A 56,819-nucleotide genomic window follows, 5' to 3' on the forward strand; every position below is an offset into this window, starting at 1 on the left:
GCGCCGAGCACCGTGGACAGCGCGCGGTACTGCCGCGGGATCAGGTCGATTCCGGAGAGCAACCCGTTAATAATCGAGGGAACCGCGCCCAGCAAGAGAACCGTGTAGATGGTCGCATTGCTCAACCCGAAGAGAATGATGGCCGCTGGAACCCAGGCGATGGATGGAAGCACCTGCATGGCCGAGATCAGCGGCCCAATGCCCTGGCGGGCCAGTGGCTGATGGGCCAGCAGCAAGGCAACCGGAGTCGCGATGACTACCGCAAGCAGAAATCCCGTCAACGCTCGAAACAGCGAGGTACCCACGGCAGCAGCCAGCGATCCGTTGGCCAGCATCTCAGGCAATTTCGCGGCAACGGCTCCGGGGCCTGGGAAGAGGTCTTCACGGATCTGAACAGCCCACGAAGCAATCTGCCACAGGCTAATGAGCACAACCACCGTGATGATTGGCGCGATGACCGCATCCAATGATTTCTTCGCCCTGCCCTGGCGTGCGGCTTTGGCCGCAGGCCGGCTAGCTCGCTGAGTCAATGTGCTCATGCTTTCGCTGCTCCTTCCTGAGGATCGTTGTGAGCTCATCGGCGAGGGCGGCCGACTGGGCGGGGTCGTTTCTTAGTTGGGTGGAGATGCGCCGGGTCTCCAGGATTCGCCCCGGATGGGAAGAAAGCACCAGGATCCGGCCGGACAGCCGAATCGCTTCGCGCACATTGTGGGTGACGAAGATGATCGTCTTGCCTGTCTGCTGCCAGAGATTCCGCAATTCTTCATGCAGCATGTCTCGGGTGATCGCATCCAACGCGGCGAACGGTTCGTCCATCAGCAGCACCTGGCGGTCCTGGGCGAGGGCCCGTGCCAGCGCCACGCGCTGCCGCATGCCGCCGGAGAGTTCATGTGGCTTTTTCTTTCCGGCTTGCCCCAACTGCACCAGTCGGAGCAATTCGGCAACTCGCACCTCACGTTGCTCGGCCGGGTATCCCCCAAGTTTCAACGCCAGCGAAATGTTCTGCGCTGCGCTGAGCCACGGGAGCAGATTTGCATCTTGGAACATGAAGGCGGCGCCGTCTTTGGGGACTTCGAGCCACCCGGAGGTGGGCTGGAGCAGTCCGGCAATCAGGTTCAGCAGCGAGGATTTACCGCAGCCCGAGGCCCCGAGGATGGCAATGAATTCACCGTCTTCGATCTGTGCGCTGAGATTCTCTATCACCAGATCCGCGCCATCATAGCTCAGCGAAACTTCGTGGAGTTCCACACCCATCAGTCTGTCCCGATCCATTGGTCGTTTACGATCTTGGAAAGATCTCCAGAATCGCCCAAGCCTGCGGATTCGAGGTGCTCCATCAGCGTCGGGAAGGTGCTTTCCAACGGATTCTCATCGAATCCGACCTCGCCAAGCGCCGCACCGATAACCGTATCCGGCAGGCTGCTCCCGTTGATCCCGGTCAAGGCTTCCTGCACCGCGGCCAGGCGTTCGGCGGGTTCTGCCGAGTTCAACCAGCCGATGGCTTCGGCGTTGGCGGCAACCAGTTCCTTGACCGTTTGCGGGTGTTCTTCCAAGAAGTCTTGGTTGACCACTAATACGGTCGTCGGGAACTTGCCATCGGGCCACAGCGTCGCCTCGTCCACCAGCCGGTGGGCGCCGTATTGCTCGACGAGCAGCGAAGCATGCGGTTCCGGAAGCCACGCTCCATCGATGGCCTCGCGAGCGAATAACTGGGGAACCGTGCCATTCGAGCTTGGTGTCACGGTCACCGAGTCTTGGATCCCGCGTTCTTGCAGGTAGTTCCGCAAGGCCACATCCTGGGTCCCGCCGAACTGCGGCGTGGCAAGCTCGGTACCGGCCAGCTGTTGAACCGAAGCAATATCTTCGGAAACCACCAGGCTCGCTCCCCCATTCGTTGCCCCGGCGACGACCTGCAACGAGGATCCACCACTGGACAGATAGCTATTGAGCGCCGGAGCCGGCCCCAGATAGGCTGCGTCCAGCGCCCCGCTATTAAGCGCTTCGATGGCCGCCGGACCGGCATTGAAGATTTGCGTCTCCAACGCCGTGGAATCCGTCTCCAGCGCCGATTCCAAGATGCCGCGCCGGTCGGCGATGAGCGCCGGGGCATGGGTGACATTGGCAAAGTACCCCAGGCGCAACTCCGCTGCCGGACTCGGGCCGGCCACCGAACTTCGTTCCGTGCTCGGCGGCGGAACGACGGTCGTGGTCAGCGCCAATGCCGCCAGCACTCCAACGAGCACAACCCCGGCAAAACGCGCCCGGTGATTGGGCTGCTCAACCAGCGAGGTGAAGCGTTGGCGTTCGGAGGATTGGTGCTCAGGCGGCTGCATTCTGGGCCTCGATAATTCCCGCTGCCAAGGTCTGCCCGCTGCTCGGATCGATCAGCAGGAATGAACCGGCGGTGCGTGAGTCTTGGTACTCGGAGACGGCCAAGGCCGCCGAACTGCGCACCGTCACGCGAGCCAGGTCGTTCAGATTCAGCTCGGTGGCCGCGCTGCGCGAGAAGTCGGCCACGTTGATCACGTGATCCAGGCTTTGGATCTTCGCCTTGGCTACCTTCGTGCCGTGCTTGATGAGCAGCTGCTGTCCGGCGGTGAGCTTGGCCGGAGCCAGCACGCAAATATTGGCTTCGATCTCGCGCACCGCGGCATCGAGCTCCCCGGCGATGATCGTGTCGCCGCGGGCAATATCGATCTCTTCGCTCAGCTGCACGACGACCGCGTCTCCGGCGAGCGCGGTGTCCACCATGCCGGCCGGGGTTCGGATGGCCTTGATCCGGCTGCTGGCCGGCTGGCCGTTGGACAGGATGGCTACCGAATCGCCGACCGACAGTCCCCCGTCGACCAGGGTGCCGGCGTAACCGCGGAAGTCGCGGTATTCTTCGGCGTCCAGTCCGGCGGCAAGCGCCCCCTGCGGGCGGATGACGTACTGGACATCGAGCCGGCCGGCGCCCTGGCCGCCGCCCGGTTCGAGACCTTCGAGGAGCCCGAGCAGGGTGGGGCCGGCATACCAGTCGCTGAGCGCCGAAGCGTCGACGATGTTATCGCCGTTCAGTGCCGAGACCGGGATGACCGCGCTCTGCGTGATGCCAAGGCCGGCGGCGATCTGCAGAATGTCGGTTTCGATGTCGCTGAAGCGTTGTTCGTCCCAGCCGACCAGATCCATCTTGTTCACGGCCACCACCAGCTGCGGCACCCGCAGCAAGGCAAGCACCCCGAGGTGCCGGCGGGTTTGCTCCAGCACTCCGTGCCGCGCGTCGACCAGCACGATCGCCGCATCCGCGGTGGATGCCCCGGTGACGGTATTGCGCGTGTACTGCACGTGGCCCGGGCAGTCGGCCAGGATGAAGGAGCGGTTCTGGGTGGAGAAGTACCGGTAGGCCACGTCGATGGTGATGCCCTGTTCCCGTTCGGCACGCAGTCCGTCGGTGACCAGCGCCAGGTCCAGGGCCGGGGTCTCTCCGCCGAAGCCGCGTTCGGCGCTGGTCCGGGCGATGTCGTCCAGCGAGTCGGCGAGGATGGCTTTGGCGTCATGCAGCAGCCGGCCCACAAGCGTTGATTTTCCGTCGTCTACCGAGCCTGCGGTGGCGATGCGGAGCAGTGTGGTGGTCATTTTAGAAGTACCCTTCGGTCTTGCGGTCTTCCATTCCCGCAGCGGAAATTCGGTCATCTGCACGGGTGGCGCCGCGTTCGGTCAAGGTTGCCAGGGCTAGTTCATCCAATACCTTGGGCACCGTATCCGCCGCGGAGAGCACCGCGCCGGTGCAGCTTGCGTCTCCCACGGTGCGGTAGCGCACCTGCCGGATGCTCACGATCTCTCCCTTGGCCGGCTGCGAGACGGAGGTGACCGCCCGCCACATGCCGTCGCGTTCGAAGACCTGGCGCTTATGGGCGAAGTAGATGGGTGGCAGCTCGATCTGTTCCTGCTCGATATAGGCCCAGATGTCGCGTTCGGTCCAGTTGGAGATCGGGAAGGCGCGCACATGTCCACCGGGGGCGTGCCGTCCGTTGTACAGGCTCCAGATTTCCGGGCGCTGGTTGCGCGGATCCCACACCCCGAATTCATCGCGGAGGGACAAGATGCGTTCCTTGGCGCGGGCCTTGTCTTCGTCGCGTCGGGCCCCGCCGAAGACGACGTCGAAGCGGTTGGCCTCGATGGTGTCCAGCAGCACCCGGGTCTGCAACCGGTTGCGCGTGCCATCGGCCAGCTCGGTCAATTCGCCGCGGTCAATATATTCCTGCACCGAGCCGACAACCAGGTTCAGTCCGTAGCGGGCCACCACCTGGTCACGGAATCTGAGTACCTCGCCGAAGTTGTGGCCGGTGTCGATATGCACAACCGGGATCGGCACCCGGGCGGGGAACACGGCCTTGGCTAGCAGGTGCAGTACGACTACCGAGTCTTTTCCTCCGGAGAACAGCAATCCGGGATTTTCGAATTCGGCGAGCACCTCGCGGATGATGTGAATTGATTCGGCTTCTAAGGCGTCAAGGACGCTGCGCCGCGCTTGGGTGGGCGCGTTGGCTGTAATGGTCATTTGCTTCTCTCCTCGACTAGATGTGTATGCCGCATTCGGTTTTCGCCAGCCCCGCCCAGCGACCTGCGCGGGGGTCTTCGCCTTCGGCCACCGGCCGGGTGCATGGTTGGCAGCCAATGGATGGATACCCGTGGGCGAGCAGCATATTCACCGGAACCGAGTGCTCCGTGGCGTAGCCGATGAGCTCCTCAAAGGTCCAGGCGGCCAGCGGGTTGAACTTCACCAGCCCGTGGGCTTCGTCGAAGGCCACCAGCGGGGTGTTCACTCTGGTGGGTGCCTCGTCGCGGCGCACCCCGGTGAACCAAGCCCCGTAGCCGTTCAGGGCGTTCTTCAGGGGATCCATCTTTCGCATCTGGCAGCAGGACGCTGCATCGCGGGCGAATAGCTCCTTGCCGAATTTGGCGTCTTGCTCTGCCACCGTGAGCTCGGGCAGGACGTCGATGATGCGTACCGGCAGGGCCCGGGCGACCTCGTTGCGGGTCGCAATGGTTTCGGCGAAGTGGTACCCGGTTTCCAGGAACAGCACGTCCACCTCTGGAATCGTTTCGGAGACCAGGTGCGGGAGTACCGCGTCTGCCATGGAACAAGCCACCGCAATCTCGCGTAGTTCAAAGTGCGTGGCCGCGAATTTGATGACCTGTTCGGCGGTTGCGTCCCAGCCAAGTTCTTCGGCTCCTAGGGCGGCGATCCGCCGGAGCTCAGATTCGCTGCGCTGTACGGTGCTCATACCAGTTTCTCCTCCTCCGCGCGGTGTGCCCAGGCGGCGAATGACTCGTTCTCCTCGGCGTGGGTTGAATAGCTTTTGACGACGCGTTCCACGTATTCGGGCAGCTCGTCGGCGGCGACCTTCAGCCCGCGAACGGTGCGGCCGAGTCCTGCCTCGCCGTTCTCGAAGCCGGCCAGCGTTCCGCCGAGGTGCACCTGGAATCCGGAGACCTGTTCGCCTTCGGCGTTGGTAATCAGCTGTCCTTTCAGCCCGATGTCTGCGGTCTGGATTCGGGCGCAGGAGTTCGGGCAGCCGTTGACATGCAGGGACAGGGCCTTGGGGAGCTTTCCCTCGTGGTCCGCTAGCCTTGACTCGATTTTTTTGACCGCGTCGATGGTGGTGTCCTTGGTATCGACGATGGCCAGTTTGCAGAATTCGATGCCGGTGCAGGCGATGGCCGAACGCTTGATCAGCCCGGGAAAGGGGTCCAGCCCCAGTTCCTGCACCGCAGTGGTGAAGGCATCGACCTGGTCTGCGGGAATATCCAGGGCGATCACCTTTTGGTGCGGGGTGGTGCGCAGCCTGGTGGAACCGGCCGCTTCGACGAGGTCTGCGAGCTTGTTCAGGATGCTTCCCGAGACCCGGCCCACCGGTGGGGTGAGCCCGATATAGAACCGGCCGTCCTTTTGCTCATGCACTCCGGAGTGGTCCCCTGATTCTTCCGGTTTGACCGCCGGCGGGCCATCTGGAAGCTCATAGCCGAGGTATTCGTCCTGGAGGACCTGGCGGAACTTCTCGGTTCCCCAATCGGCGAGCAGGAACTTCAAGCGGGCCCGGTTGCGCAGGCGGCGGAAACCGTAGTCGCGGAATATGGAGGTGACGCCCTCCCATACTTCGGCCGCCTTTGCTTCGCTGACGAAGGTGCCGAGGCGTTCGCCAAGTCGCGGGTTGGCAGATAATCCGCCGCCCACCCAGAGGTCATATCCTGCACCGAGTTCCGGGTGCACGACGCCGATCAGCGCGAAGTCGTTGATCTCATGGACGACATCCTGATTCGGATGACCGGTAATGGCGGTCTTGTACTTGCGTGGCAGGTTGGAGAATTCCGGGTTGCCCACATAGCGTCGGGCGATCTCTTGGATCACCGGGGTGGGGTCGATGATCTCATTCTTGGCGATGCCGGCCACCGGTGAGCCCAGGATGACGCGCGGGACGTCTCCGCAGGCTTCGGTGGTGTTCAGGCCCACCGCTTCGAGGCGGCGCCAGATTTCTGGCACATCAACCACGTCCACCCAGTGCAGCTGAATATTCTGCCGGTCGGTGAAGTCGGCCGTGTCGCGGGCGAATTCGGTGGAGATCCCGGCGATGACGCGCAGCTGCTCGGTGCTCAGCGCCCCGCCGTCGATGCGCACTCGAAGCATGAAGTACTTGTCTTCAAGTTCGTGCGGCTCAAGGGTGGCGGTCTTCCCGCCGGGAATGCCCTGGGCGCGTTGGGTGTATAGGCCCCACCAACGGAAACGACCGTGCAGGTCATCTGGATCTATCGAGTCGAAGCCTTTGAGCGCGTAGATCTGTTCGATACGTTCCCGGACGTTCAGTCCGTCGTCGGCGGCTTTGAGTTCCTCGTTATGGTTCAACGGCTCGTGGCCGTCGATCTTCCATTGACCTTGAGGTTTAGCTGCCCGCTTGGGGCGAACGGGTGCGGTTGATTGCGTCATGTAAGCCAGCGTAGAAACCAGCCCCGGGGGGCTGGCAACCACGAGTAGTCACATGAACGCGCTTTACTCAATCACGATGCACTTCGTCATCTAAGGAAAGCCAACCGGCCGCTTTGAGCGCCTCTTGGAGTCTTACGAAGAAACATTTAGCGATCATGACGTCCGGCAACAGCGGGCTTGTGATCACCGAGGCACCCGTGCTAGCGAGGCGCGTTTGGAATAAACCATCGGCGAGCAGCGCGCTCAGCACGAGCACCGGTGTCTGGATTTCGGTGGAGAGCAGATCCTGGATCAGCGGCTTGGCGCCGGCGCAGTAAGCGACCTGCACTTCGCGTCCAAGCTCGACCGAGAGCCGTTCTGCCAGTTTCCGGACCTGTAGCTGGCCTTTTTCTAGTCGGGTTCCGGCCGCGGCTAGAACAACGCTTGGGTGCTCTGCAAGATGAGCTTGCGCGCGTTGCGCCAAGACTTTGGCAAGATCCGGCAAGGAGCCAAGCGGGGCGGCCGCGGTGGTGTTGGCTCTGGCCGCTACCGCGCCGGCGATGTCATAGGTCGTATGCACTCCGTCTGCCACCAGCAGCGGCAAGACCACTGCCGGTTCATCTGCGGGCAGTGAGCCGAGCACTTCGGGAAGCCGCGGCTGCTGGACATCTACATAGGCTTCATGCCACACCAGCTCGGTGAGCCCGGCGTCGCGTGCCAGCTCTTCGAGCTGTGCGCGCAGCTCGTGGATCAGCTGCTGGCCGCGTTCATTATCGGTGCCGTGCGAAGCGGCAAGTACGTGTATTCGTCCCATATTAGGTGTCCTAGCCCTTGCGGATCAGCTTGTGATTGGCGGCCTGAGCCTGCGGACGGATCACGATTTCGTCGAGGTTCACATGGGCCGGCGCGCTGACCGCGTAGCGGATCACCTCGGCCACGTCTTCGGCGGTCAATGGTTCGGCGACCCCGGCGTAGACGTTCTCCGCGGCTTCCTTGCTTCCCAGCCGGCGTAATGCGAATTCTTCGGTCTGCACCAGACCCGGAAGGATCTCGATGACGCGAATCCCGTTTTCGACTTCCTCCAGGCGCAACGCCTGGCTCATGGCGCGCTGCGCCGACTTTGCAGCGTTATATCCGCTGCCGCCTTCGTAGCTGGCCAATGCCGCGGTGGAGGTGACATTCAGGATTGTGCCACCGGTGGTGCGCAGCGACGGCAGCAGCGCTCGGGTCAGCCGCATGGTGCCCATGACGTTCGACTGCCACATGAACTCCCAATCTTCGTCTTTGGCCTCGGCCCAGTAGTCGCTGCCGCGTGCGCCGCCTGCGCAGTTCACCAGCGTGTCCGCACCGCCTTGTTCGGCGACGCTGAGCACCAGTGCGTCCACCTCGGACTGCACGCTCACGTCGGCGGCCAAGGCAATCGCACCGCTCTCCGCGGCCAGGGCGTTGAGCCGCTCGGCACGGCGGGCCACGGCGAAGACCTTCCAGCCTTGTGCGCGAAGTGCGCGCACCGTTGCCTGTCCGATGCCGCTGGACGCGCCGGTGACGAGGGCCGAACGGGAGATTTCAGTATTTTGCGAAGTAGTCATACCCCAACCTTAGAACTTCGCGGCTTCGGGGCGTGCGGCGATGAATTTGTCTTACGCGAAGACTTTCTGCGTTTCTAGTTCTCCGGCGGCCCTGCCTGGCTTGGGCCAAGCCTAGGCAAACTCTTCTGGGACGAGTGCACTATTGGCTCTGGCCCTTTGACGCTCTCCGTGCACAGCGTTGCTGGTCAAGTGGCCGAGACCATGGATCACAATGCCCGGCTCCCCGGCAAAGCATGGAAGAATGGAACCATGGCAGAAGACAACTTGGGCACAGACACGCCCGCAACGGTTTCCGTTCCTGACAAGCCCGCTTTGGAAGGCTTGGAGGAACGTCTTTCGTCCCGGTGGCGCACCGAGGGCACCTATCACTTCAACGAGGACACGACCCGCGAGGCCGTTTACTCCATCGACACTCCCCCACCGACCGCTTCGGGTTCCCTGCACGTAGGACACATGTTCTCCTACACGCAGACCGACGTGTTGGCTCGCTTCCAGCGCATGAGCGGCAAGAACGTGTTCTACCCGTTGGGCTGGGATGACAACGGCCTGCCCACCGAGCGTCGCGTGCAGAACTACTATGGCGTTCGCTGCGATCCGACCAAGCCGTACATCGAGGGCTACCGCCCGCCGGAGTCCCCGGCGAAGAACCAGCGCGACTGGGATGTGGTGAGCCGCAAGAACTTCATTGAACTCTGCGAAGAATTGGCGGTCGAAGACGAGAAGGTCTTCGAGCACCTGTTCAGCACCTTGGGCCTGTCCGTGGACTGGCGCATGACCTACCGCACCATCGATGACAATTCCCGCGCCGTATCGCAGCGCGCCTTCCTGGAAAACCTGGCGGAGGGCGATGCCTACATGGCAGAGGCGCCTACCCTGTGGGATGTTACTTTCCGCACCGCGGTGGCCCAGGCGGAACTCGAAGACCGCGAAATGCCCGGTGCCTACTACCGCTACGCATTCAATGCCGAAGGCGGCGAGCAGGTTTTCATCGAGACCACCCGCCCGGAGCTGCTCGCGGCCTGCGCAGGTCTTGTGGCCCACCCCGAAGACGAGCGTTACAAGCACCTCTTCGGCAAGACCGTCACCTCGCCAATCTTCGGCGTACCGGTGACCGTCTACCCGCACCCGCTGGCCCAGCCAGACAAGGGTTCGGGTATCGCCATGGTCTGCACCTTCGGCGACCTGACCGACGTCACCTGGTGGCGCGAACTGCAGCTTCCAACCCGTGCCATCATCGGCCGAGACGGCCGAATCCTGGCCGACACCCCGGAGTGGATCAGCACCGAAGCCGGCCAGGCCGCCTACGCAGAGATCGCGGCCAAGACCGTATTCTCCGCCAAGGAAAGCGTCGTCAAGATGCTCACCGAGGCGGATCTGCTCGATGGCGAGCCGAAGAAGGTCTCCCGTCCGGTGAACTTCTTTGAAAAGGGCGACAAGCCACTGGAGATCGTCACCTCGCGTCAGTGGTACATCCGCAATGGCGGGCGCGACGAAGAGCGCCGCACCCAGATGATCGCGCGCGGCGAGCAGATCGATTTCCATCCTTCGTTCATGCGCTCGCGCTACGAGAACTGGGTCTCGGGACTAAATGGCGACTGGCTGGTTTCCCGCCAGCGCTTCTTCGGCGTGCCGGTACCTGTTTGGTACAAGGTCGACGAACAGGGCGAACCGGATTACGATGCTCCGATCTTGCCCGAGATAGCGCAGCTTCCGGTTGACCCGGCTGCCGACGCTCCGGCAGGATTCACCGAGGATCAGCGCGGCGTGGCCGGCGGCTTCATCGGTGACGCAGATGTGCTCGATACCTGGGCTACCAGCTCGCTGACTCCACAGATCGCGGGCCGCTGGGGACGCGACGACCAGTTCTTCTCCAAGGTCTATCCCTTCGATCTGCGCCCGCAGGGCCACGACATCATCCGCACCTGGCTGTTCTCCACCGCCGTGCGCGCAGATGCGCTGCACAACGATGTCCCATGGAAGCATGCGGCCATCTCCGGTTGGATCCTGGATCCAGATCGCAAGAAGATGTCCAAGTCCAAGGGCAACGTTGTGGTTCCGAACGAGGTTCTGGAGAAGTTCGGTTCTGACGCCGTGCGCTACTGGGCAGCCAGCGCCAAGCTGGGCGCGGACACCGCCTACGAGATCAACCAGATGAAAATCGGTCGCCGCTTGGCGATCAAGATTCTCAACGCCTCGAAGTTCGTCTTGAACCTGGGCGCCACCGAGGCCAATGTGCTCACCGATGACGCATCGGTGGTGGCCAACGGCCTGGACCGCTCGCTGCTTCTGCGTCTGTCCACGGTCATCCGGGACGCACAGCGTGCCTTTGAGAATTACGACTACGCCCGTGCCTTGGACATCACCGAGTCCTTCTTCTGGTCATTCACCGACGATTACGTCGAGCTGGTCAAGGATCGCGCCTACGGCGGTCATGGTGCAGAGGAGCAGGCTAGCGTCCTGGCAACTCTGGCTACGACCTTGGATTCGGTGCTGCGTTTGTTCGCACCGTTCCTGCCGTTCGCTACCGAAGAGGTTTGGGGCTGGTGGCGCACCGGTTCGGTGCACCTGTCGCAGTGGCCGAGTTCCGCGCACCTGACGGCCGCTACCGAAGGCGCCGACGCAACGGTTCTCCCAACCGTCGGCATGGCACTTTCTGGCATCCGCAAGGCCAAGTCGGACGCTAAGGTCAAGCAGCGCACCGAGGTCCTCTCCGGTGAGATCCATGCACCGGCGGTTCAGGTTGAACAGCTGCGGGCCGGCTTCGCCGACCTCAAGTCGGCCGGCAACGCACGCGAACTGACTTTGGTTGAGGCCAAAGGCGAGCTGAGCGTAGTGAACGTGGAATTGGCTCCCGCAGAAGAAGCCTAGTCTTCGAAAACAGCGTGTGAAGAAGGCCGTCGAGATTCTCTCGACGGCCTTCTTCATGCCTGAGCCGTTCCACGAATCGACCTTCGAAGACGATGCCGAAGTCGCTTGTTGGTTCTCAACGCCTTGATATTATTTATTCATGCCTTAGAGTCAAGGGGTACGCTCATACTACGTATTCAAGCTGCTCTCCAGGGAGGCTCGCATGACTACCACGCCGGAAGACCCAAATGACTCCGATCCGCTCAGCGAGGGCCATCGCTCGACCCCCTCGCCTGGCGAATCAACGACGCCCCCTTCCAGTTCAGAACCGGCTGGACCATATCCGGGACAGGTGAATGACCCGCAGCAGGGCTACCAGGGGCAAAACCCGGATGAGAACCTCCAACGGATTCAGCTCAACGGCTGGCTATCTGCATTCTTCGGCATTATCCCGGCGCTGATCTTCTTTATCATCGACAAGGAACGCACCAATCCGATAGTGCGAGACTTCCATCGAGATACCCTGAATTTCAGCATCATCCGCGCGATCATCGGCTTGTTGGCGCTCCTGCCCGTGGTCGGCTGGGTCATCGGTCTGCTCGGTGGCCTCATCTGCTTCGTGGTGGCCATCGTGGCCGCAGTTAATGCTCCGAACGAGTATCAGGCAGGTCGTTCTTACAGGTATCCCTTCAATTTCACGTTCGTGAGCTAGCCAAGTAGCCGCGTTGCGGGCGATACCTAGCGTGCTGCTCTCGAACCTGTCGGTTCGAGAGCAGCACGCGTTAACCAGAATGTCCAGCGACAGGGTCAGTTGCCGTCCTCATCCTTGCTTTGCCCGGTTGGGCTTGGTATTACTACCTGCATCGGCTTGGCATCCTGCTTTCGCATGTCGTTAAAATATGCAAGCTGTTCGCTGACCGTTTGATCCAACTTTTGCCTAGTGCGCTTTTCGCTGGCACATTCCCCAGCGGCTTCATCCTCTGCTTGCATCCCCTGCTCCTCAACGGATTTGGGCGGAATGTCGTCACTGACATTCCGCCCAAATCACGTCCTGCTAGTTCTGAGCTGCGTTATATGCCTGCTCAACGACCGATCCCCAGTAGGGGCCGAACATCGTGTTACGCACTCCACTGTAACCGAAGCTGTTGACGGAGTTCTGGTATCCATCGGAACCGCCGAGGAACCATGGGCCGCCGGAGGATCCGCCCGTCATGTCGCAGGGAATGCCTTGGGACTGCGACTGTCCGTAGGGATCATCAGTGGCAGATCCACTACAGGACTGCAAAGTTTCACCGTTGAACGGGGTCGCGGCGGGGTATCCGAAAGCTGTGTAGCTCAATCCGCGCGCCTGGTTGAAGGCTACGCCCGAAGCTCCAACCTGATCTGCGAGGCTTACCCCGCTGTTGTCGGTGACCACCGCGAAGGCGGTGTCGTAGCTGATGTCTCCGCCGTTGCTCCACTGGGTTGGGGTGACCAGTTCGGTAGCCGCGAAGGAGCCATAGGGTGCGTTGCCGTTTTCATAGGCTGGAACGAACACCCATCGAGTTGCGAAGGCGCCCGGTCCTTCATTGGCGCAGTGGCCGGCAGTGGACACGGTCGATTCATTGGCCGAGACAACCGAGTTGCCCGAGCAAACGTAATCAGATCCGCCGAGGGTGAAGAACACCTTGCCGATATGGGACACCGGAGTGACTGCAGATCCCTTTTTCGGCTTGTTGGCGTTCTCGTTGCGCTTCAGCGCTTCCTGGCCGGCAATCTTCTTTGATTTGCCCGCCTTCAGTGGCGCGTTTGAGGCTGCTTTACCGTGGGCGAGGCTGTCAGCGGACTTGGCGTTTTCCATGCGCTCAGAAGTCCAGTAACTCATTGCATTTTCCGCCTGCGACAAGGTAATGCTTGTCGACTCGATCTTGTCCGTGGGGGCTGTGGGGGCAGCCATAGCCATCGATGCACTTCCACCGATGAGTCCGCCGGCCAGCAAAAGCGCGGCGAAAGCTCTGCCCTTGTTTTTGCCCTTCTTTGGACCACGATCTTCGTATCTATCTTGCACGATTTCTCCCTATCTGGCGGATGGGGGCCGCCATCGAAAGCATGTGCCGAAGCACCTGTGGGAGTTAGTCAAACACATCTTTCAGGCATTACCTAGGGGTTTCCAACAAGAAATTTGACAGTCCATTGTCGCTACCGTCAAAAAATATGAAACGGATTTTTTCCTACTAATAACTTCTGCGGGAGACAATCACGGCCCCGAAAACCAGGGCGCGCCTTTTGCCTTGGGGTTGCATTCGCTACTCACCAGTAATTTCCGGGAACCGCCAATCCCAACTGCCGATCGACTGAACCAGCTACTCTGAGGAGGAGCGGCAATAATTTATGAAAGCTCCGCGACGCACTTCACATTATTTACATAGAAGATTCACATATATTTTTTCAGGACAATTAGCAAGAAATGAAACATTAACTCACGACTAGTCAGTGAAAGCGCTCCCCCAAGATGCGCAGGGTTACTTATAATCCGTCGCGAACTAACCGCGCAAGAGCCATGGGAAGCCGGACCTATCGCTTAGCCCCTGCCAAAGACAAAAGGGTCCAGCCAAGAAATTTTTGGCTGGACCCTTTGGTGTTGGAAGCAAACCCGGATTATTCGAAGATTGGGCTTTCGGTCCGACTACGCTTCATCTCGAAAAAGTATGGGAATGAAGCAAGCTGCGCTGCAGCGTCAAACATCTTGCCTGCGTCTTCTCCGGTTGGAATACGGGTGATAACCGGCCCAAAGAAGGCGACACCATCCACAGCGATGATTGGCGTTCCTACATCTTGGCCGACCTTGGAGATGCCTACCTCGTGGCTTGCGCGAAGTGCAACGTCATTTTCATCGGTATTCGCCGCATCTGCGAGTTCGGCAGGCAGACCTACCTTCGCAAGTGCCCGGGCGATCACCTCGTCACGATCTGAAACCTTCTCGTGATGGAAAAGTTCACCCATGGCGGTATAGAGCTTGTCGATCACTTGATCGCCATGATCTTGGGCGGCCTTGATCACGACGCGGACCGGTCCCCAAGACTTATCCATGGAAGCGCGGTAGTCTTCCGGAAGTTCCCGTCCTTCGTTGAGCACCGATAAGCTCATAACATTCCAGCTCACGTCGATGTCGCGGACCTTTTCAACTTCCTTGATCCAGCGGCTAGTCGCCCAGGCAAAGGGGCAAATTGGGTCAAACCAGAAATCAACTTGAGTGCGCTTGGGCATGAACCCTCAACTTTCTACCGATAACTCAGCGGGATTTTAAACTATGCGGACTTCTTGTTTCGCTTGGCAGCGACCTCGTGTGAAAGAAGTAGCGGTGCTTCACGGTTCATCACCGTGCCACGGGTGACAACCACTTCGGCAATTTCTTCAAGGCTTGGCAGTTCAAACATGATCCCGCCAAGGCTCTCTTCCAAAATGGCACGAAGCCCGCGAGCACCAGTTTCACGTTCGATGGCCAGCTCAGCGACCGCATCCAATGCCTGCGGTTCGAAGCTCAGCTCCACACCGTCCATGCGGAACATTTTTTGGTATTGCTTGACCAAAGCGTTCTTGGGCTCAGTCAAGACCCGAACCAGGGATTCGCGGTCAAGGTGTTCGACCGTGGTGATCACCGGCAGTCGCCCGACAAACTCGGGTATCAAACCGAATTTCAGCAGATCCTCAGGACGAACATCGGAGTACGACGGGGTTTCAGATTTCAGCGCGGTCAAGGGCGCACCGAAGCCGATTCCCTTACGTCCCGCGCGCGAGGAAATGATCTCTTCGAGCCCTGCAAAAGCGCCAGCTACGATGAACAAAATGTTTGTCGTGTCCAACTGCAAGAAGTCTTGATGCGGATGCTTGCGTCCCCCCTGTGGCGGGACTGCGGCAACGGTACCTTCAAGGATTTTCAGCAATGCCTGCTGGACGCCTTCACCCGAGACATCGCGAGTAATCGACGGATTCTCGCTCTTTCGCGAGATCTTGTCGATTTCGTCGATGTAGATAATGCCTGTCTCGGCCTTCTTCACATCGAAGTCTGCGGCTTGGATTAACTTGAGCAGAATGTTTTCAACGTCTTCGCCAACGTAGCCAGCCTCGGTCAGGCTGGTCGCATCTGCAACGGCGAACGGAACGTTGAGTTTTTTGGCCAGTGACTGCGCCAAATAGGTCTTACCGCAACCGGTGGGACCTATCAACATGATGTTGGATTTTGAGACCTCAACATCGTCCAGTGGGTTGTCACTGTTTAAAGCAGCGACCGGAGCATGCTCCTGGGTGCCATGAATTCGTTTGTAGTGGTTGTACACGGCTACGGACAGTGCGCGCTTCGCGTTCTCCTGGCCGATCACGTACTCCTCTAGGGAGTTGAAGATCTCAAGCGGTTTTGGCAGCGAGAAATCTTCGGAGACCTGTTCTTCAGCAAACTCCTCTGCAATGATTTCATTGCACAGTTCGATGCATTCAGTACAGATGTAGACTCCGTGGCCTGCAATTAGCTTCTTAACCTGCTTTTGGCTCTTTCCGCAGAAAGAACACTTCAACAGATCCGAGCCTTCGCCCATTCGTCCCATCGCACCGATCTCCTGTTTGCTTGAGTTGCCGTGGACTATCCCAATTCTAGGTCAGATAACCCCAAAATTAGCTGAATATGGCGGTCTACCTGTGTGGTGTCCTCCTCTTGTGGAGAACGCACCAACAAGGTAAACCGCCAATACTCAATGATTATTCCGCGTAAGGCCTAGTTACCGAGCTGAGCGCGGTTTACCTTGCGTGGGGTAAGTACTTCGTCAACGATGCCATATTCCTTGGCGTCGGCGGCAGTCATGAATAGGTCGCGCTCCACGTCGTCGCGAACCTTCTCCACGGACTGGCCCGAGTGCCCGGCAATGGTCTCTTCCAGCCACGCGCGCATGCGCATTACCTCTTCGGCCTGGATCTGCAGGTCCGTTGCGGTACCGCGTTCGCCCCCGCCCATCGATGGCTGGTGGATCAGCACGCGGGCGTTTGGCAGCGCCAGACGCTTGCCCGGGGTGCCGGCGGCCAGCAATACAGCTGCTGCTGAGGCTGCCTGGCCGAGGCAAACGGTCTGCACCTCTGGGCGAATGAACTGGATCGTGTCATAGATCGCGGTCATTGCGGTGAACGAGCCGCCCGGTGAGTTGATGTACAAGGTGACATCGCGCTCCGGGTCCATGGATTCGAGCACCAGTAGCTGTGCCATCACGTCATCTGCCGACGCGTCGTCGACCTGGGCGCCGAGGAAGATAATGCGATCTTCGAACAGCTTGGCGTATGGATCCTGGCGCTTGAACCCGTATGGGGTGCGCTCTTCGAACTGTGGCAGGATGTAGCGGGCCGACGGCGTCTGACCGCTGATGGCTTCCGGATTGAAGTTCATGGTTTTCTCCTAGGACAAATCTTTGGGATTCAGGCGGATGAGTAAGACCGACTACTTGGCGGTATCGACGCCGCCGCCACCGGTGACCGTGCCGGCATGCATGGCGATCTGATCGTAGAAGCCGTACTTCAGGCCCTCTTCAGCGGTGAACCACTTATCGCGCTGGTTATCGATAAGGATCTGCTCAACGCTCTGACCGGTCTGCTCGGCAGTCAGGTCGCTCATGACCTTCTTCATGTGCATGATCAGCTCGGCCTGGATCTTAATATCAGAGGCGGTACCGCCGATGCCGCCGGAAGGCTGGTGCATCAGGATGCGGGCGTTCGGCGTAGCGTAGCGTTTGCCCGGAGTGCCCGAGGACAACAGGAACTGGCCCATCGAAGCGGCCAGGCCGGTTGCAACGGTGACGACATCGTTGGGAATGTACTGCATGGTGTCGTAGATAGCCATGCCCGCGGTGATGGAGCCACCTGGAGAGTTGATGTAAAGGTAGATGTCCTTTTCAGGATCTTCCGCCGAAAGCAACAGCAACTGCGAGCAAATAGCGTTCGCATTGTCGTCGCGGACCTCGGAGCCCAGCCAGATGATGCGCTCTTTGAGCAGGCGGTTGTAGATGTAATCCTCACGGCCGGCCGGGTCAACGGTGGCCATGGTGGGAGTGCGCGAATCATTTGACATGTTCTCTACCTCTTCCAAACGTGTAGATCAGATTTTGAAACTCTATTTCGAATCTCAAAGCTGCAACTGGTTACTTTGAGATTACTGACTTCAACCCGGCCTTGGGGCGTTTCATGCCCCGTTTTCGCTCACGGCGCATGAGTACACCGAGAGCGAACAAAAAATGGCCGCCTGCCAGCTTGTTTCCAAGCTGGCAGGCGGCCATCTATATTCCGGGGACTACTTGGCCTCGGTGGTCTCCTCGACCGCTACAGCTTCTTCTTCGCCAGCTGGCTTCACGAAGGAAGTCAGATCCACTGCGGCACCGTTCGAGTCGGTGACGGTTGCGAATTCCAGCACCTTGGCAAGTGCCTTGCGACGGCGAACTTCGCCCATCAGCATTGGGACCTGACCGGCGCCGTCCAGCATCTGTGCGAACTGGTTCGGTTCCATGCCGTACTGACCTGCGGTCTGCACGATGTAGTCGATCAACTCGGACTGCTCAACGCCAACTTCCTCGGCGTCTGCGACGGCGTCAAGGATGATTTCGTTCTTGAATGCACGCTCGGTGTTCCCGCGAACCTCTTCGCGGTGCTCCTCGGTGTCGTGGTCAGCTTCAGCGTCTGGTGCGTTGAAGTGCTGCTCGATCTGCTCTTCGATCACCGATGCAGGCACAGGGACCTCGATCAGTTCGACCAACTTGTCCAAGACGAGCTCGCGGGCCTCAACACCCTGCTCGACAATCTTGCCCTCAGCAGCATCGTTGGACAGCGACTCGCGCAATTCAGCGATGGTGTCGTATTCGGAAGCAAGCTGAGCGAAGTCGTCATTCGCTTCTGGCAGTTCGCGCGACTTCACGGCGGAGACGACAACGTTGACGGTTGCGGTCTTGCCTGCGTGCTCGCCACCGGCAAGGGTGGTCTCGAAGGTTGCGTCTTCGCCAGCGGACAGGCCGGTAACAGCCTCGTCCATGCCCTCAAGCATGTTGCCCGAACCCACCTGGTAGGACAGGCCCTGTGCAGCGTCAACCTCTTCGCCCTCAACCGAAGCGGTCAGGTCGAGAGTGACGAAGGAATCTGCAGCTGCTGGTGCTTCAACATCCTTCAGGGTGCCGAAGCGACCGCGCAGGTCGTCAAGGGCCTTCTCGATATCTTCGTCGGCAACTTCCTTCGCCTCGACGGAGACCTCGATGCCCTTGTAGTCAGGCAGTTCAACCTTCGGACGGATATCAACTTCGAAGGTGAAGACCAGCTGGCCTTCGCCTTCCTTCTCGATGGAAGGAAGCTCGGTGATGTCAACCTCTGGGCGAGACAGCGGGGTCAGCTCGTGCTCGACCATGGCCTTCTGATAGAAGTCGTTCAGCCCCTCGTTCACAGCGGTTTCAATGACGTAACCGCGACCAACGCGCTGATCGATCATGCGAGTTGGAACCTTGCCCTTGCGGAAGCCTGGAACCTGAATCTGCTGAGCGATGGTCTTGTACGCCTCATCGACGCGGGGCTTCAGTTCCTCATAAGGAACCTCAACGTTCAGTTTCACCCGAGTCGGGTTGACGTTTTCGACGGCGCTCTTCACAGCGTTGTACTCCTGAGTGTCTAAGAATTAGGTCTGATCTGCAAAAAACCCCGCAACATGGTGGCGTTGCGGGGTTATTCGACAGAGTCGGGGTGACAGGATTCGAACCTGCGACCTCACGCTCCCAAAGCGCGCGCTCTAGCCAAGCTGAGCTACACCCCGATTAGCAGTGATTAGTCTAACCTGAGTTATCCTTTATCCACTAATCGTTTGTGATGCATACCAGCAACTTTTCACAGTTCCCGGTGATCACCAGAGCTAAATTATATTTAGTTCTCGATTTCATGAGATATAAACCGAAGTTCTTATTTCACGAGTCGGGGTAACAGGATTCGAACCTGCGACCTCACGCTCCCAAAGCGCGCGCTCTAGCCAAGCTGAGCTATACCCCGTTGAACACCTAGTGAAAATCCCTTTTCACCTGAGTCAACATCTTGCGAATCGTTGCTGGGTTTTTGTTATCCCTGCGTGATCACAAGAAATAAATTTACACGGGTTCGCGCGAAATGCAAAATCGGCATCCTGCTGGCAATTATCAACAACTTCAGCGAATTTACGCGGAATTTACCGCCTTGACGTCTCTTTTTAGCGCAAATCAGCGAAAAAGGTGAGGTGAGTAACAGGAAATTTGAACGTTTTTCATCGCTTTTGCACTCAGTTCATCCAGCAAGTTCCACGATGGCTGTAGCCGCCGAACCGCACCAGACGGGACATTCCATGGACTCCGCGCAGTCAATCCATCGGGGCTACGATCACCCTATGGCAATTACTTGGGCACTGACCTTTGACTGCAATGCACCGGCGGATCAAGCGAAATTCTGGAAAGTGGCGCTTGATTATGCGGACGCTCCCCCGCCACCAGGTTTCACTTCTTGGACCGACTGGCTTATCGCTTGCGATGTGCCAGAGGACGAATGGGACGACGGGGCAGTGATTTGCGATCCCACCGGGGAAGGCCCGCAAATTTCGATGCTAAAGGTCCCGGAGGGGAAAACCGCAAAGAACCGGATTCATCTAGATCTGAAAGTTGGCCTAGGGCGGAAGCAACCCGCGCACTTGCGCCGGCAACGGATCGAAGAGAAGGTTGGGCTGCTTCTGAGCCTGGGAGCTAGTGAACTGGCGCGGCACTACATGAATGGTGAACTGGATCATGTGGTTCTTGCAGACCCCGAAGGAAATGAATTCTGCGTGGTTTAAGTAGCATTCGACCCTCGGCGCAAAAAAAGGTCCCGCATCAGCGGGACCTTTTTATTTGGAGGGGATGACGGGAATCGAACCCGCATCATTAGTTTGGAAGACTAAGGCTTTACCACTAAGCTACATCCCCACATTTCGTGACTTCATCGCCGCGAACAGAATTTAGTCTAGACCATAAATCTAGGTCCATGCAAATCGGCTGATTTGGGTTCCGACTTGGACGCATCCTCTATAGCACCACGTGGAGCCCGGTGGGGCGATAACGCGCCGAGGGGCCAGGATCTCCTGAGTGATTCCGCACCCACGCATCCAGATGCCTAGCGTGAAGCGTCTTTGCTGCGCGGCAACTTCTGGCACCGCGGACACCAGTACAGTTTCCGACCAGCCACTTCTTCGAGTCTTATGCTCCCTGGGCACTTGCGACAGCCCATCCCCTGACGCTGATAAACGTAGTAGGCGTTGTCCGGCCAGAGCACGCCTTCAGGATCGCGATCCTCTTCGCGAGTGGTAATGATCTTTCCATCGCGGACCCCGTCCTCCATGATGGCGACAATATCCCACCACAATCTGTTGGCGGTTCGCCCGGAAAGCTGGTTGGACGGAAGGCTTGGGCAAACACGATTCCGGAATAGCGCCTCGGCGCGATAAATATTCCCAACACCGCTGATCAGGTTCTGATTCATCAACGCGACGCCGATGGGTGTGCTGGTGCGCGCGAGATTGACTCGAAACTCCCTGAGCCCTGCGTCCAAGTATCGCTGGTCTACGCCTGGTTCCACCTGCCCCTTGGCAGCTTGAAAACGCGCGGATGCCCCCGCCAGCGGATCCGGCCCAAGCTTCGCTAGCTGCCGTTGCACCTGATCGATGTCCAAGACTTCGCATGCGGTAGGTCCACGTAGATCCGCCCAGCCATGCTTGGATACGATGCGAGCACGGACCGCTCCGATTGGAGCAGGCGGTCCGGAGTACGACGCAGTCTCCTGCATGCTGGCTTCGCGCTCGCCTATGCGTCGTGGAGCGCCGATGGACGATGCACCAGCGAATAGGCTGTCGCCGCCAAAGTCGAAAGCCCCATAGAGGCCTAAGTGCACCCGCAGATATAGGTCGTTGGAGAAGCGGCAAAACAGTTGCTTCCCTTTGGCGAAGGCGTGCTCTAGCTCGTGGCCGTCAATGCGAGCGGCATCCGATGCAAAGCGCCCTTGGGGCGAAGAAACCTGTACCGCCTGTCCACCAAAGACATCGTCGAATTGGCGGGACAGGCGATGCAGGGAATGTCCTTCAGGCACAGTTAGTCGATAACCTCGCCGGTTGTTTCATACGAGGCGATTTTGCCGATGCGGCGCACATGTCGTTCGGCGTCGCTAAAAGGTTCAGCCAGGAATGCTTCGATTAGCTCAGCGGCTTCCACCACCGAGTGCTGGCGTCCGCCAACGGCGATGACATTTGCATTGTTGTGCTCGCGAGCAAGCTTCGCGGTATCAAGGTTCCACGCTAGCGCTGCGCGCACGCCTTCCACCTTGTTCGCAGCAATCTGTTCGCCATTGCCCGATCCGCCGAGGACGATACCCAAGGCGTCTAGCCCCGCGCGCTGATCCGCAACGACAGCTTGGGCCGCGTTAATGCAGAAAGCTGGGTAATCATCTTCTGGATCATAGGCCTCCGGCCCGTGATTGACCATTTCGTACCCTCGGTCCGTGAGGTGCTTGACCAAGAAGTCGCTCAGTTCCAGACCTGCGTGGTCAGTGGCGATATGCACGCGCATGTTTTATTGCCTCATTCATTGGGAGGAAAGCCGGTTTAATGCTCCCTCAAGCTTAGCGACCCCCGGGACATAGAATCTAACTCTGCAATGATTCGCAGTGTCTGTGACACCTCATATGAGCACGCACTATTTTGCCAGTCATAAAAAATTTTGCGGTCAAGGACTTGCGTGCTCCCCCGTTGCCAGTGACACAATGGAGGAAGTTATTCAATATTCGTTTCAGAAACTGAGGCGATGTCACTTCATCGCCTGAAGACGGAGAGCCCAATGCCCGGAATGAACCTCACGCGCGCCGAAGCAACCGAGCGCGCGAATCTGATCAATGTCGACAGCTACGAGGTGAGTCTGGACCTAACCCAGGGCGACCGCGTATTCACTTCCCGCACTACCGTACGTTTCACCGCGAGCCCGGGAGCAAACAGCTTCATCGACGCGATCACCGACACCGTCCGTTCGGTGGTCCTCAACGGCACCGAGCTGGATCCAGCAGTCGTCTCCGACGGTGTACGGATCCAGCTTCCAGAACTCGCGGCACAGAACGTGCTGGTGATCGACGCCGATGCGCGCTATATGAACACTGGCGAGGGACTGCACCGATTTGTAGACCCAGTCGACCAGGAGGTATATCTCTACTCCCAGTTTGAGGTCGCCGACTGCCGCCGCATGTTCGCCGTATTCGAACAGCCGGACCTTAAAGCCACCTTCCAGTTCTCGGTGAAGGCCCCGACGAAGTGGAACGTTGTTTCAAACGCGCCAACACCTCAGCCAGTGGTCGATGGCCAGGCCTCACGTTGGGATTTCCCGGCCACTCAACGCATCTCTTGCTACATCACCGCACTGATCGCAGGACCCTACGAGGTTGCAAGGGATTCGCTGGTCTCGTCCGACGGCCGCACCATAGAGCTTGGAGTCTTTGCCCGCGCCTCGATGATGCAGTATTTGGATACCGAAGATATCGTCACCATCACCCGCCAGGGATTCGAATTCTACGAAAAGAACTTCGGAGTGGCATATCCGTTTGAAAAGTACGATCAGCTTTTCGTTCCGGAATTTAATGCCGGAGCCATGGAGAACGCCGGAGCCGTTACCTTCCTCGAAGAATATATCTTCCGCTCCCGTCCGACCCACGCCATGGTGGAACGCCGAGCGATCACCATCCTGCACGAACTGGCTCACATGTGGTTCGGCGACTTGGTCACCATGAAGTGGTGGAATGACCTTTGGCTCAATGAATCCTTCGCGGAGTTCATGTCGACCCTTGCCGCGGCGCAGAATACCGAGTTCACCAGTTCTTGGACCACCTTCAACATCATGGAAAAGAACTGGGCCTACCGCCAGGACCAGCTTCCGAGCACCCATCCGATCGTTGCCGAGATCAACGATTTGGAAGATGTGGAAGTCAACTTCGACGGCATCACCTATGCCAAGGGCGCTTCGGTGCTGCGCCAGCTGGTGGCCTTCGTTGGCCAAGAAGAATTCATGGCCGGTGTGCGCGAGTATTTCAAAAAGCATGCATGGTCCAACACCGAGCTGCCAGACTTGCTGACCGAGCTTGAGTCGGCAAGCGGGCGTGATTTGAGCGATTGGGGCACCTCCTGGTTGGAGACCGCCGGCGTGAATACTTTGAAGGCGGACATTTCCACCGATGATTCCGGATGCATCACCGGATTCACCATTAACCAGTCGGCCATCGAACAGTTCCCAACACTGCGCAAGCACCGGCTGGCGGTAGGCTTCTACACCCTCGATGAGCAGGGCAAGCTCGTCCGCGTACACCGCGAGGAGCTCGATGTTGCTGGCCCGGCCACCGAAGTTCCGGCGCTTGTAGGAATGCAGCGCCCCGATCTGGTCTTGCTTAACGACGATGACCTGACCTACACCAAGATTCGTCTGGATGAGATCTCGCTGGCTACCGCCAGCGAGCACTTGAAGGACTTCACCGAGTCATTGCCGCGCACCTTGGTGTGGAGCGCAGCTTGGGATGCGGTGCGCGATGCTGAGACCCCGGCTAGCGCCTATGTGCAACTGCTGCTCAACAATATCGGACACGAAATTGATTCCTCGGTGATCATGGTGCTGTTGCGCCAGCTGAATACCGCAATGGATTACTACGTATCCGGCGACAAAGCCAAGGAGCTATCGGTGCAAGCCGCCGATCGCCTGTGGGAATTGGCGCAGCGGGCCGAATCAGGTTCCGATGCCCAGCTTCAGTTCGCCAAGGCCTTTGCGCATCGTTCGCGCACCGCGGCCCAGCTCGACCAGGTGGCCGGCTTGCTCAATGGCACGGTTCTGTTGCAGGGCCTTACCCTCGACACCGATCTGCGCTGGTCCTTGGCGATCGCGTTGTCTGCCGGGTCCCGCATGGATGAGAAAGCCCTCGACGCGATGCTCGCAAGCGATGACACCGCTAAGGGCAAGGCAAGCTGGTTCACCGCCCGGGCAGCTCGACCGACAGCCGAGGCGAAGGCCGAGGCCTTCGCCGCAGCGACCTCGGCGACACTATCCAATGATCAGCAAGGCGCGGTGATATCCGGATTCAATATTGCCCACGATAACTCGCTGCTCGAAAGCTATACCGAGGATTACTTTAATCTGCTGATTGATGCGTGGGAGAACTTTTCCCATGAAATGGCGAAGCAGATCGTGCTCGGTTTCTACCCTTCCTCTATGGTCTCCGTGCAGACCATCGAACGCACCGATGCGTTTTTGTCGGCGCTAGGTGAAAAGCATCCGGCCATGCGCCGACTGTTGGTTGAAAGCAAAGCAGATGTGGTTCGGGCGCTGGCCGCACAGGCCACGGACGCCGAAGCCTAACTTTTAGTTTGCACCGGTGGTGTGCGGTGTGGCTCGATGGGGTTATGGTACCTAGTAGGTACGGAAACCAGCCATTGTGCCACACCGCACACCACAAGCATTTTAAAGGGTGGGAGAATAGCAGCATGGACCTCTCGCAGCACAGCTATCGAGTCGACATAGAGTGGACAGGTAATCACGGAGCTGGCACCACCAGCTATCGTGACTACGGCCGTGAGCACATCATCCGCGCGGCCGGGCTACCCGACATCGCGGGCACGGCCGATCCGACTTTTCATGGCAGCCCCGATCGCTGGAACCCCGAACAGCTCTTGTTGGCGGCCTTGAGCCAATGCCATATGCTCTCCTATCTCCATGTAGCCGTGACCCATGGAGTTGTTGTCACCAGCTATCAGGACCAGGCTTCCGGTAGCTTGCGGTTGAACCGAGATAACAGTGGAGAATTTACCGAGGTGATTCTCCGCCCGCAGGTTCAGTTAGCCGATGAGTCCCAACGAGAACTCGCGGATTCTCTCCATCAGCAAGCCAATAAGGTATGTTTCATCGCTAGATCCGTGAATTTTCCGGTTCTCCATGAACCAGTTGCCGCTTAATTTCAGGAAAGTACCCATGAGCGATTTGAACCCACTGCCCCACACCGTGAAGCGGGATCCCATGACCAATCCGGTGGTTACCGGTCCGTCGAGTGAAGAATTCCTGCAATTGGCGCAGGCACCGGTGGATGCGTCCGACTACGCCGGAACCTTCTACGCGGAAGTAGGCGGCCGCGAAGTCTTTGCGCAGCTGAGCAAAAACTTCTACGCCTCCGTTGCAGAAGACGCGGAATTCCGGGAAATGTATCCGGAGAAGGATCTCTTCCCCGCGCAAATTCGATTACAGCTGTTCCTTGAGCAGTACTGGGGCGGCCCGACATCATACTCGGAGCACCGCGGGCATCCACGCCTGCGCATGCGCCACATGCCTTACCTCGTCAACCCGCATAATCGAGATGTTTGGCTCGGGCATATGAATAAGGCTATCGATCAGCTGGAGCTGCCAATGCTTCATGCCGAGACGCTGCGAGAATATTTTGATCGCGCGGCGCACTCCTTGCTCAACGCATCAAGCTAAATTCTCGATAGGCAGTCCGCGCCGGGACTACCGGCGCGGATTTCGCCTCTAGGCAAGCAGGGCTGAACGGCGCAGCAGCACATGTCCCAGGCCGTTGCTGACTCGAATCCAGTTCCCCTGGCGCAGTACACGGCTTTCGCCGCCGGGGGTCAGGAATCCCAAGGCATGCATCGCGAATGCGGCGCCAAGCGGTAGAGGTGGCTCGGTGTTCTCCAGCTCGGAAGACCAAACCCGCTGGCGGATTTGCGCTACGACAGGTTTCCCCGGATTAGCAGGTAAAGCTTGGGCTACCGCGTCAATACCTGTCTGCGTGGCTGCGGATAGAACGTCATCAGGAACGCTCCCAGCATCTTCCCACCCAGACATTGGAACGGTAATACCTGCCCACCTGGGATTTTCTTCCACTGGCGGCAACACGAATTCGGTGGATGCATCGCCCATTCGCGCCAAGCGATCCTGAATTGCGGAGAAAGAATAGCAAGCATTTACCGCGCCCGCCACGGCTAACCGATGCACACGCATACCAAGAATGGTGTAATTGCCCTGGCCTAGCTCGGCCGGGACTAGAACCGGAACATAAACCGCAAGGGCAGTGCCTCTAGCGGTCAGCAAGGCTCCGTCATCTTCAATTGCCTTAGCCCTGCTCAGCAGGTTGGCTAAATCGCTTACTGAATTGGAATCTTCAAAAACAAGTGCGTCACTGACCATAGGCCAATCGTCTCATGACTTGATCCTAATCATCCGGCGCAAGCAAGCATTTTCGTCATATGCCGGCTCCGTCGTGCGGTGCTGTCGCGAGATTCTTGACACTTGTCACGATAGAGTTTTCAAAGTCATCGCAAGCACGTCAAGGAGTCATTATCGTGACAGAGGAACTAGGCACTACTCAGATCCTGCTAGATCTCTTGGATCTAGACGGAGACGACCGGGCGCGTACGGATGAAGATATCTTCATCGGCCATACTCCCAAACAGTCTCGAACCCGAGTCTTCGGTGGCCAGGTCCTGGCCCAATCTGTGGTTGCTGGATCACGCACCGTTCCCGATGGACGGGCAATTCATTCAATGCATGGTTACTTCCTGCGTCCAGGTGATGCATCGCAGAACATCACCTTCGGTGTCCAGCGGCTGCGTGACGGGCGTTCATTCTCGGCGAGACGAGTACATGCTTATCAAAACGGCGTGCCCATCCTGTCCATGATTGCTTCTTTCCAGGAGCCTGCTTCCGGCCTGGATCATCACGATCCGGTGCCATTTGACGTGCCGGCTCCGGAGACTTTGCGCACAACGGCGGAAATTATCGGCAAGTTCGACCACCCGGTTGCTCGTGAATGGGCTTACGAGCGGCCTTTTGATATGCGTCACATCACCGAACCGGTTTATCTTCCCGGCTATGACCAGCACGAGGCCATGGCAGCGGTATGGATGCGCACCACCGCCCCGATGCCCGATGATCCAATGCTGCACCGCGCCGCGCTGGCCTACGCCAGCGACTACATGCTGCTTGAACCGGTGCTTCGAGGACATGGAGTCAGTTGGATTCATCGTGGCCTGAGTATCGCCAGCTTGGACCATGCCATGTGGTGGCATCGTGAATTCCGGGCCGACGAGTGGTTGCTCTACGTACTGCGATCACCGAGCGCTTCTTCGGCTCGTGGCCTCGGCACGGGGCAGGTTTTCAATGCTGCCGGTGAACTGGTAGCAACCGTAGCTCAAGAGGGCATGGTGAGACTTCCAGAATTCTTGTCCGAAGACGAATAGCCTCGGTTCGCGCTCGATCCCAATCAGTCCCCTGATGCGGCACGCAACGATGGACAGGCTCTTTGGTTACTTGTTCTTTGGCGAGGAGAATCAGACGCGCCAAGAAACGGGGCTAGGAATGGGCAGAAGTCGTCGCGTGGCCGTTAATGTCGGCAGAACACCTGAACTCGTTGCTTAAATATCGCTCTCGGCATCCCCGGTTTCCAGTCTTCGGGCGCCGGCTCCTTCTTGGGCGAGCGCGTCCTCTGGATTCAGCAGCAAGCAAGCTTGCATCGAAAGGCACCCGCAACCGATGCAGCCCATGAGCCTGTCTTCTAATTCTTCGATTGCTCGCCGGCGGCGCTCGAGGACCCGCTTCCATTCGTTGGATGCGCGTTGCCAGTCCTTCTCAGAGGGAATTTTATCCATTGGCACCGGCTCAAGAGCGTGCCGGATGTCCGCCAGAGGAATACCGAGCTTGCTGCCGACGGTAATCAGCGAAATGCGTCGAAGCATATGGCGTGGGTAACGTCGCTGATTGCCGGATGTTCTGGTCGAACAGATCAATCCAATTTCTTCATAGTAGTGCAGCGCTGATTTTGCCACGCCGGTGCGTTCGCTGACGTGTCCAATCCCGAGCAGCTCCTGGCCGGGTTCTACATGTTCCGCCATGTTTGCTTCCCTATGCCCCTCATCACTGTCCAGTAGCTTGACCTCAAGTTTACTTGAGGTTCTAGGCTAATGGGTAGATGGTGTCCATGCACACAGATACTTTTCGAATAGGAACCATGGATCGCGAAGATTCAGCAAGCGAAGGACTACTTACATATGAAGAATTTGTCGGCTGATTTCCGCGATGCATTTCGCGCACACCCTGCGGGTGTAGCCTTAATCACCGCAACGGTAGCTGGCATTCCCTACGGACTAACCATCTCCAGTCTGGCATCGCTGTCCATCGAGCCTGTAGCGGTTTCTTTTTCACTCACCAAAGAATCCGGAGCCGCAGGTGCGGTACTTTCCGCAAGCTCTTTCATGATTCACATGCTGGGCGAAGACCATTCGGAGCTTGCCGACAATTTCGCCCGCCCCGGCGCTCCTCGCTTCACACCCGAACAGGGTTGGTCCTATCTGCCAACCGGCGAGCCTCACTTCGACCAGGCGCCCGTGTCCATGCGTGCACAGATTCACTCGTCGATTAGCGTCGGCGGTTCGCGGCTGATAGCGGCAGAGATCCTTCAAGTCATCACGGGAGAGCCAGTCCAGCACCTGATGTACCAGAACCGCGAATACCTGAAGCTGCCTTCGCTGCTCGATGCATCGGCACCGCGTAAATAATCAAGGCTTGCGGCGGCAACGTTACTTAGATAGCCCAAAGGCCACCACGAAAATAATTCGTGGTGGCCTTTGGCTTCGACTCAGACTTAGTCGCGAGTCAGGCGACGGTGGGTCACGCGATGCGGCTTAGCTGCGTCGGCCCCCAACCGTTCAACCTTATTGTCTTCGTAAGACTGGAAGTTTCCTTCGAACCAGTACCAGTTCGATGGGTTTTCTTCCGTACCCTCGTAGGACAAGATATGGGTTGCGACCCGGTCCAGGAACCAACGGTCGTGCGAGACGACCACTGCGCAACCGGGGAACTCGAGAAGAGCATTTTCCAGTGACGAGAGAGTTTCAACGTCAAGGTCGTTTGTAGGCTCATCGAGGAGCAAGAGGTTTCCGCCCTGCTTCAGGGTCAATGCAAGGTTCAGACGGTTACGCTCACCACCGGAGAGGACACCGGCCTTCTTCTGCTGGTCTGGGCCCTTGAAGCCGAATGCCGAGACATAGGCACGCGATGGCATCTCAACCTGACCGACCTGAATGTAGTCCAGGCCTTCCGAAACTACTTCCCATAGGGACTTTGTCGGATCAATGTTTTCGCGGTTCTGGTCAACATAGGAAATCTTGACGGTATCACCGATCTTCAGCGTGCCCCCATCGAGTTCTTCCATGCCAACAATGGTCTTGAACAGAGTCGATTTACCAACACCGTTAGGACCGATCACACCGACGATGCCATTTCGAGGAAGTGAGAAGGACAGTCCGTCGATTAGCACACGTTCGCCGAAGCCCTTGTTCAAGTCCTGGGCTTCGATGACGACCTGACCCAAGCGTGGACCAGGTGGAATCTGGATCTCTTCGAAGTCAAGCTTGCGGGTGCGCTCGGCCTCCGCAGCCATTTCTTCATAGCGGGCCAGACGAGCCTTCGACTTCGTCTGGCGTCCCTTGGCGTTGGAGCGCACCCAGTCGAGCTCTTCGGCCAGACGCTTGGCAAGCTTCTGGTCCTTTTTGCCCTGTACCTCCATACGCTCGCGCTTCTTCTCCAGGTAGGTGGAGTAGTTGCCCTCGTATGGGTGCAGGCGACCGCGGTCAACTTCACAGATCCACTCTGCGACGTGATCCAGGAAGTAACGGTCGTGGGTTACGGCCAAAACCGCGCCCGGGTAGGCTGCCAGGTGCTGTTCGAGCCACAGTACGGACTCGGCGTCCAAGTGGTTAGTAGGCTCATCGAGGAGCAACAGGTCTGGCTTCTGCAGCAGCAATTTGCACAGCGCGACGCGTCGACGCTCACCACCGGAGAGGTGGGTGACCATTTCGTCGCCCGGCGGGCAACGCAGGGCATCCATTGCCTGTTCGAGCTGGTTGTCGATGTCCCAAGCATCGGCGGCGTCAATAGCCTCCTGGAGCTTGCCCATCTCTTCTAGCAAGGTGTCGAAATCGGCACCTTCCTGAGCCATCTCTTCTGAGATTTCGTTGAATCGGGTGATCTTTTCATAGATCTCACCGACGCCTTCCTGGACGTTGCCCAGGACGGTCTTTTCTTCGTTGAGGGGTGGTTCCTGCAGCAAGATGCCCACAGAGTAACCAGGTGAAAGACGTGCCTCACCATTGGACGGGGTATCGATTCCCGCCATAATCTTCAGGATCGTTGACTTACCAGCACCGTTAGGACCCACGACACCAATTTTGGCGCCCGGGTAGAAGGACATGCTGACATCGTCAAGGATGACTTTGTCACCAACGGCCTTGCGAGCCTTGGTCATCGTGTAAATAAATTCCGCCATGGTCTTAAGGCTAGTGCCTCAGAGGGTGCAAATCCGAATCCACACACCACTATTTTGCTCCAGTGGTGCCCGGTTTCACACGTTTTCCCGCGACACCACTGAATGCAGAGGATTTACGCTGCGTCGGTGTCCCTTTCAGGCCACGAGCCACCGGTATTCTCGCTCATGGGATGGTTGCGCGATTCGATTTGGGAGGGATGTGGCGAACGTTCAATGTCTCCCGAGGCGGTTCGCACTTTAGTGAAGTGCGAAGTCCCGAACTTCAGGTCATGGCCGAACGAGAAGGCCTCAATATCAGCGCTCGTTCCGCGCGATCCATCCGCCCGTTCGAACTGGCGAATTTGGAGCTTGCCGATGATGACAATGTGGTCGCCCTGCTCCAACGACTCCATCCCATTCTCGGCCAGCCCTCGGAAAGCACTGACGGAGAACCAGTTGGTTCCGGCATCGACCCATTGCCCGGTTTCAGGGTCCTTTTTGCGTTCGTGAGTCACCGCACGAAATTTGAGCACCGCAAGCCCCTGCGGGGTGATACTCAATTGTGGCTCTGTTCCAATTACTGCACGGATGGTCACAAGATCACTCATGACGTTCTTCTCCTTTGGTCCTGCCCCGGGAGCGGCCCCGGGCTTCAGTCCATGCTGAGCCCCTGCCCATTGGATCCAGTACTCTTCAGCTCATTCTGTGGATAACTTGGATCGGTTCTTGCCCGGAAGGCTCCGAATAGCACCATCACCAAAATCACCGCCCCAGGCAAGATCCAACCCGACCAGCCCAGGATTGAGGCCTTGGTCGAATCAAGCATTGACCCCATCATCATGAACAGCGATACCAACCCCACGCTGGCATTGAAGACGCCATGAGCAAATGCGGCAGGCCAGACGGAGCCACTGAACGTGCGCAGCCAGGCAAAAAATGCCCCTACAACGATGCACATTCCGCACATCGCGGCAAGGCCCCACGCGCCCTTGGCGAATGGGTAGTTGTATCCCAATAAGATCAATGGAGCATGCCAGATACCCCAAATAACACCTGAAATCAAAATTGCGGGCACCTGCCCTATTGGCTGCAGTTTTGGCCATAGCCATCCACGCCAACCGATCTCTTCACCCAGGGCAGGAATGAGGTTCATTAATCCGGCAACGAGGATGATTCCTGCCTGGCCAAGCAAATATCTGCCGGGTCCGTCGGTCCCCGCCACGAAGTTCAAGACCATGAACTGGTTCAAGTCTCCGGGGAAGACCCCTAGCCACGTTCCAATGATTGGCGCCTGAACTATCAGGACGATCGGCAATAGGTAGGCAAGCAGCACTGCGAGCAGAAATCGCGTGGGCTTGCCAAGCGGAAGCAGTCCGGATTCCTTCAAGAATTGTTTTCCGCGACGTTGAAGCAAGCTCATACACAGGGCAGCGACAGCGGGCGTCAGCATCATACCCATGGCGATCCACATGAATTGCGGATGATGAAGGCCCGAGCCTTGCCACAACGGCAAAGCGACGAGCCACGCGAGCCCTAAACTTATGGCCGTATAACAGGCGATGCTTTTCAGACCGCCAATTCTCCATCGCTGCATACAAAGATTCCCTACTCAACGCCCAACAAAGCGGTCCTACTACAACACTAGCGTCTCCGGTTAGAGATCTTGCTTGTCAATGGGCTAAACTAATTTTCGGTTACGCCTCCGTAGCTCAGCTGGATAGAGCAAGAGCCTTCTAATCTCTAGGTCGCCGGTTCGAATCCGGCCGGGGGTACCAAATTAAACCGTCGCTCTCTTGGTAAAACAAGTGAGCGGCGGTTTTTCTTTTCGAATCGAGAAAGAGGCCGCCTTAGCGGGCTTTGACCATAGTTTTGTTTTTCAGCCCCAAGCCATGGCATCTTTTCAGATTTGCGCATCACCAAATGAAGTATTCCTCAGACCAGGATTCAGGCCTGCAACAGTCCACCACGTTCGCGATCACATCATGTCGCTTCAGGGCTAATGCGCTTGCCCGCCGAGATTGCACTCCTGCCCGTGGATCGTCACTGGCAGTCCCGCAACAATTTGATTCGAAAACTCCTAGTTTCACCCCTGCCCCAGGCCGCATCGCTTGCATGGCGCCTTCGTGGCGCTTCGCCAATCGCTTTATTGCCGATAGAAATCCTCATGCTCAGCGGCTTAGAACGAACTCCGGCTAGCCGAACACCGGGACTAAAAGTATCCGATACTTAGAGTTTCATCGGAGCCCCCTAAAAGTGCGCTAGCAGTACTCGGAATCGCATAGATTTTAGTTTCAACTTTTTTGAAACTGGGATAAACTCAAGGTGCTGTACAAATCAGGAGGAACCGGTAAATGGCGCTCATCGCCCCCGCTCGAGCAAAGCCGGTATTCGGCGAACGCTTAAGCGTTAACCTGATCTTTTTGATTGCTGGTTTATCCTTTGCCTCCTGGGCGGGCCGACTTTCGATCTTCGCCATGATCTTTGATTTTTCTGGCTCTCGGCTCGGGGCTTTCCTCTTTTGCATGACCGCCGGAACACTGGCCGGCATCACGTTTGCACCGGCACTGAGCCGAAGAATCTCGGCCAAGAACTTGCTCTTGGTGTTGCCGATAATCCTTGCCCTAATACTTGTCGGGCTAGGAATGTCCGTGTCGATACTGCACAGCGAGGTCTTAGCATTCGTCGTGCTTTTCACCAATGGGCTGGTTTTTGGTTGCCTTGACATCACCATGAATGTCAATGGGGCCAAGGTTGAACGAAAACTTGGTAAGAGCATCATGCCTTCCCTGCATGGCTACTTCAGCCTTGGCTCCTTGCTTGGCGCAGGAATCGCGACGACCACCCTCAGCTTGGGCATCACTACGGCATGGCACTTTATTCTGGTCGCCGTCGTGATCATTGCATTGGCACTAGTAGCGCAGACTGGATTCAGGGATTGGAACTACAACTACTCCCGTCCACGAGAAAGCACCCAGCTGAAGGTTTCGGGAGCACGCTCCCACCGGGGCTTATTGCTCTTGCTCGGACTTATGGTGGCTGGACTGAGCTTCGCCGAGGGGGCGGCCAATGACTGGCTGGCAGTGGCCTCGGTTGACGGCCATGGTTTGGACCACCCAACCGGTGCCTTGATGTTCACCCTGTTCGCCGGAGCCATGACGATAGGCCGGTTCGCCGGTGGGCCGATCGTGGACCGCATCGGCACCAAGTGCTCGCTGATGATCATGGGAATGATCGGCCTAATCGGGATCGTGCTATTCATCCTGGGCGAAAACACTGCAACCCTAGGAGCGGGCGCCGTACTTTGGGGTCTTGGAAGTGCCCTTGGCTTCCCTGTTGGCATGTCGATCGCTGCCTCACGTAGCGATCACCTCGGCCCACGAGCCGTGAGCGTGATCAGCGCTTTCGGTTACGGTGCGATGCTCAGCGGACCTCCGGTAATCGGATTCGTAGCGGATGTCACCGGCTTACCGCAGGCGCTATGGATCATTGCGGGTATTTTGGTGATTTCGTTACTCATTACACCTCGCGCCGCGCAGTCCGGCAACGCGGTTGAAGTCAACCATTAGACCGGCAGGATCGCCCGCTCTTTGATATTTCGCATCACGATCGTGCTATTTAGTTTTTCTACTCCTGGCAGCTCGACTAGCACGTCATCGTATAAGTGCTGATAATGCGTCAGGTCTTTGGCGTACACACGAAGCAGGAAATCCGGTTCGCCAAACAAGCGCTGCGCTTCGACGATGAGTTCGTCCTTCTCTACAGCCGCCTCAAAGGCCTTGAGTTGGGTTCGGTCTTTCAGTGTCACGAACACCAACGCTTCGAAGGCCAGCCCTACGCGCTCAGGGGTGACAACGGCTTGATATCCGGCGATAACCCCCGTGCGTTCGAGTTCGCGAATGCGACGGTGGCATGGCGCCACCGATAGTCCCACCTTGTTCGCCAAGGCGGTTGCACTCATCCGGCCGTCCAATTGCAGCTCAGCGATAATCGCACGATCCAACTTATCCATAGCGCCAGCATACTACGCAAAATAATTGCGCTAAGCGCGGCTATCTCGAATAAATTGCGCTCAAATTTCGTCATTTCAAGCAAAATCGGCAAACACTTTTCGATGAATATTTCCTACGCTTGCCCTAGTACTGCAAGAACCACGAGGAGACACCTTGGATATCGCTCAACTAACCGGATTCCTCCTTGTCTCCGTTACGCTTGCCTGCACTCCGGGTGCCGATTGGGCGTATATCATCTCTTCTGCCATTGGGCCCAAGGGGTATTGCGCAGCGGTTTGGGGGCTCCTCACCGGATATCTGTTTCATACCGTGCTACTGGTCTGCGGTGTGGCGGCACTTGTGGCTAGCTCGCCGCAACTCTTGTTGTGGCTCACCATGGCCGGATCCCTTTACCTTTTGTGGCTTGGCATCATCACCCTCGCGAGTTGGAGATCCGCGAAATTTTATAGCGGCTCATCAGCTACACCTTCCGCGTCCATGACTCCGGTGAGTTCTTCAAGCGATCCCACGGAGCTTCCATTCGCGGCTGCCGCCGTGCTTACCGAAAGCCGTCCGCTGCTGAAAACTGCCGGCCCATGGCGCGGCGCGTTTTTCAAGGGCCTGCTCACCAGCAGCACCAACCCGAAGGCTTTGCTTCTCTACCTTGCGCTCATCCCCCAATTCATTGACCATTCTGCCGCCTGGCCGCTATCGCTGCAGACCGGAGCCCTGGGGCTCACGCACTTCGCCGTTTCAGTCCTTGTGTATTTCTCGATTGCCTTCGCCTCGCGTCTTTTATTACGCTCACGTCCACTGGCCGCACGGATAGTGACTGCATGTTCAGGAATCATCATGATCGGTCTCTCACTAGTGCTTATCTACGAGCAGTTCCTCGGCTTCTAGAAATTTCTTGAACACCGATCAAGACAATTGAACAGTGATCAAGTATGCTCTTTTCTCAGTGGTTCAATCGACCACGAAGAACGCAGCCCTACCGCCAACTAGCCACTGGTGATTTACTGGGCGAACAAGTACGTCGCGATGGAGCATTGTGGAACTACCAGAGATCCAACTTGAGCATGTCACCGTCAGCTTCGAGGACCGGACGGTCTTAGCTGATATTAATCTGACGCTCAACGAACGTCGCATCGGAATCATCGGCGCCAACGGCGCCGGGAAAAGCACCCTGTCCCGATTGCTCAACGCTCTCGTTGTTCCCACCTACGGCACGGTGCATGTAGGCGATTTGAATACCTCCAAGCATGCAAAACAGATACGCCGCGATGTAGGTTTCGTCTTCCAAAACCCTGCAAACCAAATCATCATGCCGCTGGTGGCTGATGATATTGCGTTCGGCCTGAAGAACCTAGGGCTGTCAAAGGCCGACCGCAAGGTCCGGGTCGCGCAAACCCTAGACGAGTTGAACATCAAGCATCTAGCGGACCGGGAAAGCCATACCCTTTCAGGGGGCGAGCAGCAGATGGTCGCGCTGGCCGCCGTGATTGCAATGCAGCCACGCACGATCGTCTTCGACGAGCCAACGACCATGCTCGATCTGCGCAACCGGCTACGATTCCAAGGAGAAATTGCGCAGCTTCCACAGCGCGCGATCGTGATCACGCACGATCTGGAACTGCTCGAAGATTTCGATCGCGTACTGGTCGTCACCGACGGAACCATTGCATTTGACGGCCTTCCAGCGGACGCCATCGCTCACTACCGGCAGTGGAGCCACGTATGATCGCGGCACACAATACCTCCTACCTGGCAAAGCTTCCTGCCGGACTAAAGTTTGGCGCGCTCTTGGCTATCAGCATCGGGTTGTACCTGATCCCAAGTTGGCAAGCGCTTGTCGTGCTGCTCATTGGCAGCCTCCTGCTGCTGTTCAGCGCGCGAGTGAAATTTCAGCAATTGCGCACCGCCTTGATCACCTTGTTGCTGATCCTCAGCTTTGTCTTTATTTCGCTGGGCATGCAGACCAACTGGGAAAACGCTTGGGTGTCCGTGCTTCGATTGCTCACCATGTGCATGTTCGCCTACGCCGTCAGCCTGACCACAACCTTCGACGCCATGCTGGAACTCTTTCAGCAGGTGGCCTCTCCCCTGCGTTATGTGGGCGCTAACCCGGCCCAAATTTCCTTGGGGCTATCTCTAGCCATTCGCTTCATTCCAGAGCTCAAGCGAGTTTATCTAGAAGTACGCGAGGCACAGCATGCGCGCGGGCTGGCCAACAATCCTTTGGCTGTGGCGGTCCCGCTGGTGATTCGCTCACTGCGAATTGCCGACGACACCGCCGAAGCACTGGAAGCTCGTGGGTACGACTCTGCCGACAAACTCAAATAACCTCGCCATCAGCTCTCGCAGCATCATTCGTTAGGACCCAACTATGGCAACTGCCACTTCTTCGCAAACCCGAAATACCGTCTACGTAGCTATTTTTGCTGCGATGATCGCAGCCATGGGACTTGTTCCCCCAATCGTGATTGGCATCGTTCCGGTGCCCATCACCTTGCAGACCTTAGGCGTCATGCTGGCAGGCGCGCTGCTCGGCCCCATCAGAGGCATGCTCTCCAGCCTGGTTGTGGTTGTCCTTGCCCTGGCAGGATTACCGCTCCTAGCAGGCGGCCGCGGCGGACTCGCGGTCCTACTCGGCCCAACCGGCGGCTACCTGCTCGGCTGGATCTTTGGCTCCTTGGTCATTGGCGTATTGTTCAAGTACTGGGTGCTTCGCCAGAAAAGCCAGGGCACGCGCATCGTGACCGGACTGCTTTCCATACTGTTGGGTGGAATAGGCATCATCTACCTCTTCGGAATTCCCTGGACTTCCGTGGTGACCGGCCTTGACCTTGGCACCTCTGCGCTCGGTTCCCTGGCGTTCATCCCCGGGGATCTGATCAAGGCAGTGGTCGCCACGCTCGTGGCCGTCACCGTTCACCGCAGCTACCGGGGACTCATGCGCTAGATCCATGAATCTCGCCAGCCAGCTGCAGCATCACGCGCTCACTCGTCCAGATCACCCGGCCGTAATCAGCATTTCCCAGGTAATCGATTACGCAACCCTGTACGCCTCGAGCCACGATTTGGCTCAGGCATTGCAGCGGGATCCACGCATTGGCCGTCGCGTAGGACTCTACTGCTCGGATCCAGTCGCATTGGCCATAGGATTCCATGCTTGTCTGCTCGCCGGGGTGAGCGCCATGATTCTCGATCCGACCTGGCCTGCCGAAAAGCTGAAGACCACGCTCACGCAATTCGGGTCTCCGAAGGTCCTAACGGATCAGCCCGGTGAAGCGTCGGTGACAGAGCTTGGCCACACGGCTCTAGGCGTGCGCAAGGTATCGGATCCCAGCCATGCGCTTGCGGACCTGGCCACACAGGCCGGCTCCGACTCCGAGCTTTTGCTCATCTTCACCTCCGGATCCACCGGCAGCCCCAAGGCAGTTGTTCGCACCCGCCATTCATGGGAGCAGTCCATCAGCCGGTGCGCGGGGATTCTCGGGGCCAGCGAAGATTCCACAACGCTTGTTCCCGGTCCGCTCGCTCATGGCCTCGGCCTATATGCGCTGGTTGAATCGGTCGCGCTCGGCGGCACCCTAGTGGCACCGGGACGTTGGCAGGCCGGGCACGTTCGGCGACTATTGCAGTCAACCAGCTGTAACCGACTGGTTGCAGTTCCTTCGCTCGTGCGGTTGCTGCTCCAGCAGATTCCACTCCAGCGGCTCTCCGGGCTGCGTCACGTGGTCACCGGCGGCGAAGCCCTGAGCCTGGATCTGGCCCAGCAGATCCTACAGCTCTCGAAAGACGTAGATTGCATCGAATACTTCGGCAGCAGCGAGCACAGCCTGATTGCCTACCGCCAGCGCAGCCTTGAAGAAGCCGAGGAGAGCCCTTTCATTGGGACGCTCTTCGACGGAGTCCGGGCACATTTGCATGCACAGAATGGCACCGACGGGACAGGTCGGCTCATGATTCGAAGTGCCTTCAACGCCATCGGTTATGACCCGCAGGGCTCGGGCCAGCTAGAACGCTGCGAGGAAGCGACCGGAATCGGAGATATTGCCCGCTTGCTACCCGGTCAACGTATTCAAATCCTTGGCCGCGGCGGCGAGATGATGAACATCAATGGAAACAACGTCTATCCTGCGGAGATCACCAGAGCGCTCGAAGCGGCAGGCTTGAGGCAGTCGCTCGTTCTGGCGCACCGCCTGGCCCACGGCAAGACGGTGCTGACCGCCTATGTGCAACTTGCTCTTCACCAGCCACTGCCCGATCCATCTTCGGTCTTGCAGGTACTCCGCGAGATTCTGCCCGTTTACAAGATTCCCCACGACGTAGTGTTTTTGCCTTCTTGGCCACTGACCGCCAGCGGCAAATGCGATATTCAAACTCTTCCAGCACCAACAACATCCGGACTGAGAAAGCTGCGCTTGCGATGAATGAAGCCTTGATCATAGCCGCCAGGCGCACGCCAGTGGTGCGCTCAAATAAGGAATTCGCTCGTCTCGGAGCCGACCAACTACTGGGCAAGGTCTTTGACGCCTTGTTGGAGGACACTGGAATCTCCCCCGCTGACGTGGACCACGTCTTCGCGGGAAACGCGGCAGGACCCGGCGGAAACATTGCGCGCGTCGCAACGCAGGTTTCTCGGCTGCCTGACTCCGTGCCGGCGACTACCCTCGATGCCCAATGCGCGAGCGCGTTGGAGGCAATCGCAGCGGCAGCCAGAATGGTGCGCTGCGGCGAGGCACGGGCGGTGATCGCTGGTGGTGTCGAATCGGTATCCACCGCACCTTGGCGAATGGAGAAGAATGGGGATCCCGCTTCTCCGCCACGGATCTATTCGCGCGCCCGTTTTACCCCGCACCCGCAAGCCGACCCGGAAATGGGTGTGGCCGCGGAGAACATCGCCGCACAGTTCCAGATCTCCCGCACCGCCCAGGACGAGTTTGCCCTACGCAGTCACCAACGCGCGGTGCAAGCGCAGCAAGCCGGACGCTTCAACCAGGAAATCGTGCCGATTGGCACTCCTTCGGGAGTGGTCCAATCCGATACCTGCCCACGCGAGGGATTGTCGGCCAAGAAACTAGCCTCCTTGCGTCCCGCGTTCGTTCCCGGCGGTACCGTGACGGCAGGCAATTCATGCCCTATAAATGATGGGGCCGCAGCGGTGTTGGTTGTCGATGCAGAGCATTATGCACGACTTGACGCACGGTTTGCCCTGAGATATCTAGGAACCGGCACCGGGGCCTGCGACCCACAAATCCTTGGCATGGCAGCGGTGCCCGCGTATCAAAAGCTTGCGCAGCTGCTCGGCGTCGACCGGCTAGGCAAGGCGGAACTCATCGAGTTCAATGAGGCGTTCGCCGTCCAGGCCTTGGCTTGCCTTGCAGAGCTAGGAATTGGCGCCTCAACGGTTAACCGTGATGGCGGCGCGCTTGCCTTGGGACACCCCTACGGTGCCAGCGGGGCTTTGCTGGCCACCCGGCTCTTTTGGCAGGCACGGGCCACCGCACGCGGCGATGAACTCTGTCTGGCCCTCATGGCCGCCGCCGGTGGCACCGGTACGGCGATGGCTTTTGAATCGGTGTACACACAGCCCGACTAAAACCATCGGGCCAGGGACGGGGCTACAACCAGCGCAGATTCAACAAGCGGATTAAGAAAAGGCACCTTTCGAATCTTGAAAGATTCGAAAGGTGCCTTTTGGCTCTACAACTTAGATGTTGAACCCAAGGGCTCGCATCTGGTCGCGACCATCGTCGGTAATGCGTTCCGGACCCCAAGGCGGCATCCAGACCCAATTCAAACGATGCTCGTCGACAACGCTTTCCATCGCTTGGGCGACCTGCTCCTCGATAATATCGGTGAGCGGGCAAGCCGCGGTGGTCAGGGTCATGTCGAGAATAAGTGCGCCGTCTTCCGCGTACTTCAGACCGTAAAGCAGGCCCAAGTCGACGATATTAACACCGAGTTCCGGGTCAATGACGTCCTTGAGCGCCTCCTCTACGTCTTCCAACGGAGTCGTAGCGGCTCCCGTGCTCTGTTCGGTTGATTCACTCATGGAATTTACCTTACTAGGCCTTGACGTTGAGGAAGCGGTCGTAGCCTTCGTCTTCCAAACGATCTGCAAGTTCCGGGCCACCCTGCTCAGCGATGCGACCGTCAACAAACACGTGCACGTGGTCTGGCTTGATGTAGCGCAGGATGCGAGTGTAGTGGGTGATCAGCAAGGTGCCCATCTGGTTATCATCCTGAGCGCGGTTGACGCCCTCGGACACGGTCTTCAACGCGTCAACGTCGAGGCCCGAGTCGGTCTCGTCCAAGATGGCGAACTTAGGCTTGAACAGTTCCATCTGCAGGATTTCGACGCGCTTCTTCTCGCCGCCGGAGAAGCCTTCGTTGACGTTACGGCCAGCGAAGTCCGCATCGATCTTCAGCTTCGCCATGGCTTCCTTGACGTCCTTGGTCCAGGTACGCAGCTTCGGAGCTTCGCCGTCGATTGCGGTCTTGGCGGTACGCAAGAAGTTGGTCATGGTCACGCCGGGGACCTCGACTGGGTACTGCATGGCCAGGAACAGACCGGCCTTGGCGCGCTCGTCAACGCTCATCTCCAGCACGTCGACGCCATCAAGGGTAATCGAACCCGAGGTGACCTTGTAACGTGGGTGGCCGGCGATGGTCGAGGCCAAGGTGGACTTGCCCGAGCCGTTGGGGCCCATGATTGCGTGGGTTTCGTTGGTGTTGATGGTCAGCGAAACACCCTTGAGAATTTCCTTCTCACCCTGCTCGGTGTCGATCGAGACGTGCAGGTCTTTGATTTCCAGAGTAGACATACGTCGTTCCGTTTCTATATCTAAAAGGCTGGTAGAACCGGCACTACCTAGAGGGTAGTGGTTGCCAATTCTTCTTCGATGGTGTCGGTCAGGCGCTCCTGGAGCTGCTCATCACCGATCTGCTGGACGATTTCGTTCAGGAAGCCACGAACCACCAAGCGGCGTGCGGTCTTCTCATCGATACCGCGAGCCATCAGGTAGAACAGGTGCTCGTCGTCGAAGCGTCCGGTGGTGGAAGCGTGTCCGGCACCGTCGATCAGGCCGGTCTCGATTTCCAAGTTAGGCACCGAGTCGGCACGGGTGCCGTCGGTGAGCACCAGGTTGCGGTTCGCCTCGTAGGAATCGGTTCCCACGGCAGCCTTCCGGATCAGCACGTCGCCAACCCAGACGGTGTGCGCGTTCTTACCCTGCAAGGCACCCTTGTACAGCACGTTCGACTTGCAGTTCGGTACCGCGTGGTCGACGAACAAGCGGTGCTCCAAGTGCTGACCGGCGTCGGCGAAGTACAGGCCGTAGAGCTCGATCTCGGCGTGCTCTCCGGCAAAACGAGCCGAAGGGTTCACGCGCACCAGGTCGCCACCGAAGGTGACCACGATGTGCTTGAAGGTTGCGTCCTTGGCCACCGAGGCCTGCTGCGAGGAAGCGTGGATTGCATCCGATTCCCAAGCCTGCAGCGAGACAACGCGCAGACGAGCGCCCTGGCGCACATCGAATTCGATGTTCTGCGCCAGCACTGCCGAGCCTACGTGGTCGATAACGACCATGGCTTCGGAGTTCTCCTCTGCCACGATGATCAAGTGCTGAGCCGCTGGATCCAGCGACTCACCGGTGATGCGCAGGACGCTCTTCACATCGTCGGCGTTAGCCGGGATGGTGAGCACCTGTGCGCCGTTGGAGTACTTCCAGCTGTTGGCCGACACGCGGTCATCAGGGGTGAAGGCGTTGCCGCGGATCGCGTCGTCTGCCGCGACGGTGCGCAGCGAGACGTTTTCGGAACCGGTCAGTTCAACCTTCGGTGCCTTGCCGGTCAGTTCAGCGGTGTGCAGGCCACCGATGCGCTTGAGCGGGGTGAAGCGCCAGTCTTCTTCGCGTCCGGTCAGCTTCGGGAAATCCTCGACGTTGAAGCTGGTCAAACGACCGGCACGTGAAGAATCCGTCACACCTTCGCCGCCGCCGTGGCTGTGGCTCTTGGCCGAGTCGCCGGCAAGTGGGGAGGTGGCGCTGTCGTTCAATGGCGAAAGGTTTTCGCCCTCTTCTGTGAAGCCCGGGATGGAGGGGGCGCCAATGCGCGCCTTCTCATCGGGAATCTGAGTAGTGGTCTCGGACATTCTTAGCCGACCGATCCTTCCATCTGGAGTTCAATAAGGCGGTTCAGTTCCAGCGCGTATTCCATTGGAAGTTCACGGGCGATTGGCTCAACGAAGCCACGCACGATCATCGCCATTGCTTCGTCCTCGGCCAGGCCGCGGGACTGCAGGTAGAACAACTGTTCTTCGGAAACACGGGAAACCGTTGCCTCGTGGCCCATGGTCACGTCATCCTCGCGGACGTCGATGTATGGGTAGGTGTCCGAACGCGAAATCTGGTCAACCAGCAGCGCGTCACACACGACCGAGTTCTTGGTGCCCTTGGCACCCTCGCGAACCTGAACCAGACCGCGGTAAGCGGAGCGGCCACCGTTACGGGCCACCGACTTGGCGACAATGGAGCTGGAGGTGTTCGGAGCGATGTGAACCATCTTCGAACCGGTGTCCTGGTGCTGGCCTTCGCCGGCGAAGGCGATGGACAGGGTCTCGCCCTTGGCGTGCTCGCCGACCAGGTAGACAGCCGGGTACTTCATGGTGACCTTGGAACCGATGTTGCCATCGACCCACTCCATGGTGGCGCCCTCTTCGCAGACGGCACGCTTGGTCACCAGGTTGTACACGTTGTTCGACCAGTTCTGGATCGTCGTGTAGCGGACGCGGGCGCCCTTCTTCACGATGATTTCCACGACTGCCGAGTGCAGCGAGTCCGACTGGTAGATCGGCGCGGTGCAGCCCTCGATGTAGTGGACGTAGGAGTCCTCGTCGGCGATGATCAAGGTGCGCTCGAACTGACCCATGTTTTCCGTGTTGATACGGAAGTAGGCCTGCAGCGGGATCTCCACGTGTACGCCCTTGGGGACGTAGACGAACGAGCCACCGGACCAGGTCGCGGTGTTCAACGAAGCGAACTTGTTATCGCCCGCCGGGATGACCGAGCCGAAGTACTCCTTGAAGATGTCTTCGTGTTCCTTCAACGCGGTATCCGTGTCGAGGAAGATGACGCCCTGGGCTTCGAGGTCTTCACGCAGCTGGTGGTAGACAACCTCGGACTCGTACTGAGCGGCTACGCCGGAAACCAGACGCTGCTTTTCAGCCTCTGGAATGCCCAGCTTGTCGTAGGTGTTCTTGATGTCTTCGGGCAGGTCCTCCCACGTGGTGGCCTGCTTCTCGGTCGAGCGAACGAAGTACTTGATGTTGTCGAAGTCGATGCCCGAGAGGTCTGGACCCCAGGTAGGCATTGGCTTGCGGTCGAAGTACTTCAAGCCCTTCTGGCGCAGCTCCAACATCCACTCAGGTTCTGACTTGAGGTTGGAAATGTTGGCTACAACATCGGCGTCAACGCCGCGACGTGCATTCGCACCCGCGTCGTTCTTGTCTGACCAGCCGTATTCGTAATTACCGATTCCGTGGAGTTCGGGGTTCTTCTCCAGAATATCGGAAATTACACCTGGGTCGGCAGACTCCTGTGCAATCTGATCCGTCATCGCGGCCTCTCCTGCTTCGTGAACTTAATTCGAGTTCTCTTCTCAGCGCGTATTGGCGCCTTTCCGCGACCCACAGGGATGTGGGTCGTGCACACATGTCCACCGCCGGCCAGCGTCGACAGCCTTCTCACGTCGACACCGACCAGACGGGCAAACATTTCAGTTTCCATGTCGCAAAACACCGGAAACTCGCGTGCCAAATCTTGTATGGGGCAGTGCCCCTGGCACAGCTGAACGCTGCGCATTAGTGCTGTTGAAACCTTCGCTTCAACCTTGCGGGTGTAGCCAACGAAGCCGTCGGAGCTAAGCAATTCGCTGAGCTTCGCCGCCCGTTCCTCCAGCCCTTCAACACCGTCTAATGCTTTCGCATAGCGGCTTTCCATCGTCGCGAAGCGGTCCTGGGCGAATTTGCGAATCGCATCTTCTCCCGCCGCGTCCCCCAGCACTTTAAGTGCCTGGGTGGCGATATCCAGGTAGTCATTGCCCAGTTTCGCCTGTCCCCGGTGCGAAAGTACGTACCGACGGGACGGACGGCCTGCGCCCGACTTCTGGTTGGCTACCAGCTTCACCTCTACCAGTCCGGTTTTGGACAAGGCATCGAGGTGACGCCGAACCGCCGCGGGCGTGAACCCGAGCTTGGTGCCAAGCTCGGCCGCACTAACCGGTCCATCTTCAAGGACTGCGTTCAGAACTCGGTCTCGCGTGCGCTCCTCAGTATCCCCAACCGCGTCAACCGTAGTGCCAGTTGTGGTACTAGCTGTGTCTGAATTAGATGAATACACAACATAAGCATGCCTATATTTTCAGCGTACGTCTAGTAAGGAAGGACTTACTAAGGTAGAGCTTGTCACCTTGTGAATCTCGCGGATTTTCTCTTCCGCTACAACCATCATCCTCCGCACGCAAACCTAATTCGAGTCTTCGTGACAAAGGACTCAGGGCCCTTGACTTCGACATGACGTAGAATGCTGTGGTGTCTTCAGTTACTCCCAGCCTCATCATCAATGAGCTGAGCAAGGATCTGGGACCGGTTCCTGCGCTGAATAATCGCATGCTCAGGGTCCTGGATTCCGTCTCCCTCAAAGCCTTCCCCGGGCAGGTCACCACGCTTCTCGGCTCCAATGGCGCCGGCAAATCAACGACCCTCGCCTGCGCCCAGGGGCTTATGCGCCCGGAAAGCGGAACGGTGCAATTGCTCGGCCAGGATCCCTACGGGGACAATCCAGACCTCCGCTCGCGTGTCGGCGTCATGCTGCAGGACGGCGGGCTGCCACCCTCGATGCGCCCGGTTCCCTTGCTGCGCCATGTCGCGGCCATGTACAAGAACCCAATAGATATTAACGCGCTGATAACGCGTCTAGATCTCGAATCCTTCGGCAGCCGCACCATCCGCCGGCTTTCCGGCGGCCAAAAACAACGCATCGCCCTGGCCCTGGCGCTGGCCGGGGACCCGGAGGTCCTGTTCTTGGACGAGCCAAGCGCGGGACTGGACCCGCAGTCGCGCCAAGTAGTTTTCGACCTGATCAGCGAACAGCGCGACGCCGGCAAGGCGATCGTGCTCACCACCCATCTGATGGATGACGCGCAACGCCTCAGTGATTACGTGTACATCATCGACAAGGGCCGCACCGTTGCGCAGGGCACCGTCGCCGAATTGACGACACTGGCCGCCGCCGAACATGAGACCCGCCCGGTGAGCTTTGGGGCGGCACCTGGCCTCGCGCTACCGCACCCGCCGGCAGGCCTGCACTTGAGCGAAACGGCACCCGGCGAGTACCACCTGACCGGAGTGAGCGCCGCGGAGCATCTGCACTGGCTCACCAGCTGGTGGGCACGCGAGGGAATCCTGCCTAAGCATATGAATCTGCAGGCACGCAGCCTCGAAGATGTTTTTCTGGAATTCGCGCAAAAGGAGGAACCGGCATGAGCCAGACAGCCGCCAAATCCAACGCGGTTTCCACGCCCAAGCGCATCGCGCTCCAGGGCAAATACGAAACGATCATGATGCTCAGCAATGGCGAGCAACTGGTACTCGCGGTGGTGCTGCCTATTATCGCCTTGTTCGGTCTCACCTTTACCGATTTGCTCGAAGGCGTTGCCCCGCGCAGCATCGATGCAGCCGTCCCCGGCGTATTGGCCCTGTGCGTGATCTCCACGGCCTTCACTGGCCAGGGCATTGGAACTGGCTTCGACCGCCGCTATGGCGTGCTGCGGATGTTCTCCACTACTCCCCTGGGAAAGACCGGATTAATCTTCGGCAAGGTCATTGCGGTGCTCACCGTGCTGGCCATCCAGGTAGTCCTCATCACCCTTGTGGCCTTGCTGCTCGGATGGGAGCCAAACCTGTTTGGAATCCTTCCGGCGATCCTGTTCTTGCTTCTCGGGGCAGCGGCCTTCACCGCCCTGGGGCTGTTGATTGCCGGCACAGTTCGCCCCGAAGCCACATTGGCAATCACGAATTTGGCGTGGATCCTGCTCGCCGGAGTGGGCGGGGTGCTCTTCCCGCTGAGCATGGCGCCGCATTGGATCCAGCCGACCCTGGACGCCTTGCCCTCTGCCGCACTCGGCGATGCGATGCGCTCGGCGCTCATAGAAGGCCGGTTCAGCATCGCGAGCGTGATCTTCTTGGTGCTTTGGGCCGCAGCTGGTTCATTTGCTGCCATCAAACTATTCAAATGGAACTAACCAGAACACCAATGAAGGGGAGATTTCCATGTCTTCAGACCTAGCTAAACGAAGCTGGGCTTCCAGGATGCTCGCCAAGATCGGTGACCTCTTCGGAATCATTGTCGCTGCCGCCAATACATGGCTAGGCACTATGCCGCCGAAGGTCACCGGCATCGTCCACGGCCTGGCAATCGCCTCCTTGGTTTCGCAGATCGGGATCATCGTGACCGGCGGTGCGGTGCGGCTGACCAAGTCCGGGCTCGGCTGCTCCCACTGGCCTAACTGCGTCCCGGGGTCGATGACTCCGGTTCCAGAAATGGGTTACCACGGGCTGATCGAGTTCGGGAACCGCCTGCTGACCTTTGTCCTGCTTGCCATCGCGGTGGCGTTCTTGATTTCGATCTGGAATATGCGCAAGAGCCACCCTTCGATCTTCAAGCTCGCAGTGGTGCTGCTGGCAGGCATTCCGGCTCAAGGCGTGATCGGCGGCATTACCGTCTGGACCGATCTGAACCCCTGGGTAGTTTCCCTGCACTTCATACTCTCGGGCACGCTGGTGTGCCTGGCCACAATCCTGGTCAACCGAACCCGCCGCGAGCTGAAACATGACATCACCCCGCCAACGACGAAGACCATTGGGCAATTCGCGACCGCCGCTTGGGTCCTGTCGATGCTTGCCGTCATCATGGGAACGATCGTAACCGGAACCGGTCCGCACGCCGGGGATGCCACCGCTCCCCGGCACCTCTTCGACCCCTTGCTGGTCACGCGCATGCACACCGCCCCGGTGTACCTGCTCGTCCTTGCCACGGTGATCGTCTTGGTACTGGCCTACCGCACCGGAGGCAACGCCAAGCTCCGCGCAGCCAGCTGGTGGCTGGTCGTCGTTATTGCCTTGCAGGCGGCCCTGGGTTACATCCAGCACTTCACCGGTCTACCTATCGGCTTGGTGCTTCTGCACATGCTCGGTGCGAGCCTGCTGATGGTCGCCTCCACGAACCTGTGGGATCGTGCGGCCAGACTGCCGAAGAGCGAGCGCGTCGAGCAGCACTAACAACGGACTCGGCATGGCAAAAGGCTGGAAACCACTTGGTTTCCAGCCTTTTGCCTTCCCATATGGGCTAGCGCATGTTGTGCGAAGCAGGCTCTCCAGCAGCCCCTAGTGCAGCAGCACATAGCGCCCGAAGGCAGGGACCAGTCCCCCGGACAGCCACCAGAGCGGCGACGAGCATTCCTCCGTCGAATGCCGCACCGTAGAATGAATCGCCGCGTAATTGAGCGCGGCCAGTCGGAAATCTCCGTTGAGCTCCACCGATGGCAAGCACCTGCGGGAGCAGCATCAGGGGCACTCGATCAGGGGCACTCGGGTCGAGTCCGTCCAAGGAGACAAAAATCCCCGCCTCCAACTCAATGGAAGCGGGGATTTCAGAGTATTACTTAGCCAAACAGCGGGCTGCCGACGAACGGGTCAATGGCCAGCGCCAAGAACACGATCGATAGGTAAGTGATCGAAATATGGAAGACCTTCATGGCCTTGCGATTCATCTCAGCAGGGCTGTGATCGCGCTGAGCCTCGCGGTAGAGCACATGTGATTCGTAGACGAACCAAACGCCTGCCCCGCCGGCGATCGCGGTGTAAACGATGCCCGCATATCCCATGGGCAGCAGCAGCAGGGAGCAGACCACCGTGGCCCAGGCGTAGAGAACTACCTGCACCGACACACGGCGGGCATTGGCGATCGCTCCAAGCATCGGCACCGAGGCGGCGTTGTAATCATCTGCATACTTCATGGACAGTGGCCAGTAGTGCGGCGGGGTCCAAAGGAAAATCACCAGGAATAGGATGATCGCCGGCCATTCCACGGTCTCGGTGACCGCCGCCCAGGCGATAAGGACCGGCATGCAACCGGCAATGCCGCCCCAGACGATGTTCTGCGAGGTGCGGCGCTTGAGGATCATCGTGTAGAGAACTACGTAGAGAAGGATCGCGGCAAGTCCCAGGGCCGTGGCCAGCGGATTGGTGCCGAACCAGAAGACAACGAGCGATGCGATCGCCAAGACCCAAGAGAAGATCAGGGCCTCGCGCGGGGTGACGTCACCGGTAACCAAAGGCCGCCCCTTGGTGCGCTTCATCAACTTATCCATGTCGCGATCGAGGTAGCAGTTGAATGCGCTTGCCGCGCCGGCGGCCATGGCACCGCCAAGAATGGTAGCAACCATCAACCAGACGGCGGGGAAACCGCGCTCTGCGAAGATCATTGTCGGCAAGGTGCTCACCAGGAGCAGCTCTACGACGCGAGGCTTGGTGAGCGCCAGATAGGCACGGGCCTTGCGCTTGGCAAAATCCCCAGCATTTTCGTCAGGTTGGCGCGATGAGCGCGGTACTAACGATCCGGCGACGCTAAGAGTCTTCAATTAAACGCACTCAGTTCTACACGGGTACAAGACAGACACCACTTATTCTACGACGAATAGAACTCGGACGGTAGTTGCTTGATGTAAGTATTCATGGCCAACCGCGTGATTCCGGTCATCTTTACCCCTCTGCCATCCTCGGGGTGCAGCCTCGCATACTCCGTAACGCTGGGCCGCAGCCACTAGCCGGCACCCGCGTCGAGCGGCAGCACCGCCACCCCGGCCCGAAAGCAACAACCCCCAAAGTTTGTGAATCACAGAACAACAACAACATAACATTGTAGGGCAAGGGGTTTCCCAAGCTTCAAGCACAACCTCACCTGGATGGCCAAGGCTCTCCGCGCGATAACCATTTCCCCACGACCCTCAAGCGAGCGCGGCATGGCATTCGCGCACCGCCGGAGCGGCGGAGAGAGGCCCAAATCAACACCGCGTGTCGTTGCCGCATCCCGGGCCACGGGAGGCTCGCCCTCCGGTTGTGACCTCGGCAATGTTCGATGGGTCAAAGATTGATGCAAAATGTGCGTGTCATGTTTGTTCAACCCATACAGTCATAGAGCGATTCGCGATACAGTGGACACTAATCGCGCCGTCGCCACCTAATACCCCAAAAAGCTCGACTACGGGTAGCAGGGTCGACGGCGTATTGCGTGTCAGCGGGATAAACCCCGTCCAAGCCTGAATGGAAGGAACGCCGCAGTGGCGATTGAATCCTTAGTAGAAGAGTTCTCACTTACCGAGTTGGATCGTAAGGCCATCGACACCACTCGTGTCCTGGCAGCCGACGCAGTAGAAAAAGTTGGCAACGGCCATCCCGGTACCGCCATGAGCTTGGCTCCGGCTGCGTACCTGATCTTCCAGAAGCACCTGCGTCACGACCCGAAGGATCCGAACTGGATCGGTCGCGACCGCTTTGTGCTCTCCCCCGGTCACACCTCGCTGACCCTCTACCTGCAGCTCTTCCTCTCGGGCTACGGCCTGGAGATGGAAGATATCGAAGCGCTGCGCACCTGGGGCGCGAAGACTCCGGGCCACCCGGAATACGGCCACACCGCCGGCGTAGAGATCACCACCGGCCCGCTGGGCCAGGGCCTGGCCTCGGCCGTTGGCTTCGCTTACTCCCAGCGCCGCATGCGCGGCCTGCTGGATCCGGCAGCAGAAGCCGGCACCAGCCCGTTTGACCACACCGTGTACGTCATCGCCTCCGATGGCGACCTGCAGGAGGGTGTCACCTCCGAGGCCTCCTCGCTGGCTGGCCACCAGGAACTGGGCAACCTTGTCGTTATCTACGATGACAACAAGATCTCCATCGAAAACGACACCGACATTGCGTTCACCGAAGACGTGCTGGGCCGCTACGACTCCTACGGCTGGCACACCCAGCGCGTGGACTGGACCGTGACCGGCGAATACATCGAAGACATGCATGCCCTGGACGCCGCAATCCGCGCCGCCAAGGCCGAGACCTCCCGTCCCTCGATGATCGCGCTGCGCACCATCATCGGCTGGCCTTCGCCAACCAAGCAGAACACCGGCGGCATCCACGGTTCGAAGCTCGGCGGCGAAGAAGTCGCAGGGCTGAAGAATGTCCTGGGCTTCGACCCTGAGCAGTCCTTCCACATCGATGAGGAAGTACTCGCCCACGCCCGCGAGGTAGTGACCCGCGGTGCGGAGCTGCACGAGTCGTGGAACGAGACCTTCGAAGCGTGGAAGCGCGCCAACCCCGAAGAGGCAGCGCTGCTTGAGCGCCTGCAGGCAGGGGAACTGCCGGAGGGCTGGACCGAAAAGATCCCGACCTTCGAACCAGGTTCCACCATGGCTACGCGCGCCGCTTCGGGCAAGGTCATCAACGCGATCGCCGATGAGCTGCCGGAACTGTGGGGCGGCTCCGCGGACCTCGCCGGTTCGAACAACACCACCATCGCCACCGCGAAGTCCTTCGCACCCGAGCGCCGCTCCACCGATTCCTGGGATGCCAGCCCCTACGGCCGGGTGCTGCACTTCGGCATCCGCGAGCACGCCGCCGCGTCGATCGTGAACGGCATCGTGCTCTCTTCCCCGACCCGCGCGTTCTCCGGAACCTTCCTGATCTTCTCGGACTACCAGCGTCCGGCCATCCGCCTGGCCGCCTTGATGGGCATCCCGTCGATCTTCGTCTGGACCCACGACTCGATCGGCCTGGGCGAGGACGGCCCGACCCACCAGCCGGTGGAGCAGCTCGCTTCCTTGCGCATCATCCCGAACTTCGACGTCGTCCGTCCGGCCGACGCCAACGAGGTCGCCTACGCCTGGCGCGGCATGCTGGAGTTGACCGGCACCCCATCGGGTATCGTGCTCTCCCGGCAGAACCTGCCGATCTATGACCGTTCGGCGCCAGGCTTCCGCGGTGCCGAAGGCACCCTGAAGGGCGGCTACATCCTGGCCGAGGCCGTCCGCGAGGGCGCCGAGACCACCCCGGATGTCATCTTGCTGGCCACCGGCTCCGAGGTCGAGCTGGCCGTCGAAGCCCGCGAGGCACTGGCCGCGAAGAACATCGCCGCCCGCGTCGTCTCGCTGCCGAGCTTCGAGTGGTTCGCCAAGCAGGACGCCGCTTACCGCGAAGAGGTGCTCCCGGCGGCCATCACCGCCCGCGTGTCGGTGGAAGCCGGCGTAGCCCAGGGCTGGCGCGAGCTGGTCGGCGCCGCAGGCGAAATCATCTCCCTGGATCACTTCGGTGCATCCGCAGACTACAAGAAGCTCTACAGCGAATTCGGGATCACCACCGATGCAGTTGTCGCAGCCGCCGAAAAAGTTGTTAAGTAAAGGAACTGGCACACATTATGAGTAACCCAAATACCCAGGCCCTGTCCGACGCCGGCGTTTCGATCTGGCTGGACGACCTTTCCCGCGAGCGCCTGACCAGCGGTTCGCTGGCCAAGCTCATCGAAGAGCAAAACGTCGTCGGCGTGACCACCAACCCGTCGATCTTCGCCGCGGCACTGACCAACGCAGCGGTCTACGGCGAGGCCATCGCCGAACAGCGCCACAAGTCGGTCGAAGACGCGATCACCGAGATCACCAGCGACGACGTTGCCGCCGCCTGCGATCTCTTCCGCCCGGTCTACGACTCGAGCAACGGCTTCGACGGCCGCGTGTCCATCGAGGTCGACCCGCGTCTGGCCCATGACACCGCGCAGACCATCGTCCAGGCCAAGGCCCTGCACGAACGCGTAGCCCGCGAAAACGTGCTCATCAAGATCCCCGCCACGCTGGCCGGCCTGGAGGCCATCACCGAAACCATCGCGGCGGGCATCAGCGTCAACGTCACGCTGATCTTCTCGCTGGAACGCTACCGCGAGGTCATCAACGCGTACCTGATCGGCCTGGAGAAGGCCAAAGCCAAGGGCTTGGACCTGTCCAAGATCCACTCGGTCGCCTCCTTCTTCGTCTCCCGCGTGGACTCGGAAATCGACAAGCGCCTGAACGCCATCGGCACCGAGGCGGCACTGGCACTGCGCGGCCAGGCCGGTGTGGCCAACGCCCGCCTGGCCTACCAGGTCTTCGAGGAGACCTTCGCCTCGGCACGCTACGAAGCGCTGGCAGCCTCCGGGGCCAATGTGCAGCGTCCGCTGTGGGCTTCGACCGGTGTGAAGGATCCTGCCTACCCATCCACCCTGTACGTCACCGAACTGGTGGCACCGCAGACCGTGAACACCATGCCGGAAAAGACCCTGGAGGCCACCGCCGCAGAGGCCGAGGTCCGCGGAAACGTGGTTTCGGGCAGCTACGCCCAGGCCAACGGCGTGCTCGACGCGCTCGCGGCCCAGGGCGTGGACTACAACGAGGTTGTGTCGCTGCTCGAGGTCGAAGGCGTTCAGAAGTTCGACGTCGCCTGGAACGAACTGCTCGAGGACATGTCTGTGGCTTTGAAAGAGGCCAAGTAGATGGAGTTGGGCTTAGTTACTTCCGGCGCGGCCCTCGCCTCGGTCGACCGGCTGCTTCCGCAGCTCATCGAGGCTAAGGTCGGCAGCCGCATCGCCGGCCAGGACCCCACCGTGTGGGGTGCCGAGGCCGAAGCCGAGTCCGCCATGCGCCTGGGCTGGACCCAGCCCTTCGAAGCCGCCGCAAAGCTGCTTCCGCAGATCCTTGAGCTGCGCGAGCAGCTGCTGGCCGAGGGCCTGACCCGGATCGCCCTGTGCGGCATGGGCGGCTCCTCGCTGGCACCCGAGGTGATCGCCGCGCATGACGAGGTTGACCTGGTCATCTGCGATACCACCGACCCGCAGATGGTTTCCGAGATCGTGAACACCGAGCTGGAGCGCACCGTCGTGGTCGTCGCCTCCAAATCGGGGTCCACCGTGGAAACCGATTCGCAGCGCCGCGCCTTCACCGCGGCCTTCGAGGCCGCCGGCATCGATCCGGCTACCCGGCTGGTGCTCGTCACCGATCCGGGTTCCCCGATGGACAATCCCGAAGGGGTGCGCGCGGTCTTCAATGCCGACCCGAATGTGGGCGGGCGCTACTCGGCGCTGACCGCCTTCGGACTGGTGCCTTCGGGCCTTGCCGGGGCCGATATCGAAGCGCTGATCGAAGAGGCCGGGTTGATCTCGGACCTGCTCAGCGGCGACGACGAGGACAATATTGCGCTGCACCTGGGCGCCGCGCTGGTTACCGCCGGCCGCGACAAGCTGGTGATCGCGGAAATCGGCGACGCCCTGCCGGGCTTCGGGGACTGGGCCGAACAGCTCATCGCCGAATCCACCGGCAAGCTCGGCAAGGGAGTGCTCCCGGTGGTGGCCCACGCGGACGCGCCCGAGCTGGAGCAGGTGGCCGCCGATGTGCTGCCGCTCTACCTGCACGAGCAGCTGCCCGCGGAAATTGATGAGGAGGCCACCGCGATCCACCTCAGTGCACCGCTGGGCACCTCGTTCATGATCTTCGAGTACGCAACCGCCGTGGCCGGCTACCTGCTGGGCATCAACCCGTTTGACCAGCCCGATGTCGAGGCCGCCAAGATTGCCGCGCGCTCGCTGCTCGACGCGCCGACCGCCGGATCCCCGGATGCGGTGGACGGCAGCGTCGAGCTGTTCGGCACGCAGGCCGCCGATCTGGCCGGCGCGCTCGATGCGCTGACCGCGCAGCTGGGCGAGGATGGCTACCTGTCCATCCACGCCTACCTGGACCGCCACGGCGACAAGGATCTGGAGGCGCTGCGCGACCTGCTGGCCGAACGCACCTCACGTCCGGTGACCTTCGGCTGGGGGCCACGCTTCTTGCACTCCACCGGCCAGTACCACAAGGGCGGCCCCCGCCAGGGGGTCTTCCTGCAGGTGACCGCGAACCACGAGCAGGACCTGGAGATCCCGGGCCGCGCCTACAGCTTCGGCGGTTTGATCACCGCCCAGGCTACCGGCGACGGTGCGGTGCTCGCGGACGCCGAACACGGCCGTCCGGTGCTGCGCGTGAATCTAACCGATCGCGCCGCGGGTATCGCGGCGCTGCTTGAGGCTGCGAGCTAAGAACAAAATATGAGCAATCCACTTCGCGACGCCCGCGACCGGCGGCTTAACCGCATCGCCGGTCCGGGCGCGCTGGTGTTCTTCGGAATCACCGGCGACCTGGCCCGCAAAAAACTGATGCCCGCGGTCTATGACCTGGCCAACCGCGGCCTGCTACCCCCGAACTTTGCCATCGTCGGCTTCGGCCGCCGCGACTGGTCCGCCGAGGACTTCGCCAACCAGGCCCGCGAATGGATCCTGGCCAGCGCGCGCACCCCGTTCAACGAGACGGTGTTCGACCAGCTGGCCTCCGGAATGCGTTTCATCTCCGGGGCCTTCGACGACGACAACGCCTATGAGCAGCTCTCCGCCACCCTGGACGAGCTGGCCGATTCGCGCTCCACCGGACGCAACCACGCCTTCTACCTGTCCATCCCGCCTAGCTGGTTCGACGTGGTCTGCCAGAAGCTCTCCGAGCACAAGCTCGCCAAGGATGAGAATCCCGGCTGGGAGCGCGTGGTCATCGAGAAGCCCTTCGGCCACGACCTGGAAAGCGCCCGCGAGCTCAACGAGATCGTCGAGTCGGTCTTCCCGCCCGATGCGGTATTCCGCATCGACCACTATCTGGGCAAGGAAACCGTGCAGAACCTGCTGGCCCTGCGTTTCGGTAACCAGATGTTCGAGCCATTGTGGAACAACAAGTACGTGGACCACGTGCAGATCACCATGGCCGAGGATATCGGCATCGGCGGGCGCGCCAGCTACTACGACGGGGTGGGCGCGGCCCGCGACGTCATCCAGAACCACCTGCTGCAGCTTTTGGCGCTGACCGCCATGGAAGAACCCATCTCCTTCGACGCCGATCACCTGCGCGCCGAAAAGGAAAAGGTGCTCACCGCGGTGCAGCTGCCCGAGGATCTCGGGGCCGCCAGCGCCCGCGGCCAGTACACCTCCGGGTGGCAGGGCGGCGAAGAGGTGGTCGGCTTCCTCGACGAGGAGGGCTTCAACCCGAAGTCCAAAACCGAAACCTACGCGGCGGTGCGGCTGAACATCAACACCCGCCGCTGGGACGGGGTGCCCTTCTACCTGCGCGCCGGAAAGCGCCTGGGACGCCGCGTCACCGAGATCGCGGTGGTCTTCAAGCGCGCACCGAACCTGCTGTTCACCGACCACGCGGACGACGAATTCGGGCAGAACGCCTTCGTGATCCGCGTGCAGCCCGATGAGGGCGCGACCATCCGCTTCTCCTCCAAGGTGCCCGGCACCCAGATGGAGATCCGCGACGTGACCATGGACTTTGGCTACGGCAACGCGTTCACCGAGTCCTCCCCGGAGGCCTACGAACGCCTGATCCTCGACGTGCTGCTCGGCGAACCGCCGCTGTTCCCGCGCCATGAAGAGGTCGAGCAGTCCTGGCGCATCCTGGACCCATTCGAAGACTACTGGGCCGCACAGCCCGAACAGCCAGATCCCTACCTGCCCGGCTCCTGGGGCCCGGCCAGCGGCGATGAGCTGATGGCCAAAGACGGAAGGACGTGGCGACGACCATGATGATCGATCTTCCCAACACCACCACCTCGAAGGTGGCCAAGAAGCTGCTCTCCTCGCGCCGCACCCACGGTGTGGTCGCCCTGTCCCGGGTGCTGACCCTGGTGGTCATCACCCGCGAGGGCTTCGCGGAGAACGCCATCGAGGCGGCCAACCTGGCCAGCCGCGAACACCCCTGCCGCATCATCGTGGTGGTGCGCGGCTCGGAGAACGGCGAGAACCGGCTCGACGTGCAGATCCGCGTCGGCGGGGACGCCGGGGCCTCCGAGGTCATCGTGATGCGCACGCACGGCCCGGATATGGCCGCCGACGAGGCGCTGATCTCCGCGCTGCTGCTGCCCGACGCGCCGATCGTCGCCTGGTGGCCGCACGGGGT

54 protein-coding genes and 4 tRNA genes (2 of these 58 only partly in view) are annotated in these 56,819 nt (G+C 59.4%); 24 read left to right on the top strand and 34 right to left on the bottom strand.

The window, feature by feature from the left end; translation table 11 throughout:
* The 9 genes from ACT3UA_RS00275 to ACT3UA_RS00315 all read right to left on the bottom strand — a co-directional run.
* Positions 1-539 carry the 5' portion of an ABC transporter permease gene (locus ACT3UA_RS00275; RefSeq protein ID WP_444615305.1) on the bottom strand. Its footprint begins 319 nt before the window's first position, so only the first 539 of its 858 coding nucleotides appear in the window; its start codon is at positions 537-539; its stop codon lies off the left edge, out of view.
* Positions 514-1,254 carry an ABC transporter ATP-binding protein gene (locus ACT3UA_RS00280; RefSeq protein ID WP_096285044.1) on the bottom strand — a complete coding sequence of 247 codons (741 nt, stop codon included), beginning with the start codon at positions 1,252-1,254 and terminating at the stop codon, positions 514-516. The genes ACT3UA_RS00275 and ACT3UA_RS00280 overlap by 26 nt, the downstream gene beginning before the upstream one ends.
* Positions 1,254-2,333: an ABC transporter substrate-binding protein gene (locus ACT3UA_RS00285; protein ID WP_096285046.1), complete on the bottom strand. Its 1,080-nt coding sequence runs from the start codon at positions 2,331-2,333 to the stop codon at positions 1,254-1,256. The genes ACT3UA_RS00280 and ACT3UA_RS00285 overlap by 1 nt, the downstream gene beginning before the upstream one ends.
* Positions 2,320-3,615 carry a sulfate adenylyltransferase subunit 1 gene (locus tag ACT3UA_RS00290; RefSeq protein WP_096285048.1) on the bottom strand — a complete coding sequence of 432 codons (1,296 nt, stop codon included), beginning with the start codon at positions 3,613-3,615 and terminating at the stop codon, positions 2,320-2,322. The genes ACT3UA_RS00285 and ACT3UA_RS00290 overlap by 14 nt, the downstream gene beginning before the upstream one ends.
* Before the next feature lies 1 nt (position 3,616).
* Complete coding sequence (cysD, locus tag ACT3UA_RS00295) at positions 3,617-4,540, bottom strand: sulfate adenylyltransferase subunit CysD (protein WP_096285050.1); 924 nt, start codon at positions 4,538-4,540, stop codon at positions 3,617-3,619.
* Between the two features lie 16 nt (positions 4,541-4,556).
* On the bottom strand, positions 4,557-5,267 hold the full coding sequence (locus ACT3UA_RS00300; protein WP_096285052.1) for a phosphoadenylyl-sulfate reductase: 711 nt from the start codon (positions 5,265-5,267) through the stop codon (positions 4,557-4,559).
* Positions 5,264-6,964 carry a nitrite/sulfite reductase gene (locus ACT3UA_RS00305; RefSeq protein ID WP_096285054.1) on the bottom strand — a complete coding sequence of 567 codons (1,701 nt, stop codon included), beginning with the start codon at positions 6,962-6,964 and terminating at the stop codon, positions 5,264-5,266. The genes ACT3UA_RS00300 and ACT3UA_RS00305 overlap by 4 nt, the downstream gene beginning before the upstream one ends.
* A gap of 67 nt (positions 6,965-7,031) precedes the next feature.
* On the bottom strand, positions 7,032-7,757 hold the full coding sequence (locus tag ACT3UA_RS00310) for a sirohydrochlorin chelatase (RefSeq protein WP_096285056.1): 726 nt from the start codon (positions 7,755-7,757) through the stop codon (positions 7,032-7,034).
* Positions 7,758-7,767: 10 nt separating this feature from the next.
* Positions 7,768-8,532, bottom strand: coding sequence for an SDR family oxidoreductase (locus ACT3UA_RS00315; RefSeq protein WP_096285058.1), 765 nt, complete (start codon positions 8,530-8,532; stop codon positions 7,768-7,770).
* A gap of 249 nt (positions 8,533-8,781) precedes the next feature.
* Between ACT3UA_RS00315 and valS the strand changes: the two genes are divergently transcribed.
* Positions 8,782-11,400: a valine--tRNA ligase gene (gene valS / locus ACT3UA_RS00320; RefSeq protein WP_096285060.1), complete on the top strand. Its 2,619-nt coding sequence runs from the start codon at positions 8,782-8,784 to the stop codon at positions 11,398-11,400.
* Positions 11,401-11,602: 202 nt separating this feature from the next.
* Positions 11,603-12,091, top strand: coding sequence for a DUF4870 domain-containing protein (locus tag ACT3UA_RS00325; RefSeq protein WP_096285062.1), 489 nt, complete (start codon positions 11,603-11,605; stop codon positions 12,089-12,091).
* Between the two features lie 95 nt (positions 12,092-12,186).
* On the opposite strand, the gene ACT3UA_RS00330 is transcribed toward ACT3UA_RS00325, so the two are convergent.
* The 9 genes from ACT3UA_RS00330 to ACT3UA_RS00370 all read right to left on the bottom strand — a co-directional run bounded on the left by ACT3UA_RS00330 (position 12,187) and on the right by ACT3UA_RS00370 (position 19,410).
* Positions 12,187-12,369, bottom strand: coding sequence for a hypothetical protein (locus ACT3UA_RS00330; protein ID WP_096285064.1), 183 nt, complete (start codon positions 12,367-12,369; stop codon positions 12,187-12,189).
* A gap of 64 nt (positions 12,370-12,433) precedes the next feature.
* On the bottom strand, positions 12,434-13,426 hold the full coding sequence (locus ACT3UA_RS00335) for a trypsin-like serine peptidase (RefSeq protein ID WP_096285066.1): 993 nt from the start codon (positions 13,424-13,426) through the stop codon (positions 12,434-12,436).
* Positions 13,427-14,016: 590 nt separating this feature from the next.
* On the bottom strand, positions 14,017-14,625 hold the full coding sequence (locus ACT3UA_RS00340) for a mycothiol-dependent nitroreductase Rv2466c family protein (RefSeq protein ID WP_096285068.1): 609 nt from the start codon (positions 14,623-14,625) through the stop codon (positions 14,017-14,019).
* Between the two features lie 41 nt (positions 14,626-14,666).
* Entirely contained in the window at positions 14,667-15,959 is a 1,293-nt protein-coding gene (clpX, locus tag ACT3UA_RS00345) for an ATP-dependent Clp protease ATP-binding subunit ClpX (RefSeq protein ID WP_096285070.1), read from the bottom strand.
* 167 nt (positions 15,960-16,126) lie between these two features.
* A complete protein-coding gene (locus ACT3UA_RS00350; protein ID WP_096285072.1) occupies positions 16,127-16,786 on the bottom strand; it encodes an ATP-dependent Clp protease proteolytic subunit in 660 nt (219 codons plus the stop codon).
* Positions 16,787-16,837: 51 nt separating this feature from the next.
* Positions 16,838-17,437, bottom strand: coding sequence for an ATP-dependent Clp protease proteolytic subunit (locus ACT3UA_RS00355; RefSeq protein ID WP_096285303.1), 600 nt, complete (start codon positions 17,435-17,437; stop codon positions 16,838-16,840).
* 246 nt (positions 17,438-17,683) lie between these two features.
* Positions 17,684-19,018: a trigger factor gene (gene tig / locus ACT3UA_RS00360; protein ID WP_096285074.1), complete on the bottom strand. Its 1,335-nt coding sequence runs from the start codon at positions 19,016-19,018 to the stop codon at positions 17,684-17,686.
* Between the two features lie 87 nt (positions 19,019-19,105).
* Positions 19,106-19,180 (bottom strand) — tRNA-Pro (locus tag ACT3UA_RS00365).
* Positions 19,181-19,335: 155 nt separating this feature from the next.
* Positions 19,336-19,410, bottom strand: a tRNA-Pro gene (locus tag ACT3UA_RS00370).
* Between the two features lie 220 nt (positions 19,411-19,630).
* Between ACT3UA_RS00370 and ACT3UA_RS00375 the strand changes: the two genes are divergently transcribed.
* Positions 19,631-20,215, top strand: a complete 585-nt coding sequence (locus tag ACT3UA_RS00375; RefSeq protein WP_255248391.1) for a VOC family protein — start codon at positions 19,631-19,633, stop codon at positions 20,213-20,215.
* 56 nt (positions 20,216-20,271) lie between these two features.
* Here the strand turns inward: ACT3UA_RS00375 and ACT3UA_RS00380 are convergent.
* The 3 genes from ACT3UA_RS00380 to ACT3UA_RS00390 all read right to left on the bottom strand — a co-directional run bounded on the left by ACT3UA_RS00380 (position 20,272) and on the right by ACT3UA_RS00390 (position 21,977).
* Positions 20,272-20,345: transfer RNA gene (locus ACT3UA_RS00380), tRNA-Gly, on the bottom strand.
* Positions 20,346-20,532: 187 nt separating this feature from the next.
* The gene (locus tag ACT3UA_RS00385) at positions 20,533-21,501 is read right to left on the bottom strand and encodes an Fpg/Nei family DNA glycosylase (protein ID WP_096285076.1); all 969 of its coding nucleotides are present in this window, start codon (positions 21,499-21,501) and stop codon (positions 20,533-20,535) included.
* 2 nt (positions 21,502-21,503) lie between these two features.
* Entirely contained in the window at positions 21,504-21,977 is a 474-nt protein-coding gene (locus ACT3UA_RS00390; RefSeq protein ID WP_096285078.1) for a ribose-5-phosphate isomerase, read from the bottom strand.
* 267 nt (positions 21,978-22,244) lie between these two features.
* On the opposite strand from ACT3UA_RS00390, the gene pepN reads away from it, so the two are divergent.
* The 3 genes from pepN to ACT3UA_RS00405 all read left to right on the top strand — a co-directional run bounded on the left by pepN (position 22,245) and on the right by ACT3UA_RS00405 (position 25,901).
* Positions 22,245-24,791, top strand: a complete 2,547-nt coding sequence (gene pepN / locus ACT3UA_RS00395; RefSeq protein WP_444615339.1) for an aminopeptidase N — start codon at positions 22,245-22,247, stop codon at positions 24,789-24,791.
* A 125-nt stretch (positions 24,792-24,916) separates the two neighbouring features.
* Entirely contained in the window at positions 24,917-25,384 is a 468-nt protein-coding gene (locus ACT3UA_RS00400; RefSeq protein WP_096285082.1) for an OsmC family protein, read from the top strand.
* A gap of 16 nt (positions 25,385-25,400) precedes the next feature.
* A complete protein-coding gene (locus ACT3UA_RS00405; RefSeq protein ID WP_275542576.1) occupies positions 25,401-25,901 on the top strand; it encodes a globin in 501 nt (166 codons plus the stop codon).
* A 48-nt stretch (positions 25,902-25,949) separates the two neighbouring features.
* Here the strand turns inward: ACT3UA_RS00405 and ACT3UA_RS00410 are convergent, their stop codons facing one another.
* A complete protein-coding gene (locus ACT3UA_RS00410) occupies positions 25,950-26,609 on the bottom strand; it encodes a hypothetical protein (protein ID WP_096285084.1) in 660 nt (219 codons plus the stop codon).
* 155 nt (positions 26,610-26,764) lie between these two features.
* Here ACT3UA_RS00410 and ACT3UA_RS00415 point away from each other — a divergent pair, with 155 nt between their 5' ends.
* Positions 26,765-27,661 carry an acyl-CoA thioesterase gene (locus tag ACT3UA_RS00415; protein ID WP_255248392.1) on the top strand — a complete coding sequence of 299 codons (897 nt, stop codon included), beginning with the start codon at positions 26,765-26,767 and terminating at the stop codon, positions 27,659-27,661.
* Positions 27,662-27,835: 174 nt separating this feature from the next.
* On the opposite strand, the gene soxR is transcribed toward ACT3UA_RS00415, so the two are convergent.
* Positions 27,836-28,312 carry a redox-sensitive transcriptional activator SoxR gene (soxR, locus tag ACT3UA_RS00420; RefSeq protein ID WP_096285088.1) on the bottom strand — a complete coding sequence of 159 codons (477 nt, stop codon included), beginning with the start codon at positions 28,310-28,312 and terminating at the stop codon, positions 27,836-27,838.
* 156 nt (positions 28,313-28,468) lie between these two features.
* On the opposite strand from soxR, the gene ACT3UA_RS00425 reads away from it, so the two are divergent.
* Complete coding sequence (locus ACT3UA_RS00425) at positions 28,469-28,975, top strand: flavin reductase family protein (RefSeq protein WP_255248393.1); 507 nt, start codon at positions 28,469-28,471, stop codon at positions 28,973-28,975.
* Between the two features lie 86 nt (positions 28,976-29,061).
* Here the strand turns inward: ACT3UA_RS00425 and ettA are convergent, their stop codons facing one another.
* The 3 genes from ettA to ACT3UA_RS00440 all read right to left on the bottom strand — a co-directional run bounded on the left by ettA (position 29,062) and on the right by ACT3UA_RS00440 (position 32,143).
* On the bottom strand, positions 29,062-30,744 hold the full coding sequence (gene ettA / locus ACT3UA_RS00430; protein ID WP_096285090.1) for an energy-dependent translational throttle protein EttA: 1,683 nt from the start codon (positions 30,742-30,744) through the stop codon (positions 29,062-29,064).
* A gap of 113 nt (positions 30,745-30,857) precedes the next feature.
* Positions 30,858-31,331 carry a single-stranded DNA-binding protein gene (locus ACT3UA_RS00435; protein WP_096285092.1) on the bottom strand — a complete coding sequence of 158 codons (474 nt, stop codon included), beginning with the start codon at positions 31,329-31,331 and terminating at the stop codon, positions 30,858-30,860.
* 44 nt (positions 31,332-31,375) lie between these two features.
* Positions 31,376-32,143: a CPBP family intramembrane glutamic endopeptidase gene (locus ACT3UA_RS00440; RefSeq protein WP_217990358.1), complete on the bottom strand. Its 768-nt coding sequence runs from the start codon at positions 32,141-32,143 to the stop codon at positions 31,376-31,378.
* A gap of 278 nt (positions 32,144-32,421) precedes the next feature.
* On the opposite strand from ACT3UA_RS00440, the gene ACT3UA_RS00445 reads away from it, so the two are divergent.
* Positions 32,422-32,498 (top strand) — tRNA-Arg (locus ACT3UA_RS00445).
* A gap of 542 nt (positions 32,499-33,040) precedes the next feature.
* On the opposite strand, the gene ACT3UA_RS00450 is transcribed toward ACT3UA_RS00445, so the two are convergent.
* Entirely contained in the window at positions 33,041-33,310 is a 270-nt protein-coding gene (locus ACT3UA_RS00450) for a hypothetical protein (protein WP_176484130.1), read from the bottom strand.
* A 61-nt stretch (positions 33,311-33,371) separates the two neighbouring features.
* Here ACT3UA_RS00450 and ACT3UA_RS00455 point away from each other — a divergent pair, with 61 nt between their 5' ends.
* Positions 33,372-34,289 carry an MFS transporter gene (locus ACT3UA_RS00455; protein ID WP_176484131.1) on the top strand — a complete coding sequence of 306 codons (918 nt, stop codon included), beginning with the start codon at positions 33,372-33,374 and terminating at the stop codon, positions 34,287-34,289.
* Here ACT3UA_RS00455 and ACT3UA_RS00460 read toward each other — a convergent pair.
* Positions 34,286-34,732 carry an Lrp/AsnC family transcriptional regulator gene (locus ACT3UA_RS00460; protein WP_096285098.1) on the bottom strand — a complete coding sequence of 149 codons (447 nt, stop codon included), beginning with the start codon at positions 34,730-34,732 and terminating at the stop codon, positions 34,286-34,288. The genes ACT3UA_RS00455 and ACT3UA_RS00460 overlap by 4 nt on opposite strands.
* 154 nt (positions 34,733-34,886) lie before the next feature.
* Here ACT3UA_RS00460 and ACT3UA_RS00465 point away from each other — a divergent pair, with 154 nt between their 5' ends.
* From ACT3UA_RS00465 to ACT3UA_RS00490, 6 genes are all read left to right on the top strand, one after another.
* A complete protein-coding gene (locus tag ACT3UA_RS00465; protein ID WP_096285100.1) occupies positions 34,887-35,615 on the top strand; it encodes a LysE family translocator in 729 nt (242 codons plus the stop codon).
* 148 nt (positions 35,616-35,763) lie between these two features.
* Positions 35,764-36,453, top strand: a complete 690-nt coding sequence (locus ACT3UA_RS00470) for an energy-coupling factor ABC transporter ATP-binding protein (RefSeq protein WP_096285102.1) — start codon at positions 35,764-35,766, stop codon at positions 36,451-36,453.
* Entirely contained in the window at positions 36,450-37,055 is a 606-nt protein-coding gene (locus tag ACT3UA_RS00475; protein ID WP_096285104.1) for an energy-coupling factor transporter transmembrane component T family protein, read from the top strand. The genes ACT3UA_RS00470 and ACT3UA_RS00475 overlap by 4 nt, the downstream gene beginning before the upstream one ends.
* A 43-nt stretch (positions 37,056-37,098) precedes the next feature.
* The gene (locus ACT3UA_RS00480) at positions 37,099-37,674 is read left to right on the top strand and encodes a biotin transporter BioY (protein WP_096285106.1); all 576 of its coding nucleotides are present in this window, start codon (positions 37,099-37,101) and stop codon (positions 37,672-37,674) included.
* Positions 37,675-37,678: 4 nt separating this feature from the next.
* Positions 37,679-39,148: a class I adenylate-forming enzyme family protein gene (locus ACT3UA_RS00485; RefSeq protein WP_096285108.1), complete on the top strand. Its 1,470-nt coding sequence runs from the start codon at positions 37,679-37,681 to the stop codon at positions 39,146-39,148.
* A complete protein-coding gene (locus ACT3UA_RS00490) occupies positions 39,145-40,317 on the top strand; it encodes a thiolase family protein (protein ID WP_217990359.1) in 1,173 nt (390 codons plus the stop codon). The genes ACT3UA_RS00485 and ACT3UA_RS00490 overlap by 4 nt, the downstream gene beginning before the upstream one ends.
* 111 nt (positions 40,318-40,428) lie before the next feature.
* Here the strand turns inward: ACT3UA_RS00490 and ACT3UA_RS00495 are convergent, their stop codons facing one another.
* From ACT3UA_RS00495 to ACT3UA_RS00515, 5 genes are read right to left on the bottom strand one after another with little or no spacing between them, the layout of a single operon-like run.
* Positions 40,429-40,773 (bottom strand): metal-sulfur cluster assembly factor, encoded by a 345-nt coding sequence (locus ACT3UA_RS00495; protein ID WP_096285112.1) that lies wholly within the window; start codon positions 40,771-40,773, stop codon positions 40,429-40,431.
* Between the two features lie 13 nt (positions 40,774-40,786).
* Positions 40,787-41,545, bottom strand: coding sequence for a Fe-S cluster assembly ATPase SufC (sufC, locus tag ACT3UA_RS00500; protein ID WP_096285114.1), 759 nt, complete (start codon positions 41,543-41,545; stop codon positions 40,787-40,789).
* Positions 41,546-41,592: 47 nt separating this feature from the next.
* Complete coding sequence (sufD, locus tag ACT3UA_RS00505) at positions 41,593-42,873, bottom strand: Fe-S cluster assembly protein SufD (RefSeq protein ID WP_444615306.1); 1,281 nt, start codon at positions 42,871-42,873, stop codon at positions 41,593-41,595.
* 2 nt (positions 42,874-42,875) lie between these two features.
* Positions 42,876-44,336 carry a Fe-S cluster assembly protein SufB gene (gene sufB, locus ACT3UA_RS00510; RefSeq protein ID WP_096285118.1) on the bottom strand — a complete coding sequence of 487 codons (1,461 nt, stop codon included), beginning with the start codon at positions 44,334-44,336 and terminating at the stop codon, positions 42,876-42,878.
* Positions 44,333-45,118, bottom strand: a complete 786-nt coding sequence (locus ACT3UA_RS00515; RefSeq protein WP_096285120.1) for a helix-turn-helix transcriptional regulator — start codon at positions 45,116-45,118, stop codon at positions 44,333-44,335. The genes sufB and ACT3UA_RS00515 overlap by 4 nt, the downstream gene beginning before the upstream one ends.
* A 188-nt stretch (positions 45,119-45,306) precedes the next feature.
* On the opposite strand from ACT3UA_RS00515, the gene ACT3UA_RS00520 reads away from it, so the two are divergent.
* Genes ACT3UA_RS00520 through ACT3UA_RS00530 form a run of 3 tightly spaced genes read left to right on the top strand, consistent with a single transcriptional unit; the run spans position 45,307 to position 48,057 of the window.
* Positions 45,307-46,263 (top strand): ABC transporter ATP-binding protein, encoded by a 957-nt coding sequence (locus tag ACT3UA_RS00520; protein WP_096285122.1) that lies wholly within the window; start codon positions 45,307-45,309, stop codon positions 46,261-46,263.
* Positions 46,260-47,021 (top strand): ABC transporter permease, encoded by a 762-nt coding sequence (locus ACT3UA_RS00525; RefSeq protein ID WP_096285124.1) that lies wholly within the window; start codon positions 46,260-46,262, stop codon positions 47,019-47,021. The genes ACT3UA_RS00520 and ACT3UA_RS00525 overlap by 4 nt, the downstream gene beginning before the upstream one ends.
* A 28-nt stretch (positions 47,022-47,049) precedes the next feature.
* The gene (locus tag ACT3UA_RS00530; protein WP_255248394.1) at positions 47,050-48,057 is read left to right on the top strand and encodes a COX15/CtaA family protein; all 1,008 of its coding nucleotides are present in this window, start codon (positions 47,050-47,052) and stop codon (positions 48,055-48,057) included.
* Between the two features lie 383 nt (positions 48,058-48,440).
* Here ACT3UA_RS00530 and ACT3UA_RS00535 read toward each other — a convergent pair whose 3' ends face one another.
* Positions 48,441-49,418 carry a heme o synthase gene (locus ACT3UA_RS00535; protein ID WP_096285128.1) on the bottom strand — a complete coding sequence of 326 codons (978 nt, stop codon included), beginning with the start codon at positions 49,416-49,418 and terminating at the stop codon, positions 48,441-48,443.
* Between the two features lie 699 nt (positions 49,419-50,117).
* Between ACT3UA_RS00535 and tkt the strand changes: the two genes are divergently transcribed.
* The 5 genes in view from tkt to ACT3UA_RS00560 are tightly spaced (at most 17 nt apart) and all read left to right on the top strand, a layout consistent with a single transcriptional unit that may run on beyond the window.
* Positions 50,118-52,220 carry a transketolase gene (gene tkt, locus ACT3UA_RS00540; protein WP_096285130.1) on the top strand — a complete coding sequence of 701 codons (2,103 nt, stop codon included), beginning with the start codon at positions 50,118-50,120 and terminating at the stop codon, positions 52,218-52,220.
* Positions 52,221-52,237: 17 nt separating this feature from the next.
* On the top strand, positions 52,238-53,341 hold the full coding sequence (tal, locus tag ACT3UA_RS00545; protein ID WP_096285132.1) for a transaldolase: 1,104 nt from the start codon (positions 52,238-52,240) through the stop codon (positions 53,339-53,341).
* A complete protein-coding gene (locus tag ACT3UA_RS00550; RefSeq protein WP_096285134.1) occupies positions 53,342-54,916 on the top strand; it encodes a glucose-6-phosphate isomerase in 1,575 nt (524 codons plus the stop codon). It abuts the gene before it with no gap.
* 9 nt (positions 54,917-54,925) lie between these two features.
* Positions 54,926-56,446 (top strand): glucose-6-phosphate dehydrogenase, encoded by a 1,521-nt coding sequence (zwf, locus tag ACT3UA_RS00555; RefSeq protein WP_444615307.1) that lies wholly within the window; start codon positions 54,926-54,928, stop codon positions 56,444-56,446.
* On the top strand, positions 56,443-56,819 hold the 5' end (the start) of the coding sequence (locus tag ACT3UA_RS00560; protein WP_444615308.1) for a glucose-6-phosphate dehydrogenase assembly protein OpcA. 565 nt of this gene lie beyond the right edge of the window; only the first 377 of its 942 coding nucleotides appear in the window; it begins with the start codon at positions 56,443-56,445; the stop codon falls past the right edge of the window. Before zwf ends, ACT3UA_RS00560 begins: the two co-directional genes overlap by 4 nt.

This window comes from Glutamicibacter sp. 363 (assembly GCF_052379505.1).
GTDB lineage: Bacteria > Actinomycetota > Actinomycetes > Actinomycetales > Micrococcaceae > Glutamicibacter.

Excerpts from the sequence above, each read along its gene's own strand:
- sufD (WP_444615306.1), bottom strand. The coding sequence starts at position 42,873 with ATGTCCGAGACCACTACTCAGATTCCCGATGAGAAGGCGCGCATTGGC.
- pepN (WP_444615339.1), top strand. The coding sequence starts at position 22,245 with ATGCCCGGAATGAACCTCACGCGCGCCGAAGCAACCGAGCGCGCGAAT.
- ACT3UA_RS00525 (WP_096285124.1), top strand. The coding sequence starts at position 46,260 with ATGAGCCAGACAGCCGCCAAATCCAACGCGGTTTCCACGCCCAAGCGC.
- sufC (WP_096285114.1), bottom strand. The coding sequence starts at position 41,545 with ATGTCTACTCTGGAAATCAAAGACCTGCACGTCTCGATCGACACCGAG.
- ACT3UA_RS00425 (WP_255248393.1), top strand. The coding sequence starts at position 28,469 with ATGAAGAATTTGTCGGCTGATTTCCGCGATGCATTTCGCGCACACCCT.
- ACT3UA_RS00530 (WP_255248394.1), top strand. The coding sequence starts at position 47,050 with ATGTCTTCAGACCTAGCTAAACGAAGCTGGGCTTCCAGGATGCTCGCC.
- ACT3UA_RS00355 (WP_096285303.1), bottom strand. The coding sequence starts at position 17,437 with ATGGCCACCGTTGACCCGGCCGGCCGTGAGGATTACATCTACAACCGC.
- cysD (WP_096285050.1), bottom strand. The coding sequence starts at position 4,540 with ATGACCATTACAGCCAACGCGCCCACCCAAGCGCGGCGCAGCGTCCTT.
- ACT3UA_RS00550 (WP_096285134.1), top strand. The coding sequence starts at position 53,342 with ATGGAGTTGGGCTTAGTTACTTCCGGCGCGGCCCTCGCCTCGGTCGAC.
- ACT3UA_RS00290 (WP_096285048.1), bottom strand. The coding sequence starts at position 3,615 with ATGACCACCACACTGCTCCGCATCGCCACCGCAGGCTCGGTAGACGAC.
- ettA (WP_096285090.1), bottom strand. The coding sequence starts at position 30,744 with ATGGCGGAATTTATTTACACGATGACCAAGGCTCGCAAGGCCGTTGGT.
- ACT3UA_RS00280 (WP_096285044.1), bottom strand. The coding sequence starts at position 1,254 with ATGGGTGTGGAACTCCACGAAGTTTCGCTGAGCTATGATGGCGCGGAT.
- valS (WP_096285060.1), top strand. The coding sequence starts at position 8,782 with ATGGCAGAAGACAACTTGGGCACAGACACGCCCGCAACGGTTTCCGTT.
- ACT3UA_RS00495 (WP_096285112.1), bottom strand. The coding sequence starts at position 40,773 with ATGAGTGAATCAACCGAACAGAGCACGGGAGCCGCTACGACTCCGTTG.
- zwf (WP_444615307.1), top strand. The coding sequence starts at position 54,926 with ATGAGCAATCCACTTCGCGACGCCCGCGACCGGCGGCTTAACCGCATC.
- clpX (WP_096285070.1), bottom strand. The coding sequence starts at position 15,959 with ATGGGACGAATGGGCGAAGGCTCGGATCTGTTGAAGTGTTCTTTCTGC.
- ACT3UA_RS00490 (WP_217990359.1), top strand. The coding sequence starts at position 39,145 with ATGAATGAAGCCTTGATCATAGCCGCCAGGCGCACGCCAGTGGTGCGC.
- tal (WP_096285132.1), top strand. The coding sequence starts at position 52,238 with ATGAGTAACCCAAATACCCAGGCCCTGTCCGACGCCGGCGTTTCGATC.
- ACT3UA_RS00440 (WP_217990358.1), bottom strand. The coding sequence starts at position 32,143 with ATGAGCTTGCTTCAACGTCGCGGAAAACAATTCTTGAAGGAATCCGGA.
- ACT3UA_RS00310 (WP_096285056.1), bottom strand. The coding sequence starts at position 7,757 with ATGGGACGAATACACGTACTTGCCGCTTCGCACGGCACCGATAATGAA.
- ACT3UA_RS00350 (WP_096285072.1), bottom strand. The coding sequence starts at position 16,786 with ATGAACTTCAATCCGGAAGCCATCAGCGGTCAGACGCCGTCGGCCCGC.
- sufB (WP_096285118.1), bottom strand. The coding sequence starts at position 44,336 with ATGACGGATCAGATTGCACAGGAGTCTGCCGACCCAGGTGTAATTTCC.
- ACT3UA_RS00325 (WP_096285062.1), top strand. The coding sequence starts at position 11,603 with ATGACTACCACGCCGGAAGACCCAAATGACTCCGATCCGCTCAGCGAG.
- ACT3UA_RS00435 (WP_096285092.1), bottom strand. The coding sequence starts at position 31,331 with ATGAGTGATCTTGTGACCATCCGTGCAGTAATTGGAACAGAGCCACAA.
- ACT3UA_RS00410 (WP_096285084.1), bottom strand. The coding sequence starts at position 26,609 with ATGGTCAGTGACGCACTTGTTTTTGAAGATTCCAATTCAGTAAGCGAT.
- ACT3UA_RS00475 (WP_096285104.1), top strand. The coding sequence starts at position 36,450 with ATGATCGCGGCACACAATACCTCCTACCTGGCAAAGCTTCCTGCCGGA.
- ACT3UA_RS00460 (WP_096285098.1), bottom strand. The coding sequence starts at position 34,732 with ATGGATAAGTTGGATCGTGCGATTATCGCTGAGCTGCAATTGGACGGC.
- ACT3UA_RS00315 (WP_096285058.1), bottom strand. The coding sequence starts at position 8,532 with ATGACTACTTCGCAAAATACTGAAATCTCCCGTTCGGCCCTCGTCACC.
- ACT3UA_RS00285 (WP_096285046.1), bottom strand. The coding sequence starts at position 2,333 with ATGCAGCCGCCTGAGCACCAATCCTCCGAACGCCAACGCTTCACCTCG.
- ACT3UA_RS00300 (WP_096285052.1), bottom strand. The coding sequence starts at position 5,267 with ATGAGCACCGTACAGCGCAGCGAATCTGAGCTCCGGCGGATCGCCGCC.
- soxR (WP_096285088.1), bottom strand. The coding sequence starts at position 28,312 with ATGGCGGAACATGTAGAACCCGGCCAGGAGCTGCTCGGGATTGGACAC.
- ACT3UA_RS00390 (WP_096285078.1), bottom strand. The coding sequence starts at position 21,977 with ATGCGCGTGCATATCGCCACTGACCACGCAGGTCTGGAACTGAGCGAC.
- ACT3UA_RS00480 (WP_096285106.1), top strand. The coding sequence starts at position 37,099 with ATGGCAACTGCCACTTCTTCGCAAACCCGAAATACCGTCTACGTAGCT.
- ACT3UA_RS00485 (WP_096285108.1), top strand. The coding sequence starts at position 37,679 with ATGAATCTCGCCAGCCAGCTGCAGCATCACGCGCTCACTCGTCCAGAT.
- ACT3UA_RS00330 (WP_096285064.1), bottom strand. The coding sequence starts at position 12,369 with ATGCAAGCAGAGGATGAAGCCGCTGGGGAATGTGCCAGCGAAAAGCGC.
- ACT3UA_RS00340 (WP_096285068.1), bottom strand. The coding sequence starts at position 14,625 with ATGCCCAAGCGCACTCAAGTTGATTTCTGGTTTGACCCAATTTGCCCC.
- ACT3UA_RS00405 (WP_275542576.1), top strand. The coding sequence starts at position 25,401 with ATGAGCGATTTGAACCCACTGCCCCACACCGTGAAGCGGGATCCCATG.
- ACT3UA_RS00305 (WP_096285054.1), bottom strand. The coding sequence starts at position 6,964 with ATGACGCAATCAACCGCACCCGTTCGCCCCAAGCGGGCAGCTAAACCT.
- ACT3UA_RS00400 (WP_096285082.1), top strand. The coding sequence starts at position 24,917 with ATGGACCTCTCGCAGCACAGCTATCGAGTCGACATAGAGTGGACAGGT.